The 57,671-nt window shown below is 62.5% G+C and carries 44 protein-coding genes and 1 tRNA gene (2 of these 45 only partly in view); 29 read left to right on the top strand and 16 right to left on the bottom strand.

All coding sequences use genetic code 11. From position 1 onward, the window contains the following. The 9 genes from COCCU_RS14625 to drmC form a co-directional block, all read left to right on the top strand. Positions 1 to 101: the 3' portion of a transposase gene (locus COCCU_RS14625; protein ID WP_231598855.1), read on the top strand. Its footprint begins 367 nt before the window's first position; 101 of the gene's 468 nt are visible here — the last part of the coding sequence; its start codon lies off the left edge, out of view; its stop codon occupies positions 99 to 101. After that, complete coding sequence (locus tag COCCU_RS14620; RefSeq protein ID WP_231598854.1) at positions 101 to 595, top strand: transposase; 495 nt, start codon at positions 101 to 103, stop codon at positions 593 to 595. The genes COCCU_RS14625 and COCCU_RS14620 overlap by 1 nt, the downstream gene beginning before the upstream one ends. A 105-nt stretch (positions 596 to 700) precedes the next feature. Then, positions 701 to 889, top strand: a complete 189-nt coding sequence (locus COCCU_RS03995; RefSeq protein WP_156230329.1) for a helix-turn-helix domain-containing protein — start codon at positions 701 to 703, stop codon at positions 887 to 889. Next, on the top strand, positions 886 to 1,980 hold the full coding sequence (locus COCCU_RS03990; RefSeq protein ID WP_156230328.1) for a DNA cytosine methyltransferase: 1,095 nt from the start codon (positions 886 to 888) through the stop codon (positions 1,978 to 1,980). The genes COCCU_RS03995 and COCCU_RS03990 overlap by 4 nt, the downstream gene beginning before the upstream one ends. After that, positions 1,977 to 5,126, top strand: coding sequence for a DISARM system SNF2-like helicase DrmD (gene drmD / locus COCCU_RS03985; protein ID WP_156230327.1), 3,150 nt, complete (start codon positions 1,977 to 1,979; stop codon positions 5,124 to 5,126). The genes COCCU_RS03990 and drmD overlap by 4 nt, the downstream gene beginning before the upstream one ends. A gap of 5 nt (positions 5,127 to 5,131) precedes the next feature. Next, the gene (locus COCCU_RS03980; RefSeq protein WP_156230326.1) at positions 5,132 to 8,890 is read left to right on the top strand and encodes an Eco57I restriction-modification methylase domain-containing protein; all 3,759 of its coding nucleotides are present in this window, start codon (positions 5,132 to 5,134) and stop codon (positions 8,888 to 8,890) included. A gap of 212 nt (positions 8,891 to 9,102) precedes the next feature. Then, positions 9,103 to 12,882, top strand: a complete 3,780-nt coding sequence (gene drmA / locus COCCU_RS03975; protein ID WP_197088428.1) for a DISARM system helicase DrmA — start codon at positions 9,103 to 9,105, stop codon at positions 12,880 to 12,882. Then, a complete protein-coding gene (gene drmB / locus COCCU_RS03970; protein ID WP_156230324.1) occupies positions 12,879 to 14,717 on the top strand; it encodes a DUF1998 domain-containing protein in 1,839 nt (612 codons plus the stop codon). Before drmA ends, drmB begins: the two co-directional genes overlap by 4 nt. A 1-nt stretch (position 14,718) precedes the next feature. Next, positions 14,719 to 15,504, top strand: a complete 786-nt coding sequence (gene drmC / locus COCCU_RS03965; protein WP_156230323.1) for a DISARM system phospholipase D-like protein DrmC — start codon at positions 14,719 to 14,721, stop codon at positions 15,502 to 15,504. Positions 15,505 to 15,667: 163 nt separating this feature from the next. Here drmC and COCCU_RS03960 read toward each other — a convergent pair whose 3' ends face one another. From COCCU_RS03960 to COCCU_RS03930, 7 genes are all read right to left on the bottom strand, one after another. Continuing rightward, positions 15,668 to 16,507, bottom strand: coding sequence for a hypothetical protein (locus COCCU_RS03960; protein ID WP_156230322.1), 840 nt, complete (start codon positions 16,505 to 16,507; stop codon positions 15,668 to 15,670). Between the two features lie 123 nt (positions 16,508 to 16,630). Continuing rightward, positions 16,631 to 17,527, bottom strand: coding sequence for a serine hydrolase (locus COCCU_RS03955; protein WP_231598853.1), 897 nt, complete (start codon positions 17,525 to 17,527; stop codon positions 16,631 to 16,633). Then, positions 17,524 to 18,201, bottom strand: coding sequence for a hypothetical protein (locus tag COCCU_RS03950; protein ID WP_156230321.1), 678 nt, complete (start codon positions 18,199 to 18,201; stop codon positions 17,524 to 17,526). The genes COCCU_RS03955 and COCCU_RS03950 overlap by 4 nt, the downstream gene beginning before the upstream one ends. Before the next feature lie 100 nt (positions 18,202 to 18,301). After that, a complete protein-coding gene (locus tag COCCU_RS03945; RefSeq protein ID WP_156230320.1) occupies positions 18,302 to 19,117 on the bottom strand; it encodes an HpcH/HpaI aldolase/citrate lyase family protein in 816 nt (271 codons plus the stop codon). Between the two features lie 97 nt (positions 19,118 to 19,214). Then, the gene (gene purH / locus COCCU_RS03940; RefSeq protein WP_156230319.1) at positions 19,215 to 20,780 is read right to left on the bottom strand and encodes a bifunctional phosphoribosylaminoimidazolecarboxamide formyltransferase/IMP cyclohydrolase; all 1,566 of its coding nucleotides are present in this window, start codon (positions 20,778 to 20,780) and stop codon (positions 19,215 to 19,217) included. Beyond that, positions 20,777 to 21,409 (bottom strand): phosphoribosylglycinamide formyltransferase, encoded by a 633-nt coding sequence (purN, locus tag COCCU_RS03935; protein WP_156230318.1) that lies wholly within the window; start codon positions 21,407 to 21,409, stop codon positions 20,777 to 20,779. Before purN ends, purH begins: the two co-directional genes overlap by 4 nt. Continuing rightward, positions 21,381 to 23,042, bottom strand: a complete 1,662-nt coding sequence (locus tag COCCU_RS03930; protein ID WP_156230317.1) for a cell division protein PerM — start codon at positions 23,040 to 23,042, stop codon at positions 21,381 to 21,383. The genes purN and COCCU_RS03930 overlap by 29 nt, the downstream gene beginning before the upstream one ends. A 275-nt stretch (positions 23,043 to 23,317) precedes the next feature. Between COCCU_RS03930 and COCCU_RS03925 the strand changes: the two genes are divergently transcribed. From COCCU_RS03925 to COCCU_RS03905, 5 genes are all read left to right on the top strand, one after another. Then, a complete protein-coding gene (locus COCCU_RS03925; RefSeq protein WP_156230316.1) occupies positions 23,318 to 24,115 on the top strand; it encodes a M23 family metallopeptidase in 798 nt (265 codons plus the stop codon). A 95-nt stretch (positions 24,116 to 24,210) separates the two neighbouring features. Beyond that, on the top strand, positions 24,211 to 24,531 hold the full coding sequence (locus COCCU_RS03920) for an antibiotic biosynthesis monooxygenase family protein (protein WP_156230315.1): 321 nt from the start codon (positions 24,211 to 24,213) through the stop codon (positions 24,529 to 24,531). A 181-nt stretch (positions 24,532 to 24,712) separates the two neighbouring features. Further along, positions 24,713 to 25,252 (top strand): PadR family transcriptional regulator, encoded by a 540-nt coding sequence (locus tag COCCU_RS03915; RefSeq protein ID WP_156230314.1) that lies wholly within the window; start codon positions 24,713 to 24,715, stop codon positions 25,250 to 25,252. A gap of 7 nt (positions 25,253 to 25,259) precedes the next feature. Further along, complete coding sequence (locus COCCU_RS03910; protein ID WP_156230313.1) at positions 25,260 to 25,925, top strand: ABC transporter ATP-binding protein; 666 nt, start codon at positions 25,260 to 25,262, stop codon at positions 25,923 to 25,925. Next, entirely contained in the window at positions 25,922 to 28,513 is a 2,592-nt protein-coding gene (locus COCCU_RS03905; RefSeq protein WP_156230312.1) for an FtsX-like permease family protein, read from the top strand. The genes COCCU_RS03910 and COCCU_RS03905 overlap by 4 nt, the downstream gene beginning before the upstream one ends. On the opposite strand, the gene pcrA is transcribed toward COCCU_RS03905, so the two are convergent. After that, complete coding sequence (pcrA, locus tag COCCU_RS03900) at positions 28,510 to 30,945, bottom strand: DNA helicase PcrA (protein WP_156230311.1); 2,436 nt, start codon at positions 30,943 to 30,945, stop codon at positions 28,510 to 28,512. The two genes, COCCU_RS03905 and pcrA, sit on opposite strands and share 4 nt — an antisense overlap. A gap of 79 nt (positions 30,946 to 31,024) precedes the next feature. Between pcrA and COCCU_RS03895 the strand changes: the two genes are divergently transcribed. From COCCU_RS03895 to COCCU_RS03880, 4 genes are all read left to right on the top strand, one after another. Then, entirely contained in the window at positions 31,025 to 31,333 is a 309-nt protein-coding gene (locus COCCU_RS03895; protein ID WP_156230310.1) for a chorismate mutase, read from the top strand. A gap of 146 nt (positions 31,334 to 31,479) precedes the next feature. After that, positions 31,480 to 33,117 carry a glucose-6-phosphate isomerase gene (pgi, locus tag COCCU_RS03890; protein WP_156230309.1) on the top strand — a complete coding sequence of 546 codons (1,638 nt, stop codon included), beginning with the start codon at positions 31,480 to 31,482 and terminating at the stop codon, positions 33,115 to 33,117. A gap of 47 nt (positions 33,118 to 33,164) precedes the next feature. Then, a complete protein-coding gene (locus tag COCCU_RS03885; RefSeq protein WP_156230308.1) occupies positions 33,165 to 34,652 on the top strand; it encodes a glutamate-cysteine ligase family protein in 1,488 nt (495 codons plus the stop codon). Positions 34,653 to 34,704: 52 nt separating this feature from the next. Next, a complete protein-coding gene (locus COCCU_RS03880; RefSeq protein ID WP_156230307.1) occupies positions 34,705 to 35,316 on the top strand; it encodes a hypothetical protein in 612 nt (203 codons plus the stop codon). 76 nt (positions 35,317 to 35,392) lie between these two features. Here COCCU_RS03880 and COCCU_RS03875 read toward each other — a convergent pair whose 3' ends face one another. Continuing rightward, the gene (locus COCCU_RS03875; protein ID WP_156230306.1) at positions 35,393 to 35,806 is read right to left on the bottom strand and encodes a YccF domain-containing protein; all 414 of its coding nucleotides are present in this window, start codon (positions 35,804 to 35,806) and stop codon (positions 35,393 to 35,395) included. A gap of 45 nt (positions 35,807 to 35,851) precedes the next feature. On the opposite strand from COCCU_RS03875, the gene COCCU_RS03870 reads away from it, so the two are divergent. Continuing rightward, entirely contained in the window at positions 35,852 to 37,084 is a 1,233-nt protein-coding gene (locus COCCU_RS03870) for an MFS transporter (protein WP_231598852.1), read from the top strand. 28 nt (positions 37,085 to 37,112) lie between these two features. After that, positions 37,113 to 37,676 (top strand): DUF1707 SHOCT-like domain-containing protein, encoded by a 564-nt coding sequence (locus COCCU_RS03865; RefSeq protein ID WP_156230305.1) that lies wholly within the window; start codon positions 37,113 to 37,115, stop codon positions 37,674 to 37,676. A gap of 12 nt (positions 37,677 to 37,688) precedes the next feature. Here COCCU_RS03865 and COCCU_RS03860 read toward each other — a convergent pair whose 3' ends face one another. Then, on the bottom strand, positions 37,689 to 38,510 hold the full coding sequence (locus tag COCCU_RS03860; protein ID WP_156230304.1) for a DNA-formamidopyrimidine glycosylase family protein: 822 nt from the start codon (positions 38,508 to 38,510) through the stop codon (positions 37,689 to 37,691). Between the two features lie 189 nt (positions 38,511 to 38,699). After that, on the bottom strand, positions 38,700 to 43,532 hold the full coding sequence (locus COCCU_RS03855; RefSeq protein WP_156230303.1) for a DEAD/DEAH box helicase: 4,833 nt from the start codon (positions 43,530 to 43,532) through the stop codon (positions 38,700 to 38,702). A 34-nt stretch (positions 43,533 to 43,566) separates the two neighbouring features. Here COCCU_RS03855 and COCCU_RS03850 point away from each other — a divergent pair, with 34 nt between their 5' ends. From COCCU_RS03850 to COCCU_RS03835, 4 genes are read left to right on the top strand one after another with little or no spacing between them, the layout of a single operon-like run. Continuing rightward, on the top strand, positions 43,567 to 44,328 hold the full coding sequence (locus tag COCCU_RS03850; RefSeq protein ID WP_156230302.1) for a 3'(2'),5'-bisphosphate nucleotidase CysQ: 762 nt from the start codon (positions 43,567 to 43,569) through the stop codon (positions 44,326 to 44,328). 58 nt (positions 44,329 to 44,386) lie between these two features. After that, on the top strand, positions 44,387 to 45,199 hold the full coding sequence (locus COCCU_RS03845; RefSeq protein ID WP_156230301.1) for a thymidylate synthase: 813 nt from the start codon (positions 44,387 to 44,389) through the stop codon (positions 45,197 to 45,199). Continuing rightward, a complete protein-coding gene (locus COCCU_RS03840; protein WP_156230300.1) occupies positions 45,199 to 45,729 on the top strand; it encodes a dihydrofolate reductase in 531 nt (176 codons plus the stop codon). The genes COCCU_RS03845 and COCCU_RS03840 overlap by 1 nt, the downstream gene beginning before the upstream one ends. A 3-nt stretch (positions 45,730 to 45,732) precedes the next feature. Continuing rightward, positions 45,733 to 45,984 carry a mycoredoxin gene (locus tag COCCU_RS03835; RefSeq protein WP_156230299.1) on the top strand — a complete coding sequence of 84 codons (252 nt, stop codon included), beginning with the start codon at positions 45,733 to 45,735 and terminating at the stop codon, positions 45,982 to 45,984. A gap of 48 nt (positions 45,985 to 46,032) precedes the next feature. Here the strand turns inward: COCCU_RS03835 and COCCU_RS03830 are convergent, their stop codons facing one another. Beyond that, positions 46,033 to 46,305 (bottom strand): hypothetical protein, encoded by a 273-nt coding sequence (locus COCCU_RS03830; RefSeq protein ID WP_156230298.1) that lies wholly within the window; start codon positions 46,303 to 46,305, stop codon positions 46,033 to 46,035. A gap of 189 nt (positions 46,306 to 46,494) precedes the next feature. Between COCCU_RS03830 and COCCU_RS03825 the strand changes: the two genes are divergently transcribed. Next, positions 46,495 to 46,567 (top strand) — tRNA-Arg (locus COCCU_RS03825). A gap of 199 nt (positions 46,568 to 46,766) precedes the next feature. On the opposite strand, the gene COCCU_RS03820 is transcribed toward COCCU_RS03825, so the two are convergent. Further along, a complete protein-coding gene (locus COCCU_RS03820) occupies positions 46,767 to 47,000 on the bottom strand; it encodes a hypothetical protein (RefSeq protein ID WP_156230297.1) in 234 nt (77 codons plus the stop codon). A gap of 186 nt (positions 47,001 to 47,186) precedes the next feature. On the opposite strand from COCCU_RS03820, the gene COCCU_RS03815 reads away from it, so the two are divergent. Both COCCU_RS03815 and COCCU_RS03810 read left to right on the top strand, forming a co-directional pair. Continuing rightward, entirely contained in the window at positions 47,187 to 47,849 is a 663-nt protein-coding gene (locus COCCU_RS03815) for a hypothetical protein (protein WP_231598851.1), read from the top strand. A 184-nt stretch (positions 47,850 to 48,033) separates the two neighbouring features. Further along, the gene (locus COCCU_RS03810; protein WP_156230296.1) at positions 48,034 to 48,927 is read left to right on the top strand and encodes a hypothetical protein; all 894 of its coding nucleotides are present in this window, start codon (positions 48,034 to 48,036) and stop codon (positions 48,925 to 48,927) included. Between the two features lie 63 nt (positions 48,928 to 48,990). Here COCCU_RS03810 and COCCU_RS03805 read toward each other — a convergent pair whose 3' ends face one another. Then, on the bottom strand, positions 48,991 to 49,338 hold the full coding sequence (locus tag COCCU_RS03805; RefSeq protein WP_156230295.1) for a site-specific integrase: 348 nt from the start codon (positions 49,336 to 49,338) through the stop codon (positions 48,991 to 48,993). Positions 49,339 to 49,530: 192 nt separating this feature from the next. Next, positions 49,531 to 50,229 carry an 8-oxoguanine DNA glycosylase OGG fold protein gene (locus tag COCCU_RS03800; RefSeq protein ID WP_156230294.1) on the bottom strand — a complete coding sequence of 233 codons (699 nt, stop codon included), beginning with the start codon at positions 50,227 to 50,229 and terminating at the stop codon, positions 49,531 to 49,533. A 238-nt stretch (positions 50,230 to 50,467) separates the two neighbouring features. On the opposite strand from COCCU_RS03800, the gene COCCU_RS03795 reads away from it, so the two are divergent. Next, positions 50,468 to 51,436: a GIY-YIG nuclease family protein gene (locus COCCU_RS03795; RefSeq protein WP_156230293.1), complete on the top strand. Its 969-nt coding sequence runs from the start codon at positions 50,468 to 50,470 to the stop codon at positions 51,434 to 51,436. A 68-nt stretch (positions 51,437 to 51,504) separates the two neighbouring features. Beyond that, on the top strand, positions 51,505 to 56,424 hold the full coding sequence (locus tag COCCU_RS03790; RefSeq protein WP_156230292.1) for a DEAD/DEAH box helicase: 4,920 nt from the start codon (positions 51,505 to 51,507) through the stop codon (positions 56,422 to 56,424). A 559-nt stretch (positions 56,425 to 56,983) separates the two neighbouring features. On the opposite strand, the gene COCCU_RS03785 is transcribed toward COCCU_RS03790, so the two are convergent. Then, a protein-coding gene (locus COCCU_RS03785; protein WP_156230291.1) for an ATP-binding protein crosses the window boundary here: on the bottom strand, positions 56,984 to 57,671 show its 3' portion. The gene runs 923 nt beyond the window's last position; the window shows 688 of its 1,611 coding nt (coding positions 924–1,611); its start codon lies off the right edge, out of view — the gene reads right to left on this strand; its stop codon occupies positions 56,984 to 56,986.

Here is a 57,671-nt window from a genome sequence, read left to right as displayed (position 1 = left end):
CACCCGCCATCTGGCAGAGCCTGCTGATCATGGTTTTTGCCGCTCAAGGGGCGGGTAGCCAACGAAGATCCACGTCGGCATTGATGCCGATTGCGTGGTGATGTCGTTTGTCGTCACACCAGGTCAAGCAAGGGATGGTCCGCAGATGATGCCGGTACTGGACAAGATCCGCGTACCGTCCGCCGGGCGGGGTCGGCCAAGGTGCCGGCCTAAGCGGGTGCTGGCGGACAAGGTGTATTCCTCGCGTGCCAACCGGAAGTATCTGAGGTCGCGGGGTATCACGGCAACGATTTCTCAGCCGAAGGACCAGGTCGCCCACCGTCGGCGCAGGGAGTCAGCCGGGGGCCGACCCCCCTGCTTTCGACACCGCAGCTTATCGGCGTCGCAATGCCGTGGAGCAGGGTATCAATCGGACCAAGCAGCACCGTGGGTGTGCCACGAGTTTGGACAAGTTAGCGGTGCATTTCGAGGCCATGGTTCAGGTGGCGGTGATCCGGTACTGGCTGAAACGACTTTCGTGACACCGCTTAGTGCTGAGGGGTGGGAAGATCCCAGACGCGCGCGGACATATGCGCATCTCTGCGGCTTATATTAGGTGTTCTCGGTAGCTACGCCTAGACTTGGACGCGGCTGTGCGCTTGCCGTTCGACCGTCGCAGCGCGCAGGGGGCGCCCTCGGAGCACTGGCTGAAGGAGAAAAGATGGCTAACGTGCAAGATCGCTGGCTCTCCGTCGAGGAGATTTGTCAGCACCTCGGAGTGAGTAGTGACACTGTCTATCGGTGGATCGAGCGTTCAGCCGTGCCCGCCCACAAGATGGGGCGAAAGTGGAAGTTTAAACGAGACCACGTTGAAGCTGGCGGCGACGCGCGCGAAGGTGGGGCCAAGTGACCGCGCCCCACATACCAATCAACGCCGTAGACCTGTTCAGCGGGGCAGGAGGACTGACCCATGGCCTTGCCAAGGCCGGAATCAACGTCCGTGTGGGCGTCGATGTCGACCCTGCATGCGAGTACCCGTACACGGAGAACAACAAGGCCAAGTTCCTTCTCAAGTCAGTCGGCGACATTGAGTCCCGCGAGCTCGCTTCGTACTACTTGCCGAGAAGCGTTCGGCTGCTGGCTGGTTGTGCCCCATGCCAGACGTTCTCTTCCTACAATCAGAAAGCGTCTACCGACGATGACCGATGGTGGTTGCTGCGGCACTTCTCGCGCCTTGCAGGAGAACTGCTCCCAGAGCTGGTCACCATGGAGAATGTACCCGGTCTGCTCAACCATGCCGTCTTCGATGAATTCGTTGGATCGCTCGAAGCCAGCGGTTACGAGGTATCCAAGCAGATCGTCGACTGCCAAGACTACGGTGTTCCTCAGCATCGAAATCGACTGGTTCTCCTCGCTTCGCGCCTTGGCCCGATCAGTCTCCTTACCCCCGCTCAGTTCAATGCAAAACCGACGAGCGTTCGCGAAGCGATCGGCAACGGGAGGGTGCCAGCCCTGGCAGCGGGGTCAGCAGATGCAGTAGATCGACTGCACCGAGCCTCCCGGCTGTCGCCACTGAACCTGCGCAGGATCAAGGCGTCCAAGCCCGGTGGCACCTGGCGTGACTGGCCCGACGAACTTGTCGCTGAATGCCACAAGAAGGAGTCCGGCAAGACCTATGCAGGCGTGTACGGTCGCATGACTTGGGACGAGGCTGCCCCTACCATGACTACTCAGTTCTACGGGTTCGGCAACGGACGCTTCGGGCACCCTTCCCAGGATCGAGCGATTTCTCTACGAGAGGGAGCGATCTTGCAGGGCTTCCCCCTGAACTACCAGTTCGTCGCGCCCGGTGCCCCCGTGCACATGAAGACCATCGGTAGGCTGATCGGCAATGCAGTACCTGTCACCCTTGGCGAACTGATCGGCCGGAGTATGAAGGCCCACGTCAAGGAGCATCGTGATGATGTCCTTCGTGTGCTTACCGGGGGTCAGCTCGCATGAAACCAGACCAAGCACTCTCAACTCAGACTGTTCCTGAACCTGGCCAGCTCGTCGAGGTACGTCGTCGCCAATGGGTCGTGTCTGAAGCGACGACGGGGAGCGCGCTGCCTGGGACGCGTCCGCAGCATCTCGTCACGCTCTCCTCGCTGGATGAGGATGCGCTGGGGGAAGAGCTTCAGGTGATTTGGGAACTTGAGCCTGGTGCGCAAGTACTTGAAAAGGCCGGGCTGCCGGAGATCACCGGCTGGGACTCGGATGACCGGCTGGAAGCTTTTCTTGATGCGGTGCGCTGGGGCGCAGCAACCAACGCGAACCGCACGTTCCTCCAAGCACCGTTCCGCAGCGGCATCTCCATTGAGGACTATCAGCTTGACCCACTCGTGCGAGCCATTGACATGGCACGGGTAAACCTTCTCATCGCGGATGATGTGGGCCTCGGCAAGACCATTGAGGCTGGCCTGGTTGTCCAGGAGTTGCTGATCCGGCATCGAGCCCGCACGGTTCTCGTCGTTTGCCCAGCAAGCCTTCAGATCAAGTGGCAAACGGAGATGCAGGAGAAGTTCGGCTTGGAGTTCCGAATAGTTGATGCGGAGTACGTCAAGCAGCTACGACGCAGCAGAGGAATCCAAGCAAACCCGTGGACTTCTTTCCCACGGCTCATCACGTCAGTGGATTGGGCCAAGTCAGGCGAGGGCCTGCGGCTGCTCAAGGACATCCTCCCTGCGTCAAGCACCTACCCGCGCAAGTTCGACATCCTCATCGTCGACGAGGCCCACAACGTCGCGCCTGCCGCAGCTACCCGATACGCCCTTGAGAGCCAACGAACGAGGCTAATCCGGACCCTCGCTCCCAACTTCTCCCACCGTTTGTTCCTGACCGCCACCCCGCACAACGGCCACCAGGCGTCCTTCACGTCGCTGTTGGAGCTGCTAGATGACCAGCGCTTCGCTCGCTCCGTTCTGCCGGACGAGCAACAGCTGCATCGCGTCATGGTTCGCCGACTCAAGAGCGACATCACGGACCCAGACGGCAAGCGCATCTTCCCCGAGCGAAAACTCGTCTCTCTCGAAGTCGCTTACACCGAGAGCGAGGTAGAAGCACACGCACTGCTTCAGGATTTCATCACCGACCGCTCAAAGTCCGTCGGTGGTGGCAAGTATGCTTATGGCACGGATTTCGCTCACAAGCTCCTCAAGAAGCGCCTGTTCTCGTCGCCGCTCGCGTTCGCTACCACGCTCGCACGCCACCGCGAGACCCTGAGCCGCCCCTCACGCGCATCCAAACCCCTCGGCGCCATGGACGATCGGGTCTTGCGCAAGGCGATCCTTCGCGCTGAGGAGGATCAGGCGAACGACTCCACACTGGAGGACGCCCAGCACGAGGCCGTGGAACTGGCCTCCGAGCTCGCCGTACCGCTGACCCTGAGCCAGCGCGACACGCTGGACCGGCTGACCATCTGGGCCGAAGGAGCACGCAACAAGCCTGACTCGAAAGCCAAAGCGATCCTCGAATGGATCGAGTCGCATCTCAAAGAACCTGATGGCCAGTGGAACAACAAGCGCGTCATCCTGTTCACCGAGTACCGCGCGACGCACAGCTGGCTCCAGCAGATTCTCGCGAGCCACGGATACGGCGGCGACCGCCTGGCCTTCCTCCACGGCGACGTCGACCCGGACGACCGGGAGACCGTGAAGGCGGCCTTCCAAGCCGATCCGGCGGTGTCCCCAGTGCGCATTCTGCTTGCAACCGACGCCGCATCCGAGGGGATCGACCTCCAGAACCACTGCAACTACCTCATCCACGTCGAGATTCCCTGGAATCCGAACGTCATGGAGCAGCGGAACGGGCGCATTGATCGCCACGGCCAGAAGCAAGACACCGTTTTCATCTGGCACCCGGTGGGTCGAGCATACAGCGCCAAAGAGCTTGCCCCTGGCGAAGTTGCTGGGGACCACGAGTACCTGATGCGAGCGGCGAACAAGGTCGAGACGATCCGCGAAGACCTTGGCAGTGTTGGACCAGTCCTTGCTCGGCAGATCGAAGAGATCATGCTCGGTCGGCGGAACCGCTTCGATACGGTCTCGGCTGAGGCCAACGCAGCACGCGCCCGCCGATTTGTTGCCGCTGAGCGCCAACTGCGCGACCGGATTCAACGCTTGCACCAGACTCTGATTCAGGCGCGAAGCGAGTTTCGCATGCTGCCAGAGAACGTCGAACGCGCAGTGAGGGTGGCCCTCGACCTGGCCGAGAAGCCTCCTTTGACCCCGGTGAAGTTGTCCGACGCATCCGATGCGGTCGTCTTCACCGTGCCCGCGCTCACTGGCTCTTGGGGCAAGGCGACTCGCGGACTTGAACACCCACACACTCACAAGCGGCGTGCCATCACCTTCGATCATGAGACGTCGAAGGGCCGCGATGACGTGGTGCTTGCGCACCTTGGGCACCGACTTGTTCAGATGTGCTTGCGGCTCCTACGCGAGGAAATCTGGAAGCTGCACGACACCAAGAAGCTGCACCGGGTAGCTGTCCGCGTGGTCCCCGACAGTCTTGCTACTCAGCCCGTCGTCCTACTCTGGTCACGGCTCGTCATAACCGGAGGCGATCACCGCCGGCTTCACGAAGAACTCACTCTTTCCGGAGGAGAGCTTGGCCACGACCGATTCAGCCGGATCACCCAGGTTGCTAAGCGTGAAGAGCTACTTGCGTCGGCTACGCCAGTCGAGCCGAGCGACGCACTGTTCGCCGTACTCAAGGAGAGATTCGCAAACAGAAAGCAGTCCATCATGAGCGCGGTCGAAGCCCGGTCGAAAGAGCGTCTCGACAGCCTCGATAAGAAACTCAACGATCGACTGACCCACGACCTGACCGACCTCCACTCTGTTCTCGACGAGCTCGAACGAGCCATCACCAAGGAGCTGAACCCCGACGAAGCCGAGAGTGATCTCTATCTACCCGGCCTCTCGCCGCAAGAGATGAACCAGGTGTCTGCGGACATCTCCGCCCTCGAAAGCCGACTAGCCCGCATCCCGGCAGAACGGGCAGCTGAGGAGGCGGCTATCAAGCGCCAGTACGCCGATCCGGTCGCACGAACCTTCCCCGCTGCCGTGATCTTCCTGGTCCCTGAGTCCATGGCTCGGAGGGAGTGAACCCCATGGTTGCACAGTCACAGCAAGTCGAATGGCTCTCGTTGGTTGAGACCAGGGGGCCGTTTCTAACGCTCAAAGTTCTCGAACAAGCCTTCCCGCAAGGCCTTGAATCGATTGAGACCCCTCGTCGCCAGCGACTCCGCTCCGCCTACTATGAATGGCGTGAAGCAGTCGATGAGGACGACCTGCTTGTCGCACAGCTTCACGACGCGTGGGTGAACCTGGTCCTCACCGAATTGCTTGAGTTCGACGAGGAGTCGGCGACACCGCGCTCTTCTTGGGTGGGTGGTGCTCCGTCGATCTCATCACCTGATGGGACGGCGCACTTCGCGCCCACATGGATCATCCACGCTCCAGCTTCAACGGAGCCGCGCGCGTTCATCGCAGTGGCTCCCCCCGACGCTGACCTTGAGTCCGCCGCTCAGCTTGACGGCTGGCTCGCGACTGAGTTGGAACGGATGACCCTGCTGTGTCGTGAGCACGGGGTCCGAATCGGGATCGTGACGAACGGAGAATCGTGGGTGCTCGTCAACGCGCCCGCTGACACACCATCTGGGCAGGCCGTCTGGCATTCGCGCTTCTGGTTCCAGGAGCCGGCGACGCTCAAGGCGTTTCAGTCGTTGCTCGGCGTGCGACGTTGCTTCGGGCCCACCGACCAGACCCTCGAAGCGCTACTCGACGAGTCACTGAAACACCAGGAGGAAGTCACCGACACACTCGGCGAGCAGGTGCGCCGAGCCACCGAGGTTCTGATTCAAGCGCTCGACAAGGCCGATCAGGACCGCAACCGGGAACTCCTGCGCGATGTGCCGCCATCGTTGCTCTATGAGGCATCACTCACGGTCATGATGCGTCTCGTGTTCGTCTTGTGCGCCGAAGAGAGGGGCCTTTTCCTTCTGGGCGACCCCGTGTACGACCAGAACCTCGCGGTCTCTACACTCCGTGGAAAACTTGCTGAGGAAGCAGACCAACTGGGCGATGAAGTGCTGGAACGCCGCTTCGATGCTTGGGCGAGGCTCTTGGCTGCGTTCCGTGCCGTCTACGCAGGTATCGAGCACGAAGATCTGCGGCTACCCGCCATGGGTGGCTCCTTATTCGACCCCGACCGGTACCCGTTCCTCGAAGGTCGCGCGCTGGGCACTTCATGGCTGGACACGGTCTCGCAGCCGCTGCCGATCGATAATCGCACGGTCCTTCTACTCCTCAACTCCTTGCAGGTGCTGGAGCAATCTCACGGTGCGCTTGCTCTGTCGTACAGAGCCTTGGACGTTGAGCAGATTGGGCACGTCTACGAAGGCCTGCTGGACTACACGGTTGTTCGTGTCCCGGACATCACACTAGGTCTTGAGGGCTCGGCGAAGAACCGCTATCCAACGATGGGCTTGGCCGAGATGGAGTCGCTGCGACTCGAACACCCAGACGATCTCGTCTCCAAGATCGCCAAAGAGACAGGGCGAACCCCAGCGGCGGTCCGAAGAGCGCTCTCGAAACCGGCTTCAGATGCAGCGCGAACTGCCCTCCTAAGTGCAGCGAATGGCAATGACACTCTGCTGGAGCGCATCGCCCCATTCGCCAACCTTCTAAGAAGTGATGCCTGGGGTGAGGCGATTATTTACGGAGCTCACTCCTTCATGGTCACGCCAGGCGCCGATCGACGAGAAAGCGGTACACACTACACTCCACGCTCGCTGACCGAGCAGATCGTGGGCGTTGCGCTCGAACCCCTCGTATACACTGGCCCAACAGAAGGACGCCCAAGGGATCAGTGGGTTCTTAGGTCTCCCGAAGTGATCCTTGGTCTAAGGGTCTGTGACCCTGCGATGGGTTCAGGTGCATTCCTCGTACAGGCTTGCCGGTACTTGGCAGAACGACTGGTTGAAGCATGGGCCAGCGCCGAGGCAGACGGACACCTCGTGAATGCCGACGGAGACGTAGTTGAGGACCTCGGGGCCGCCGATCCTCTGCCGACGCAGGCAGACGAGCGGATCACCGTCGCCCGTAGGTTTGTCTCTCAGCGTTGTCTCTATGGGGTGGACATCAACCCGCTGGCCGTCGAGCTCGCGAAATTGTCGATTTGGCTCGTGACTCTGTCGAAGGGCAAACCATTCGGTTTCCTCGATCACAATTTGCGAGGGGGCGACAGTCTCGTTGGGGTGCACACCACCGAACAACTGATACAGATGCGTCTAGAACCAGTTCGAGGCGAACGTCAGACTGGCTTACTTGACGATGTCGTCTCGCACGCCGTGCAGCGTGCCGCCGAAGTTCGAAAGAGACTCCGATCGGGCCGAGAGCTAGACATTGCGGATGTGCGCTCCCGAGCAGCCCTAAATCAGGAAGCCCAAGAGACCATGGGTGCCGTGGACCTCGTGGCGGACGCTTTCCTGGCTGAAGTTTTCCGTCGCGGCCCGGCTTCCAGGGGCCTGAACGGCGCATGCGACGGGTTGGCATTGACCGCCGCAGGCGCGCTTGAAGGGAACCGGGCAGACACTGAGGCGTTGCGCGCAATCGCTCGAAGCTCGTGGCATCCGGTGACGGACGATAAGGAACTGGCGAGAGACCCGTTCCACTGGGCACTGGAGTTCCCGGAGGTGTTTGCCGCAGGAGGTTTCGATGCAGCGTTCGGGAACCCGCCATTTGTTGACTCCGAGACGATGGTCCGCTCCGACCCGCAACTGAGGCAGTATCTCTCTGGTGCATACTCAACCGCCAAAGGCAACTGGGACTTGTATGTGCCGTTTATCGAGCGGGCGATCCAAATAGTGAGGCCTGGGTCTCCCGTTTTCATGATCAGTCCAAACAAATGGCTCGCGGCTCCCTACGGTTCTGCACTTCGCGATCTGACGGCGAACTCCCTAAGCCACATCATTGATTTCTCCCAAGGCCGCGCATTCGCCAATGCTGGTGTAGCTGCCATCTCGGCCGGATTTGGGCTCGCGATTGACGACAATGTCCAGGTGAGAAGACCGGGAAGCCATGGCACAGAGATATCGCGAGTGCCGCGAAGTCGAATTATGAAATGGCAGAATTGGGGCTTCTTGCTCTCGACGAATGTCGACATACTTATCCACCTCGCGAGTTCGGATCGCCGAATTGGAGACGTCGCAGTAGCGAGCGATCCGTTCACGGTTGCGGAGGCGTACCGGCTTCGCGATTGGGTGACAGAGGGATCGGACTCGGTAGATTCATTCCGTTTGCTAAACACGGGAACAGTCGACCCGTTTGTTTCTCTCTGGGGTGAATCTGACACCCGATATCTAAAGAAGCGGTTCGCCCGGCCGGTCGTTGCTAGGCGAATCCTTGCCGAGGAGTTGCCGCGAAGATATGCGCAGGCTGTGGCTCCGAAGTTGATCCTCTCAGGGATGCGAAAGTTCGAGGCGTTTTGGGACCGCGACGGCTCATATGTTGCTGGCAAATCGAGCGTTATTGTCTTACCGCGACACTCCGACGAGGTGCTACCCACGTTGCTCGGGATTCTGAACTCACGGCTCATGCGATTTTATGTTCAGGAGGCGTTCGGCGCCCTAGGAGTTGATGGCGGAATTAGCTTTTCTGGAGCCATGGTTGAGCAGCTTCCGATGCCTCCGTCGCATGACGGGAGAATTGTCGAGATTGAGGAAGCTGCTGCCGCCGTTCTGGATGCGATAAATGACCCCGAGCAGATCCTGCAAGCAATGGCTGCTTTAGATATCGCCGTATTCCAGGCCTACTCGGTTTCGCCAGAGATGAGCGCGAGAATCGAAAACACAGAGATCAGGTGCTGAACTATGCAATCGTTTGATGACTACGCGCTGAGTCAGGGCAGGTTACCCGGCTTGTTCTATTCTGAAAAAACTCCGTGGCTCGGTGTTGATTGGTTGGAGCAATGAACATACCAAACGCCTGGACCGTCGCAGTTCAACCCGGTCACGAGGAGTCACTAACTGCCGTTACGAAAGTCACAACGAGGGGTGGCGAACTTCAGCGAGGAGACGGTGTGCTCATCACGGTTGAGGGCGCAGCAGTGGCGGTAGCGCGCGTATACCGCGTCCGGCAGTCTCTGGGAAATATGACGGTTTACCTGCACGGGTTGCTCCGCTCCACCGACTCAATCCCTCTAGTGGCCCTCGGAATTGCGCACAACCCGAGTCATGGTGCAACTCGGGTGTCGTGGGAGCTCTTCGAGAAAGCGGTCGTCCGATTGACAGGCAATCCGTTCAGCGCCGCTCCAAACCTGGCCGGCCAGACGAAGGCCGAGCAAGCTTACGTGCGAGAACTCCTACGGCTTGCTGTCGTCGACGATCTACTCGGCCCTGCGAACGGACCACACGAGGAGATCGTGGGCATGAGCGTGCGCGACCGGTACCTGGTGGGCAAGCTTGCACCCTTGGACCACGCGCACAACGCGCCACAGAGCTCGGAGTTCGCTGAGGAAGAGATCGCCGACGGTGATACGCCCGATGATCTTCGTGTTTACGGGAATGAGGCGCACATCAGCCGCGATTCCGTACCGGCTACGAGCCCGGTGGAGGAAGACGACGAACCAGAGGCCAACGCTTCCAAGAGCCAGTCACTGGTTCCGTCCTCCATGGGCTTGACGTTCTGCGTGCCGGACGACCAGGAAGCGGTCGAGGTCGCGGTGTCGTGGGGACGCTACGTACGGGGCAAGTCAGAAGAGTCGGGGAAGCGTTGCTGGAAGCGAATTCCCGCGGGCGGAAAGGTCACGCTCGCAGTGAGGGAAGGATCACTCACGCCATGCACCGTGGACAACGCAGTCCCCGAGGTTCGTCTCGAAGGAAGCGTCAGTCGGCCGGTCGGCCAAGGTGATCGACTGGTGACGCTGTTTCTGGTCAACGGACAGACCGAGCCACAGCAGAACCGTGACCAAGCCTGGGTCTTCCAGCCGGAGATCGTTGTACGAGACGACGCTGGCGGCGCTGTCTTTCGCCGTCGTCCGTTGCTTGATGTCAAGCAGCACGACGAAGAACGGTTGTCGCTGGAGATGATCTACAGGAGGCGTGTTGAGTTCGCAACCGGCCACGGAACCTCGGTTCACGCAGTGGTTAGTACGTCCGACCCTGAGCTGGCAACTGAGGTGCGGACTGCGGTCATCCCCGATCAGGAAATCCAGATCACCGAGGCCCCTGGGGCTGACTCAGCCGACCGTGCGGCCTTACGCGACCTGAGGGCGCACGGTTGGCTCGACATGGAGAAGCTGGCTGATTCAGCCGAGCTGTCCGACGACGAACTACTCGCAGCCCTGACCGTTCTCGCCGGGGATTATGAGGACTGGATTGCAGAGAACCGCGCTGCCATCGGGGTAGCCGTCGAGGGCTATGACACTCAAGCCCAGGACGCTATGGAGCGTTGCGAACTCATCCTCGAACGGCTCAAGGAAGGCATCTCGACGCTGCGCCTGAACACGGATGCCATGTCGGCGTTCCGGTTCGCCAACCGCGCTATGGCGCAACAGCGCGTTCGTGGCATCTACGCCCGCAAACGTCGCCAGGACGAGGCCGTTACGGTGGACAAGCTGAACATCCCTGAGAACCGCACCTGGCATCCGTTCCAGCTTGCTTTCCTGCTCCTATCTGTCCCAGCGTTGGCAGACCCTAAGCACTCGGACCGGACAGAACCGCTGGCCGCATACGCCGACTTGCTCTGGTTCCCAACCGGCGGCGGCAAGACTGAGGCGTATCTTGGTGTCGCGGCGTTTGCCATGTCGATCCGACGCTTCCAAGGCACGCTCGGCGGCCTCGATGCCACACGCGGTCTCGCCGTCATCATGCGCTACACGCTGCGTCTCCTCACCTTGCAGCAGTTCCAGCGAGCCTCAACCCTCATCTGCGCCATGGAGTTGCTCCGCAAACAAGACCCCGAGACCTGGGGCTCGGAGCCCTTTACTCTTGGCCTCTGGGTTGGCGGGAAGGTGACCCCGAACCGCACAGAAGACAGCCACGAGGCGATCGAGAAGGAACGCGATAACCGCCGCGACACAGGTTCAACACCCGCGCAGTTGACCAGCTGTCCCTGGTGCGGTTCCGCGATCAACCCTGGCCGAGACATCACCGTCGAGAAGTATCCTGGCGCAGACCAGACGTTCATCTATTGCAGCGACAAGTATGGCCGCTGCGAGTTCTCCAAGGCCCAATACCCCGAGCTTGGACTCCCTGTCGTTGTGGTGGACGAGGAAATCTATCGCCGTCCACCGTCGATGCTGATCGCCACGGTCGATAAGTTCGCGATGATGGCGTGGCGCGGACAGACTCGGGCACTGTTCGGTGCTGCCACGTCAGAATGCCCACGTCATGGCCTGCTGTGGCCCGGGAGCCCTTGCCAAGGAAATCACAAGGCTGAGCGAGGAAAACCCGCGACCCGTGTGAAGGTAATTTCGCCGCTTCGGCCACCCGACCTCATTATTCAGGACGAGTTCCACCTCATCAGTGGACCACTTGGAACGATGGTTGGCGTCTATGAGACGGCCGTCGACGAACTGTCCACGTGGACCCTGGGCGACAAGAAGGTCCGGCCGAAGGTCATCGCCTCGACCGCCACCGTCCGAAAGGCCGAGGAACAGGTGAACAACGTGTTCCTACGCCAAGTCGCGATCTTCCCGCCACACGGTTTGGACGTTGAGGACAACTTCTTCTCGGTGCAGCGCTCCACAGAAGACCGGCCCGGCAGGCTCTACCTTGGCATCTGCTCACCAGGCAGCTCACGGCCTGCGGTGCTCATCCGCGTGTACGTCGCATTGCTCACTGCGGCGAAGACCCTCTTCCAAGACTTCGGTGCTGCCGCGGACCCATACATGACCCTGGTCGGCTACTTCAACTCACTACGCGAACTCGGAGGCATGAGACGCCTGGCCGAGGATGATGTGCAGACTCGTGCATATCGGGTCGAGATGAGTGACGTGAGTCGCCCTGGCCTGACACAACGCTCGGTGAACCAGGTAGACGAACTGACCTCACGAGTGACCAGCAAAGAGATTCCGCAGAAGCTTGACCGTCTGGAGTTGCCCTTCAAGGAGAAGTGGGAGTCTGGAGAGACTCGCGCCTACGACATCGTTCTTGCCACCAACATGCTGTCGGTGGGCGTTGACGTGAATCGTCTCGGCCTCATGGTCGTCAACGGACAACCGAAGAACACCGCCGAGTACATCCAGGCCACGAGCCGCGTCGGACGTTCTTTCCCCGGCCTGGTTGTCACGGTCTTCACCTGGAGCAGGCCGCGCGACTTGTCGCACTACGAGACGTTCGAGCACTACCACTCGACGTTCTACAAGCACGTCGAAGCCCAATCCGTGACACCGTTCGCCCCCAGGGCACTTGATCGTGCGCTGACGGGTACCATGGTAAGCTTGATGCGGCTCGGCAACGATTCGCTGAACCCGAATCTCGGTGCCCAGCTGATGGAAAAGACCTCCGGACCAGAAGCGACACAGGCGATCGAAGCCGTCTCGGAACGGGCATGGAAAGCCAAAGACAAGGCCGCGCGTGACCTCGTTCTCAGGATGGCCCGTGACCGGATCGACCGTTGGGCGAAGGAAGCCGCAATGGGCGGGCGCCGCCTCGGCTATGAGACTGGGCGCGGGCAGGGCGATGTGGTCGCGTTGTTGAGGAAGCCTGGCGCCCAAGCGTGGGACGAGTTCACTGTCCCGATGTCCATGCGGGAGGTAGAACCCGGCGTCCAACTCATAATGGACGCATCAAGGCGCTCGGCCGAGGCCCCACCGTGGAAACCACGGTCTCGACCCAATGACGGAGGCGCCGCATGAGCACGAACAACCACGTAGTCGGCCAAGTCCGTCCAAGCCAGCTGCTGTGGGCCTACGGGCCTGGCTCAATCGTTGACCTGCCAAACCTATCGGTCGTCACGATGGGGCTCAACAAATGGGATCCCAACAGATGTCCTCCAGTTGAAGAAGCCCGATTGCTCGCCGAGGTCAAGCGTGTCCTCGGCCCGCACGTGCAGCGGCTCCGCATCCCCCCATTCCTCCAAGAGGATCGCCCCGACCCCTTCTCTGCCGAAGGCCGTGTTGGCGTTCCGGTCAGCCCGTTCCCACGGTGGCTGCGCTGTATCAAGTGTGGACTTCTCGCAGAGTACGACTCGGGCCTGTTCGACATCAAGAGCTTCCCCTACCGGCCAGAGCGAACCCACTTCCTCCACACGAACTGCGACAAGGGCAAGCGTGCGGACGCCGTGCCTGCTCGCTTCCTCCTTGCCTGCCGTAACGGGCACCTTGATGACTTCCCTTGGAGCTGGTTCATCCACGGTGGGTCGGACTGTAAGGGCACATTCCGATTCTTCGAGCGGGGCGCGTCCCTGCAGACCGAGAACCTTTGGGTCAAGTGCGATACCTGCGACAACGCTCGCTCGCTTGTCCACGCATTCGGAAAGGACGCCGCGGACAATCTTCCTGGGTGTCGGGGGCGGCATCCTCACCTCGACTCATACGAGGACTGCACCCAAGAACCCCGTACGATCCTGCTTGGCGCGACCAACAGTTGGTTTCCCGTCACCCTCTCCGTGCTTGCCATCCCGCTAGAGAAGAACCAACTGAGCCAACTGGTCCTTGATGGCTGGGAGCACTTTGCAGACGTGGACGACGAAGCTGAGCTCAGAGGCATCGTCAAGACCCTGGTCCGAACCAGCGCCTTACCCGGCATAGACAAGTGGGATGTTCCCAGCATCTGGCAGGAGATCCAACACCGTAAAGCGGGGAAAAGCATTGAGGTCGTCTCCGAAGGCGACATCAAGGGCCCGGAGTGGGAGGTACTGACCTCAAGCAGTCCGCCTAGCGACTGGCCCCACTTCATGAGCACAACCGTTGCGGCGCCAGTTGGGTATGAAACTCAGGTCGAGCGCGTGCTTCTGCTCGAACGGCTCAGGGAAGTCAACGCACTTATCGGATATACCCGCGTCGAAGCACCCGAGGAAACGAACGATCCTGACGAACGCCCGCCAATGGCCGCGCTCACGCGAGGTACAACGGAGTGGGTTCCGGCCAGTGAAGTGCATGGCGAAGGAATCTTCATCGAGTTCAACGAGTCCGTCATCAAGTCGTGGGAGCAGAATGTGCACGTAGCCGACCGTGACAAGACTCTGTTCGTCGGTCATCAGGGCTGGCGGAACGCTCGCCATCTGAAGCCCGAAGTTGGCTTCCCCCCGAGCCGGTACACCATGCTCCACACCATCGCGCATCTCCTCGTTCGTGAGCTCGCGCTTGAGTGCGGATACAACGCCGCAAGCATCCGAGAGCGCGTCTACGCGAGTTCAGACCCCGAGGCGCCGATGGCTGGCATCCTGCTGTACACAGCCGCTGCCGATTCGGACGGTACGCTCGGTGGCCTCGTCGACCTCGGCAAACCCGACTTCCTGGGCCGACTACTCGACCAAGCGCTCGAACGAGCCTCCATCTGCTCGTCAGACCCTCTGTGTTCGGAGCACGATCCGAGCAAGGACCGCTCGCTCCACGCAGCCGCTTGCCATTCGTGCACGTTCGTCTCAGAGACCTCGTGTGAACGCGGCAATCGCTACCTCGACCGGGCCCTCGTGATCCCCACGCTGAGGGACGATCAGGCCTGTCTGTTCCATGGGGCCAGTGCTTGACATGGACGAGCTTCTTGCTGTTGTCGCGGAGCTGGGTCTGGAGCTTCACCCTGATCGCGTTCGCGTAGTCGCCTCCAAGATCGAAGGACTCGGATCAGTGGAGCAGTTCACGCTGGCTCGCCCGGCCTTCGGGCCCAACGCGGACAAGGTGCTCATCACCAAACTTGGTCAGGCCTGGCACGGCGCAGATTCGATGTCGCCACGTGACGTGGCGACTGCACTTCGAGGAGCATCAGCAACGGCTGTTGAGCAGCAGCGCCGCGGCTCTGTCGAACTCACTTGGACAGGGCCGTCCTCCGCCCAGGTCCCAGTCCGGCACACCGAGCAGGTGCTCATGGGAGTCATCAACGCAGCACAACGGCGTCTCTTCGTTGTCAGTTTCGTGGCGTACCAGGTGAAGTCGATTGGCAAGGCGTTGACCGAGGCCGTCGAACGCGGGGTCCAGATCGACGTTCTGCTTGAGTCTTCGACCGCACATGGCGGGAAAGTCGATCACGACTCGGCGGAGGCAATGCGGAAGCTGGTGCCCTCAGCTCGGCTGTTCGCATGGTCGGCCCACGAGAAAGGCGCTGCAGGCCAGTATCCCGGTGTGGTCCATGCGAAGTGCGCCGTCGCCGACGGTCGGGTCGCTTTCATCACGAGCGCGAATCTCACGTCCGCGGCGATGGAGCGGAACATGGAACTCGGAGTTCTCGTCACGGGCGGGAACCTTCCTGAAGAGCTCCACAATCATCTTGAGGCACTGATCACGACTAAGGTGCTGGAGCCGGTCCAGCCCGCCACCTAGTGTCCTGCGCCGTTAATTCGTTGGTAGTTTCCGGTGTGATTGGTACATGACACACCGAGGGCCTGCATTAGGCTGTGTTACGAAAGCTACTGAAAGCGCGTCCCTAACACTCGTTGCTGTTTATGACCCGCTGGTGCCACTCACCGGATTTTCGCAACACCCTCTAATCGAAGACCCAGGCCACCGGCAGGTCAGCGGAAGAGATGACCTGCCCATTCTGTTCCACGGTCAGACCCGCACCCCGGACCACAATGGTTGCGGGGGAGGCATCCACGGTGAAGTAGCCTGATGCCGGATTCGACTGACTGGTCACCACCGGGGCGATCAGCGTGCCACCGAAGACATCCGAACGGTAGGTCTGGCCACCTCCGCCGGAACAGACCGTCACCCAGGCAGAATTACCCCGGGCAGCATAGATCAGGGTTTCCCCGCTCCCACAGTTGACCACGCCATTGTCTGCCCAGCCCCGCTCGGTGACTCCATCAGCCCGGGCAGCTGCACCGATGCCACCTGCAACAGAAGTGGTCGGGGTGATGCTCGTGGTGATCCGGCTGCTGTCCCGCTCAGCTTCCGCAGGCGGCGGCACGACAGTGGTCACTGTGGTGACCGCCGCGACGTTCTCCTCCTCCGGGGCAGGGGTGACCGAGAGGGTGGGTTGAGCTTCGGCGGCAGCGTTATTGTCCCCGGAACTCTGGTTGCTGAAGTAAAACCAGGCCAGCACCGCGAGAATGGCGGCGAGCAGAAGCGCAATGATCGCCATCAGAATGCCCACCGGGCTCTTCTTGGCAGCGGCTGGCGGCACGGGGGCCATCGGATAGTTATGGCCGGGCGGCGGCCCCTGAGGTGGTCCCTGAGGGCGCGGGTTCTGCGGCGTTGCCGGGGAATTCACGTTGGCCCAGGGGTTGGTTGCCGAGGGGGTCTGCGGGTTGACAAAAGGGTTGCTCCTGGAAGGATTCGGGTGTTCCGGCTTCGGCGGGTTACCCCGCTCATCTTGATTCGACATCTGTATTCCTTCTGGAGATCAGTACTGCCCACGGCGCAGAAATAACCGGGAACAGGTCGCTAATGGAAAGAGCATGACGCCGACCCCTGGTCTGAGGGGAGCGGCATCAGCGTGATAACTGGCTCAGCCACAGGTGGCGGCAGGCAGGTCCGCCAACATCGGCGCCAGTCCGGCGGCGATCTGAGTGGCCATCGCCTGGGCATCTTCATAGGTTCCGGAGGCCGGGTGGGTGCTGATCGCCACCGCCACATCCCCCTGCCCGCCACTGAACAACCCGAACTGCCGCAGGTCATAGGTACCCTGCAGATCCGGCCCCCAACCACCCTTGAATCTTGCTCCGGGCAGAGTGCCCAGGCCCTGGGCCTGACTGGGGGCGATCCCGGCCATCAGCCCCAGCAGCTGCTGCCCACCGGTGACACAGGGCAACTGTGCCGCAAAACGGGCCTGCTGGGAGGGTGACCAGGCGGTCTGCCCGAAACTGCTGAACCCGCTGCGGATGACCTCGGTGTTGACCACCACCTGGTTCCCACCTTCCCCCAACACCTGGGCGATAGCTGCCCCCGCGGTAGCGGGATCCCCCAGCGAATTCCAGAGGGCTGTGGCGGCATCATTATCGGAGTTCTGGATCGCCGGGGTGGCCCATTGGAGCGCGCCGGGATCCTGCCGCAGGGCGGCGATCGTCAGCGGAACCTTGATGGTTGACCAGGCGGGGAGGGCGGCATCATCGCCAGCGGTTAATTCGCTGCTGCCATCAGAGACCGCGATCCCGGCGCTGCCACCGAAGCTGGCGAGCGCGGCGTCGATAAGCGGCTGCAGTTCGACATCACCTGGGATCGGCCGCTCCCCCGGGGTGGGATCCGCCGGTGCCGTGGTGGGCGAAAGATCAGGGGAAGGTGTGGGAGCTGAGGTTGAGGTCAGGGTGACGGTTTCCGTCAGCTGTGCTGACTGCTCGCCCTCCGGGATGGCGCAGGCACCAAGGGGTGCGGTCATCACCAGAAGTGCGGCCAGGATCTTTCTCACGAGATGTACACCACGGCGTTATTGCCACCGGCGCAGGTGACGTACTGGCTGTTGTCAGTGCAGTTCATGGTGTAGGTCTGCCCGGTGACCGAGCTGTAGACATTCAGGACCGCACTGGTTTGCCCGGTGTTGACGTAGTTGAGGGCGAAGACGTCACGGACCGAATTTGCGAAAGGCTGGCTGGTCACGCTGGAACCGGTGTACGCATTATTGAAGTCACCGCCCGGGTTGCCGTTACGCGCCGAGGAGTTGGCGGCCACCGCCCCACCTGGCAGGGAGGGGTTCGCCGGGCGGGATCCACCGGAGGGAGCCGGGTCAGGGGCCGGGATACTCTCCGGCGGAACCACGGTGGTCACCGTCACCTGGACGGGGGCTCCGCTGCTGCCACTGCTGCCCCGCGAACCGAAGAACCAGAAGGAGGTGCCCACGATCGCGGCAAGCACCAGAACCGCGGCGAGGATGATCAGCACCAGCTTCATCGTGGAACCGGACTTTCCGGGCCCTGGCATGCCCTGATACTGCGGCCCCTGCTGGTACGGCGGCTGCTGGGGCTGGGGGAAGTGCTGCGCCGGCGGCTGTCCCTGATTCACGAAGGGATTCATCGGGTTGCCACCACCCTGGGAGGGCCCGGAGGGTAGTGGCGTGCCCCAACCATGTGGATCATTAGCACTCATCTTCGTCTACACCCCATTATCCGGACAGTTTCTTATCGATACTTATGTACCACAGAAGAGGGCCCTCAGGTTAAGGGCAAGGGGGTGGGGGTTACGGAATTCAAGCCCGGGCGATGATACGTCGGGCCTGCTCGATGATGGGCGCATCCACCATGGCCCCCGCCACCTGGTAGGCACCACCACCAGGCTCCGCGCCGGCCAGCACCTGCTTCGCCCAGGAAATCTGCGCCGGGGCAGGACGATAGGCCTCCCGGACCACCGCCACCTGTCCCGGATGGATGCAGGCGGTGGCGGCGAAACCGATCCGGGCGGCATCCACCGCCTCCTTCCGCTGGCCCGCTTCATCCCGGAAGTCAGCGTAGATGGCGTCAATGGCGAATTTTCTCCGGGCAGCCGCGTGGATGAGTACCTGGGAACGGGCCAGGCGCAGCGGTTCACGGTAAGTGCCGGCGCCTTCCTCATCTTCCGCGTGGCGGGAGTGGGTGCCACCCAGCAGGGTGGTCAGATCCTCCGCACCCCAGAATAGGCCCACCACATCCTCATGTCCGCTGAGGCCGGCGATATTGATCAGTGCTTCCGGGGTCTCCACCATTGCGATGACCTGGAAACCCCGTACCTCTGCGGGGATCTGGTCGCGCAGTTTCGGCACCATCAGCAGCTGGTAGTCGGTTTCCCGCAGCATCTCCACATCCCCGCGGAAACCGGGGTGCTGCGGGCCGACCGTCCGGACGATGGTGCGGGCCGGATCCAGACCACTGTTGCGGACCACCTCCCGGGCAACCTCCCGGTCCCCTTCCCCGGCGCCGTCCTCCAGGTCGATGATGACCATGTCTGCCCGGGCCACGGCCTTGGCCAGTAACTCGGGTCGGTGGGCGGGGGCGAAGAGCAGCGCGGGGCCGGTGATGAGTGAAGTCATGGCTGCCATTATGCCTGCCTGCCAGCCCTGGCACCCAGGAAATGGCTGCTGCCCGGGGAGGTTGATCCTCCCCGGGCAGCAGCTATCTGGCTGGTGATCAGTGTGCGAAGTGGCGGGCACCGGTCAGGTACATGGTGACCCCGGCCTTCTCGGCGGCTTCGATGACCTCGGCGTCGCGGATGGAACCACCCGGCTGCACGACGGCCTTGACACCGGCGGCTGCCAGCACCTCGAAACCATCAGCGAAGGGGAAGAAGGCGTCGGAGGCGGCGACGGAACCGGTGGCGCGTTCCGCACCGGCACGCTGGACGGCCAGACGTGCGGAGTCCACACGGTTGACCTGGCCCATGCCGACACCGACGGTGGCGCCGTCCTTGGCCAGCAGGATGGCGTTGGACTTCACGGCGCGCACCGCGGTCCAGGCGAAGGCCAGGTCCTGCAGAGCTGCCTCATCCAGGGCTTCGCCGGTGGCCAGGGTCCAGTTCGCCGGGTTATCCCCCTCGGCCTGGAGGACGTCGCGTTCCTGAACCAGGATGCCGCCGGAGATCTCGCGGGTCTCCAGGGAGTCCCGCTCCGGGGCGTCGGCACGCAGGATACGGATGTTCTTCTTCTGGCTGAGCACCTCAACCGCACCTTCCTCGTAGGAGGGGGCGATGATGACCTCGGTGAAGATCTCGGCGACCTGTTCGGCCATCGCCACGGTGATCTCGCGGTTGGCGGCGATGACGCCACCGAAGGCCGAGGTGGAGTCGCAGGCATGGGCCTCGCGGTGTGCGGCGGCGATGGACTCATCTGAGACGGCAATGCCACAGGGGTTGGCGTGCTTGATGATGGCCACGCAGGGGCGTTCCTGATCCCAGGCGGCGCGCCAGGCGGCATCGGTGTCGGTGTAGTTGTTGTAGCTCATCTCCTTGCCGTGGAACTGCTCGGCCTGGGCGACACCACCGGTCTTGGCCAGGTCGACGTAGAGAGCGGCCTGCTGGTGGGGATTCTCACCGTAGCGCAGGGTGTGCTCCAGTTCCTGGGAGGAACCGATCCAGGCCGGGAAGTCGGAGGCATCCGCTTCCTTCGGCAGTTGGGCACCCATCCAGGATGCGACGGCGACATCATAGGAGGCGGTGTGGCGGAAGGCGTCGACCGCGAGCTCGGTGCGCTCGGCACGGCTGAAGCCACCGGCCTTGATGGCTTCGGCGACATCTCCGTAGCGGGCGGGGTCGACGACCACGGCCACCGAGGGGTGGTTCTTGGCGGCGGCACGCACCATGGAAGGGCCTCCGATGTCGATCTGCTCCACGCAGGCATCGAAGTCCGCGCCGGAGGCGACGGTCTCGGAGAAGGGGTAGAGGTTGACCACAACCAGCTGGAAGGGCGCGACACCGAGCTCCTCCAGCTGAGCCAGGTGATCATCCTTGCGGGTGTCGGCGAGGATGCCGGCGTGAACCTTGGGGTGCAGCGTCTTCACGCGCCCCTCCAGGCACTCGGGGAAGCCGGTGAGGGCCTCAACCGGGGTGACCGGGATGCCCTGCTCCGCGATCTTCGCGGCGGTGGAGCCGGTGGAGACGATCTCCACACCGGCGTCGTTAAGCGCCGCCGCCAGCTCCTCGAGCCCGGTCTTGTCGTACACGCTGATCAGCGCGCGCTTGATAGCCTTCTGGTCGCTCATGACTGAACTGAAACCTCTCCTGTTGCACGGTCGATCTGTGCCCTGCGCAGAACCGACACAATTAGCTTGCGTTCCACCTGCTTGATGCGTTCATGCAGGGACTCTTCGGTGTCATCCGGCGCAATGACCACCGCCTCCTGGGCGATGATCGGACCGGTATCCACCCCTTCATCGACGAAATGAACCGTCGAACCGGTGACCTTGACCCCATAGGCCAAAGCATCCCGGACACCATGCGCCCCAGGGAAGGACGGCAGCAGCGCCGGATGTGTGTTGATGATGCGACCGCCGAAGCGGTCCAGGAACGCCGCGCCCAGGATCCTCATGAAACCCGCCGAAACAATCAGGTCCGGGTTCCCCTCCCCTGCGGCCACGGCGAGCGTGTGGTTCCAGGAATCACGGTCTGCGGTCATGTCGATGACCTGCGTGGCGACACCCGCGCGACGCGCCCGCTCCAGAGCCTGGCAGGGGGTGTCAGCGAGGACAAGAGATACGGAATAGCTCTCGTCCTGGCCGTCGAGAATTGCCTGCAACAGGGTTCCCGAGCCAGAGACGAGAACGACGATGTTCTTCGGATTCGTGGATGTCACTCCACCGATATTAGCCCTTGGTGGGGCCGGCTCCCTCATTATGATCCTCTGGGGTGGGAAGGGATCCGCTTTCCGTCGGCTCTTCCGCCCCTTCTCCCCCGCTTTGCGACGCCGCGTCCTCCCCCGTCTCGCCTTCATCTCCGGTCTCATCCTCGGCTGGGATCGGCGCTTCCTCCGGCTCCTCTATATATACGGAGTCCGCTGTGTCCTCGGCAGCGCTTTCTTCGCTTTCCGTCTCCTCCTCAGCCACCGACGCCGCATCATCTTCGGCGGCTGCTACTTCTTCAGCTATTTCTTCAGACTCTGCAGGGTCTTCAGACGTGGTGTCTTCGGCGTCTTCATCCATCTCTTCCGCGACATCCTCGAACTCTGCCTCATATTCATCTTCTTCCGGGTCCCCGGCATAGAGGGCAGCTTCAACCGCCTTCCCTTGACGACGCTCCACCAGTTTGAGCAGAAGCGCGGTGGTCAACCCGGCCAGGGCCACCCAGACCAGGACCAGAGCGGAACTGAGCCACACCATCGGACCACTGGGGCCGAACTCCCCGAGTGCGCCCTGAGCCAGATAACCGGCGATGGCGGTGAACAGGGCCGCGAAGATACCGGTGGTGCTCGCCGAGATCAAGGTGGGGTTCGCCCGGTAGGCCAGGTAACCGGCGATCAGGGCAGGAATCACCAGCAGCGCATATAAACCGGGGATGCTTTCCGCCGGGATGGCCGCCACCAGGGGCATCGGGGGCAGCGGGGTGTGGTGGATGCTGAACAGGGAGACGGAGGACTCACCGATGTGGAACTCAGCGCCCACCAGCACCGCCCCCACCCCGATCAGGGCATTGGGAAGGTAGAGCAGCGAGACGAAGATGAGGGCCACCACTGCCCCACCACTGTTGTATATCTCCGCGATCTCCAACTGTCGTCGCCAGCCCAGGGCGATGGCGAGCACCAGCACCAGCAGGGCGGCCACCAGTAGATAACTGAGGAAACGCAGGGCAGACCGGGCGTTGGCGACCAGCGCTTCCGGCAACCCGTAGTGGCGGCACAGCGCCCGCCACAATTTGGACCCCATGCCGATAAACATGGCCACGCTGTGCAGCAGAATCACCCGGGGCAGCATATCCAGCAGTCTCGGCGGCTCGACCTCGTAGACCGCGCTGGCGTCCCAGAGCATTCCCATGGCGATGCCACTGAGGATCAATGGCGCCAGCAGCACCAGTCCGTAGAGGACTGCGAGATCGGCGATACTGACCCGGGTTCGCACCGAGCGGTGGATCTGGCGGGAGAGCAGCCACACCAGACCCATGGCGGGGAGCAGTGGCAGCAGGCCGACGGTGGTGCCGCCAACCTGGAGCGGCACCAGGTTGAAGCCGAGCCACAGCTGCGCGATGGTGGCGGACAGGGCCGCCATCTCGCTGGAGCTGAGCATCAGAATCGCCAGTGCCACCACAATGACACTGAGCACGACAACCACATTGGGCACCAGGACGGTGGGGAGGAACCTGCGGAGCCGGCCGGTGAAGGTCGTCGGCACGGGGGCGTTACTCTCCCGGCGACGGTTTCGGGAGCGCTCGACGGCGGCAGCGGAGACTGCGGTTCCGGTGTCCCGTTGGGTCTGGGGACTGCGGGTCCGCGGGCGGCGCTGGGGCCGGGACTGCGGGCTGGTCTTCTTACTCACCCTGACTACTGTGCCACGGAATGGGCGGGGATTGCGGTTGCAACCACGGCAGCGGCTACAATCGCCCGGTGGTGTCAGAGGGGTTAACTATCGTTTTACTTTCGTTATCGTTACGCTCAGCCAGGGAATAAAAAGTGTGACCCATCTGACATATTTATCAAATACTGATGTTTAGGTTGCCCCAAATGTAACGAAGAGCTATCGTTACCTCCAGCAGATAACAGGATGGTCACAATTCAGATGATTGTGGCAGAGGATGGGAAGTATAAAAACTCATGCAGACTCAGACTCAGCGGTCGCCCCGAGGCCGACACCGCAAGTTTAACGCCTCACAGACGACCAAGGGTCGCATTGCCCTGGTGGCCGTGGCAACCGGCGCGGTTTCCACCGCCGGCGTCGGCGGCGCCGCCGCAGCCCAGCTCCAGGCAGAGTCCCACGCCACCGAGAACACCGAGAACGGCACCCCGGTCGATTTCCAGCTCGCCACCGACGCCGCCCCGGAAGCTGTCCTGGGTTCCTCCGCTCCGCAGATCCTGACCCTCGCGGAGTACAAGCCTGTCATCAACCTGGAAGAGCAGATTGATGCCGCTGTCCAGTACAACACCGAGCGTGTTGAGGCTGACCTGGCGGCACGGGCCGCCGAGGCTGTCCGCGTTGAGGGCGCAACCGTCGCCCAGTCCGCGGACGGCGCCGTCGCCAAGCCCGCCGAGGGCGCCTTCACCTCCGGTTTCGGCCCGCGTTGGGGCACCTTCCACAACGGCATCGACATCGCCAACGCCGAAGGCACCCCGATCCTGGCGGTCATGGACGGCACCGTCGTCGACTCCGGCCCGGCCTCCGGCTACGGCAACTGGATCCGCATCAAGCATGACAATGGTGCACTGTCGATCTACGGCCACATGTCCAGCCTGAACGTCGCCGTCGGTGAGCGCGTCACCGCCGGCCAGCAGATCGCCGGCATGGGTAACCTCGGTTTCTCCACCGGCACCCACCTCCACTTCGAGATCCACCCGGATGGCAACACCCCGGTCGATCCGGTACCGTGGTTCGCTGAGCGCGGCATCTCCATCTAAGTTCTCTGCTCCAGAGCTTTTGAACCCCCGTCAGATTCTGACGGGGGTTCTTTCCTGCCCACCCCATGGCCCCTCCTGCTGCGTAAGCTGATGCCATGAGCATCGTCAAGATCAACGCAATCACCGTTCCCGAGGGCCGTGGCGAGGTGCTGGAGGAACGTTTCGCCCAGCGCAAGCACGCCGTGGACTCCGCCCCTGGTTTCGAGGGTTTCCAGCTGCTGCGCCCCGTCGCAGGAGAAACCCGCTACTTCGTCGTGACCCAGTGGACTGATGAGGCATCCTATGAGGCCTGGCGGGATGGTGACGCCCGCAGCGCCCACCGGGCCCCGGAGGGTCAGGCACCCCGCAAACCGGTGGCCTCGGGTGCCGAGCTGCTCGAGTTCGAGGTTGTCCTGGGCTCCGTTCCCGGAAACTAACTTCCCATTTCCCTCTTCCCAAGGGGGCGGACCGCATCTGGTCCGCCCCTCTATTTTCTTCCCCCGCAGGCCCTCCCCGGCACCTCGATTTCCGGGTCTATCCCCGCCGATATCCAGAGGGGTAATCTTTGTTGCAGTTCACCGATCCACCGGTGTACCCCCCTGCTGTTTGAGGACGTGTATGTCCATCAGATTCATCCTCCTGGCGCTCCTGCTGGACGGGCCCCGATCCGCCAGCCAACTTCAGAACGCTTTCAGCACCACCACCGAGGGGGTGTGGCCGCTCACTATCAGCCAGGTCACCCAGACGCTCGGCAGACTACTGCGCGATGATCTCATTGAGACCGCCAGCAGCCCCGGTGGAGACCACTTCGCAACCTATCGGTTGAGTTCCAGTGGCCGGAAAGAGCTCAATACCTGGTGGAACACCCCGGTGCGCAGCCCTGCCACCGAAGGTGATGAGTTGGTGGGCAAGGTGATCCTGGCAACCACCCACCCTGAGATCAACCTGATCGTGCTGCTGGATCAACAACGTGAAGCCTTGATCGATGAGCTTCGTGAACTCAACCAGTGGTCCCGTGGACTGGCCGCCTCACGGACCGCCGAAAGGCTGAACCTCGAGCACCGGATCTTTCTCTTGGAGGCCAGGGTCCGCTGGCTCGATCGGGTGGAGTCCCTGGCGGATCCTGATCCCACCTTGACCCCAGAGAATGAAAGGTGATCCCGCCATGTCACAACCTGTCCCGGCACTTGAACTGCAGCAGATTTCCGTTGTCTTCGGGGAAGGTGCCCGCCGCGTGGTCGCCCTGGATGACATTTCCGTGGCGGTGCAGCCCGGTGAGCTGCTGGCGGTGATGGGCCCCTCGGGTTCCGGTAAATCCACCCTGCTCAATGTTGCCGGGCTCCTCCAGAAACCCACCTCCGGTGAGGTGCTGCTCGCCGGTGAGAATGTCTCCCGGCTCTCCCCCGCTGCGGCAGCCCGGGCCCGGCGACGTCATGTGGGGGTGGTCTTCCAGCACTACAACCTCATCCCCACCCTGACCGTGGCCGAGAATGTCGCTCTCCCGCTGGAATTGGACGGGTCCTCCACCGCAGGGGTGGAACAGGCCCTGGCAGAGGTGGGACTGGAGGGCATGGGAGGACGTTTCCCCGATGAGATCTCCGGCGGTCAGGCCCAACGGGCGGCCATCGCCCGAGCCCTGATCGGCCCACGTTCGGTGATCCTGGCGGATGAACCCACCGGGGCACTGGACACCACCACCGGCGATGAGGTCCTGCGCATCCTCCGGGAACGAATCGACGCCGGGGCCGCCGGGCTGCTGGTCACCCACGAACCGCGCTTCGCGGCCTGGTCGGATCGCACCATCATGGTCCGGGACGGCAGACTCTCATGAGTACCCTGCGCGCCGCCACCCGCCCCACCCGACGTGATGTCCGCCAGAATCTCTGGCAGTCCCTGGCCGCCATCCTGCTGGTGGCCCTGCCGGTCATCTTCTTCAGTGCGGTCTTCCTCAGCAATTCCTCCACCTTCGCGGCCCAGAGTCTCGCCGAGACCCGCACCACCGTCACCTATGGCGGTGGCACCTGTACCCAGTCGGTGGCTGGTTACACCGCCAACTGCAGCGGTGATGGGGTTGCCCCGGCCGACACCACCCAGCAGGAACTGCTGACAGCTGCTCTCCCGGAGGGTTTCCGGGCGCAGCTGCAGGTGCAGAACTATCTGCAGGTCTCCCATGGGGAACGCTCCGAGTGGCTGACCATCTCCCAGGTGACCCCGGAGGTGGATCGTGCCCCGGCGCGCGGGGAGATCCTGCTTCCCCGGTCGTTGTCGGAGCGGTTGCAGGTGGAGGTCGGGGACACTCTCATCCTGGATGCCGCCTCGGGTGAGATCTCGCTGCGGATCGGCGGTTTCACCCCTTCCCAATCCGCTTTGGTGGTGGAGCCCACCCTGCTGGATTCCGCCACTTTCGGTAGTGCCGAGGAGGGGACTATGCAGTGGGGTGTCACTGGTCCCCGGAATGTCACCTGGGAGGATGTGGAGCTGCTCAATGCGGCTGGTTTCGTGGTGTACAGCCAGGATGTGGTGGAGAATCCACCGCCGCCGGGTACCGCCCTGGAGGATGACTCGATGTATGTGGGGAATCCTTTCTCTAATGCGGTTGCTGTCACGCTGACGTTGATCGGGGTGTTGGTGATTGCTTTTCTGGTGCTGGTGGTGATTTCCCCGGTGTTCACTATTTCGGTGGGCCGGCAGTCCCGTATTTTCGCGTTGATGGCTTCTCAGGGGGCCACTCCCTGGCATATCCGCTGGGCGGTGCTGGTTTATGGATTGTTCGCGGGGGTGGCCGGTGCTGGTCTGGGGCTGGTGGTCGGCGCCTTGGGTTTTGTTCTGTGGTGGTTGCAGCGTTATCCGGAGTGGCCGATTGTGGTGCCCTGGTGGGAGTTGGCTGCGATCTGGGGGTTCGCGGTGGTGGCGGCGACGGTGGCGGCTTTCCTGCCGGCGGTGGTTGCTTCCCGGGCGAGCATCATCGCCGGGGCGCATGGGGCGGCCCCGGACCGGATGATGCGCTGGCGGCCGTGGATGTTGCTCGGCCCGGTCCTGCTGTCCCTCGGCCTGGTGTTGTTGCTCAGCAGCCAGTTGCTTTCCCGGGGTGTCCCTTATTTCCTGCTGGGGGTCAGGGAGCTGCTGATCGGGTTCAGTGTCCTGGCCGGGGTCATCGGTGCCGCGTTGTGCGCCCCGACGGTGGTGTGGGTGTTGGGCCGGATCCGGAATCCGTTGGCGTTACGTCTGGCGGGTCGTGATCTGCGGCGGCAGTCCCTGCGTTCGATCCCTGCGGTGGCGGCCATCGCGGCGGTGGTCACCATCGGCACGGTCGTGATTGTCAGTCAGGAGACCTCCGCCCGCTTCTACGCCCACCAGGCGGCGGAGGCTTATCAGCCGGGCAGCATCTTCATCCAGGGGGCCGGGGGTCTGTCGCAGGCGGTGTCAGCGCTGGAGCAGGTGGTGGACATCCGGGCTTATGAGGAGCTCCATGGTCTGTCCTTAGGGGATGATTTCAGCAGTTACACCTCCCTGGTGGATGTTCCCGCTGACCGGGTGAGGGAGGAGTGCGATGAGCTGGAGCCGGAGTCCACCGCCTGCCAGCGGATGTGGGCAAATAATTTTGTGCCGGGCCCGGCCGCCCAGCTGGGTGCGGTGGCGCTGATCCCCGCCCCGACGCTGTTGGAGACCTTCAATACTCCGGTGGAGCTTCCCGAGGGGGCGGTGATGCTGGTGCCGGGGGATGTCAGCGCCACGGAAGCCACCTTCGAGATTGTCAACCAGGGCAGTTTCGGGAAGGAGACCCTGGGCGAGTCTGTCACTCTGCCGTTGGCTGCGGTTCTGCCGACCGGGCTGGAGGAATGGTTACCCACCGCAGCAGCTTTTGAGCAGTTTGCGGTGGATCAGGAGCTGGTGGGGGCGGTGGTGATCGCGGAGCGCAATCTCACGCAGCGTGAGTTGAGGGAGGTCAATGCGGAATTGGAGGCCACCGGCACCTGGGTGCATTCACCGGTGGCGACCCCTGATTTCTGGGACTCAGATCTCTGGTTCCGTGCCGTCCTGGGGATGATCGTGCTTCTCATCGCCGCCCTGGTGTTGTTGCTCTCGGTGGCGCGCACCCGTCGCCAGAACACTCTCTTGGCGGCGGTGGGCGCCCCGCCACAGCTGTTGAAGACCGTCAACGCCTACTTCGGGGGGCTGATCACCCTGGCAGGTTCCCTGCTCGGCCTCCTGCTCGGCCATGTGGGAGTGCTGCTCGCATCTTCCCGGAGGGAGGTGGATCCGGTGAGCGGGATACTGCTGGATCCGGGCCGGATGCAGCATGTGCAGCCGGACTGGCAGCTGCTGCTGGTGCTGCTGATCATCGTCCCGGCGGGGGCAACGGTGCTGGGCTGGTACCTCAGCCCTCGAAGCAGGTTAGGTGAGTACCGGACGAGTTAGAGCTTCTCCATGGGGACTCCGCCGATCAGCATCAGGCGGACCTTCCCGGAGGAGCCGAAGTCGATGGTGACGGTGGCACGCACCCCGGAACCATCGGAGGCGAGGACGGTACCCAGCCCGTACTTGGCGTGGTTGACCCGGTCGCCTACCGCCAGCTGCAGATCATTGTTCTTGGCCTTCTGGGGGATGGAGGGGGCCGTGTATTTCTTGGGGGTGGGGCGGCGCTGCCCGAAACCACCGGAGAAGCTGCCCCCGGAACCCCCGCCGTAATAGCCGGCGGGTTGGGAACCCCAGGCGGAACCACCCTGGCTGGTCGGTTCCTCCCGACGCCAGTCCAACAGTTCTTCCGGGATCTCCTGCAGGAAGCGGCTGGGTGGGTTGGTCACCGGGTTACCCCAGGAACTGCGCAGCATCGCCCGGGTCAGGTAGAGCTCCTCCCTGGCGCGGGTGATACCGACATAGGCCAGGCGGCGTTCCTCCGCCAGTTCGGTGGGATCACCCAGAGCCCGCATATGGGGAAATTGGCCGTCCTCCCAGCCGGTGACGAAGACCACCGGGAACTCCAGGCCCTTGGCGGTGTGCAGGGTCATCAGGGTGACCACACCCTGCTCATGCTCGGGAATCTGGTCGGCATCGGCGACCAGGGAAACCTTCTCCAGGAAAGCCTCCAGGCTGCCCGGCGCGGCCTCCCCCTCACCCAGCTGGTATTCCCCACCGTCCATCTCCTCATAGGCGATCTGGTTGGCGGCTTCGGAGGAGAATTCCCGGGCCACCGACACCAGCTCATTGAGGTTGTCCAACCGGGCCCCGTCCTGGGGGTCATTGGAGGCCTCCAGCTCGGCGCGGTAACCGGTGACCTCGAGGATGCGGTTGACCACCTCCCCGATATCGGGCATGCCGGTGACCTCATTGCGCAGCTCCTCCTTCTGGGCGCGCAGGCCATCCATCATGGCGGTGAACTTGGCCACCGCGTTGCGGCCTCGCCCACCGAGCAGATCGACCTTGTCGGCCGCGGCGTCGACCAGGGCGGCGCCGAAGCTGATGGCGTTGTTCTCGGCATGCAGGGCGACGAAGGCCTGGGCGCGGTCCCCGATGCCACGGCGTGGGGTGTTGATGATCCGACGCAGGCTGACGGTGTCATCCGGGTTGGCGAGGATGCGCAGGTAGGCGATGATATCGCGGATTTCCTTCCGCTCATAGAAGCGGGTGCCGCCGACCACCTTGTAGGGGATGCCGCTGCGGATGAACACGTCCTCCAGGGCGCGGGAGGAGTTGTTGGTGCGGTACATGATGGCGATGTCGCTGTAGTTGCGGCCTCCATCAACCAGCTTGTCGATCTCGGCGGAGATGAAGCGGGCCTCATCGTGCTCATTATCGGCGACATAGCCGACTATCTTCTCCCCCTCCCCGAATGCGGTCCACAGCTTCTTTTCGCGTCGCCCGGCGTTCTGCGAGATCACCGCATTCGCGGCATTGAGGATGTTCTGGGTGGAACGGTAGTTCTGCTCCAGCAGGATGGTCCGGGCCTGGGGGTAGTCGCGTTCGAATTCCTCGATATTGCGGATGGTGGCACCACGGAAGGCGTAGATCGACTGATCAGAGTCACCAACCACGCACAGCTCCGAGGGTGGCACCACATTCGGATCATCACTTTCCTTGCCCACCAGGGTGGAGACCAGCGCATACTGGGCATGGTTGGTGTCCTGGTACTCATCGACCAGGATGTGGCGGAAACGGCGACGGTAATGCTCCGTGACGTCGGGATGTTTGCGGAAAACCCGCACCACCTCCCCGATCAGGTCATCAAAGTCCACCGCATTGGCGCGACGCAGGCGCTGCTGGTACTCGGCGTAGACGGCGGCGACCGTGGTTTCGAAGGGGTTCTTGGTCTGCGCCGCCTCCGCCGCCACCTCAGCGGGGCTGAGCAGCTCATTCTTCTGATTCGAGATGGCAGAGGCCAACACCCTGGCACTGAACTTCTTCAGGTCCAGGTTCAGATCCTTGGCGATCATCGTCAGCAGCCGTTTCGCATCATCGGAATCGTAGATGGTGAAGTTGGTGTTCAGCCCCGGCACCAGCTGGGCCTGCTGCCGCAGGATGCGGACACAGATGGAGTGGAAGGTGGCCACCCACATGCGGTCGGCGACCGGGCCGACCAGCCCGGCGACACGTTCCCGCATCTCGGCGGCAGCCTTGTTGGTGAAGGTGATCGCCAGGATCTGGGCGGGATGCACCCCACGGTGGTGCATCAGGTGGGCGATGCGGCGGGTGAGCACCGCCGTCTTTCCGGAACCCGCACCCGCCACGATCAGCAGGGGCGAACCGGTGTGTTCCACCGCCGCCCGCTGCTGGGGGTTGAGACCTTCACTCAGGTCACTTGTGGAGCCGAAACCATCGGGCGCGGACGAGGGGGTGGGTGTGAAGCTATCCATGATGTCTCCAACCTACCCCGCACCCCGGGCATCCCAGGTGATGCACTGCTTCCCCACGGGCGCATGGCACAATGAGAACATGAGCGAAGCAGCTGATGACAACTTCGAGATCCGCACCCCCACCGGCACCGATGACCCGCTTTCGGATGCGGAGATCCAGAAGTACCGTGAGGAGATCAACCGTCTCGACGACCAGTTGTTGGAGATCGTGAAACGCCGCACCACCATCTCCAAGGCAGTCGGTAAAACCCGCATGGGTTCCGGCGGCACCCGCCTGGTACACACCCGCGAAGTCGCCATCATCAACCGCTTCCGCGAGGAGATCGGCGAGGAGGGCCCGGCGCTGGCCGCGGTACTGCTGCGCATGGGTCGTGGCCGACTGGGCTGAGCTACGCCCCTTTCCCCACACTCCCTGCCACCGGCTCGACAAGGGGGGTGACCCCTGAATGGTGTTTCCTCAGCGAGAGGGTCCGTTCTTCACTACATTCGTGAAAGGAACGATCCAATTAACCGCAGTCACCAGGAGCCGACAACATGGCCGACATCACCAACTCGGAAGAGTGGAAGAACCTCGAGTCCCTCTATGAGCAGAAGCAGACGCTGACTCTCCGGGAACTTTTTGCCGCAGACCCGGAGCGCGCCGGGAAGTTCACCTTCGACGCCGCCGGTCTGCATGTTGATCTCTCCAAGAACCTCATCGACGAGGACACGCATGCCGCCCTGGTGGCACTCGCCCGGGAGGCTGGTCTCCGGGCCAAGATCGAGGCCATGTTCACCGGCCTGCACCTCAACAACACCGAGGACCGGGCGGTGCTGCACACCGCCCTGCGGTTGCCGGTGGAGAAGGATCTCAGGGTCGACGGCCAGGATGTGGCCGCCGATGTGCATGAGGTGCTGGGCCGGATGCGTGACTTCGCCTCCGCCCTACGTTCCGGTGCGTGGCTGGGACACACCGGCCGCACCATCAAGAAGATCGTCAACATCGGCATCGGCGGTTCCGACCTGGGCCCGGCGATGGCCACTCAGGCGTTGCGTTCCTACGCCACCGCCGGCATCACCGCCGAGTTCGTCTCCAATGTGGACCCGGCCGACATGAGTGCCACCCTGGAAAAGCTGGACCCGGAGTCCACCCTCTTCATCATCGCCTCCAAGACCTTCACCACCCAGGAGACCCTCGCCAACGCCGCCGCCGCCAAGCGCTGGCTGCTGGAGGCTTTCGAGGACGATGAATCGGCCGTCGCAAAGCATTTCGTGGCGGTGTCCACGAACGCCGACAAGGTCGCCGAGTTCGGCATCGACACCGCCAACATGTTCGGCTTCTGGGACTGGGTGGGGGGCCGCTATTCGGTGGACTCCGCCGTCGGTCTTTCCCTGATGTCCGTGATCGGGCCGATGGACTTCATGCGTTTCCTCGCTGGTTTCCGCGCCATGGACGAGCACTTCCGCAACACCGACTTCGAGGAGAACATCCCCACCCTGATGGCTCTGCTGGGGGTCTGGTACTCCACCTTCGGTGACGCCCAGACCCACGCGGTGCTGCCCTACTCACAGGACCTGGCGCGTTTTCCCGCCTACCTGCAGCAGCTGACCATGGAATCCAACGGCAAGTCGGTGCGTCGTGATGGCACCCCGGTAGATTACAACACCGGTGAGGTCTACTGGGGTGAGCCGGGCACCAACGGCCAGCACGCCTTCTACCAGCTGATCCACCAAGGCACCCGTCAGGTGCCGGTTGATTTCATCGGTTTCGTCAACCCCCAGCAGGACCTGCCCACCGCTGATGGCAGCGGCTCCATGCACGATCTGCTGATGGGAAATCTCTTCGCCCAGGCGAAGGTGCTGGCCTTCGGCAAGAACGCCGAAGAGATCGCCGCTGAGAGTGTCGAGGAGAAGCTGATCAACCACAAGGTCATGCCAGGTAACAACCCCTCCACCACCATCCTGGCGGAGGAACTGACCCCGGCGGTGCTGGGTGCCCTGATTTCCCTCTATGAGCACATCACCTTCGTGCAGGGGGTCATCTGGGACCTCAACTCCTTCGACCAGTGGGGTGTGGAACTGGGTAAGGGCCAGGCCAAGTCCCTGGCCCCGGCGGTCAGCGGTGAGGTGCCGGTGGATTCCGGTGACTCCTCCACCGATGCGCTGATCAACTGGTACCGGGACCGTAAATAATCCCCTATTGGTGCACATGAGCGGGGGAAATGTGCTTTGCTCAAGGCATGGGCGACGCCATCTCATCAGAGAATTACACCCCGCAGCAGCGGACCCGTTACCGTGCACATCTGGGCCAGGACCTGGAGATCTTCGATCGTCATCTGCAGCGGGCGGAGTTCGAGGACCGGAGCTCCATCGGCCTGGAACTCGAACTGAACCTGGTCGACGAGAATTTCCAGCCCGCACCGCTCAACCGACAGGTGCTGGCCAACCTCGGCGAGGAGTACCAGTCCGAGCTGGGCAGCTATAATGTCGAGCTCAACCACCCCCCGCTGAGCCTGGCCGGGGCCGGCCTGCGCGAGCTGCACCAGGGCGTGGAGAAGCGGCTCGCTGAGGTTCGGGAGGCAGCGGAGAAGGTTGGGGCGCAGGTCGCCATGATCGGCACCCTGCCCACCCTGGACACCGACTTCCTGGAGTCCCCGGAGTGGATGACCCCCGAGAACCGCTACCGGGCACTCAACAACACCATCATGAACGCCCGGGGTGAGCTGGTGCGGGTGGATCTCGCCGACCGCGAACATCTGGTCCACAACTTCGCCAGCATCGCCACCGAATCGGCCTGCACCTCCATGCAGCTGCACCTCCAGTTGGCGCCGAATAAATTCGCCGCCGCCTGGAACGCCTCCCAGGCGATCGCCGGGGCCCAGGTGGCACTCAGCGGCAACTCCCCACTCTTCCTGGGGTGGAAACTATGGCAGGAGAGCCGGATCCCGGTGTTCCGCCAATCCATTGACACCCGCACCCCGGAGCTGGTCGCCCAGGGGGTACGCCCCCGGGTGTGGTTCGGGGAACGGTGGATCACCAGCATCTTCGATCTCTTTGAGGAGAATGTGCGCTATTTCTCCCCGCTCCTGCCCGAACCGCGTGAGTTCTCCGGCACCCCCGTCATGCAGGGCAAGAATCCGGGGCTGCATTATCTGAACCTGCACAATGGCACGGTCTGGCGGTGGAACCGACCCATCTACGCCCCCGGCAAAGATCTCTCCCACCTGCGGGTGGAGAACCGGATCCTGCCCGCCGGCCCCTCCGTCACCGACCTCATCGCAGACGCCGCCTTCTACTATGGCCTGGTCAAATACCTCGCCGAGGCGACCCGCCCGGTGTGGTCCCGGTTGACCTTCGAGGATGCGGAACGGAATTTCTTCGCCGGGGCACGCAATGGGCTGCACGCCCGGATGCAGTGGCCCACCCAGGGTCAGGTTGATGTCACCGACCTGATCGAGGACACCCTGATTCCCATGGCCAGGGAGGGGCTCCGTGCCCTGGAGGTGGATGAGGACCTGATCGACACCTACCTTGAGGTCATCGAGGGCCGGGCCGAAACCCGACAGAACGGTGCCACCTGGCAGCTACGCACCCTCGACCTGCTGGAACCGCATGGCACCCGGCCGGAATCCCCTGAACGCAAGGCCGCCCTGGCAGAAATGCTGCGCCTCTACATCCGACACCAGGCCAGCGGCGAACCGGTTCACACCTGGGAGGTGGGGGCTTAAAGCCCTACAATGTGGGGGATCAACCACCCCCAGCAAAAGGAGCAGGCCCAGGATGAACGACCGCAGGGATGGTTTCCACAACCAGGGGTTCGGATCCTCGGATAACCCCAATGAGGAGACCCGCTATATCGGCCGGGTCGGGGATCACCAGGATCCTCAGGGGAGCCAGAGTTCGGAGCAACCGACCCAGTACTTCCCGCCCCAGCAGCCCGAACCCACGCAGCACCAGGGTGCGCCGCAGGGGTACGGACCCCAGCAGGGTTATGGGAATCAGTACCAGCAGCCGGAGTACCAGGAAGAACCTCCCAGAAAGGGTGGTCTGCCCTGGGGTTGGATCATCGGTTGCCTGATTCTGCTTCTGCTGATCATCGGCGTGTTCGGGTTCCTCTTCACCTCCGGAGGCTCAGAGGATGAGACCCCCACCCCGGTGACGGAGACCCGGACCGTGGAGCAGACCACCACCGTCACCGCGACTCCGACCCCGACGCCCACTCCGGAGCCTTCCGCCCCGCAGCTTCCCACCGAGCTGCCCTCTGAGATTCCCACGGAGCTGCCCCCGGAAATCTCGGATCTGACCAGCAACCTGCCGACAATCAACCCGGAGGAGATCCTGCCGGAGTTCGATCTCAATGAGTTGAACCTGGATGAGCTGCTGAACCGCTAGCTGGCGGTGATCTCCCTGTCCCTCCTGGTGAAGGAGATTCTAACGGGGTGAAGAGAGCCCCGGGGAGATAAACCCCCTAGAACTTCACCATCGGTTCCCAGCCGTAGGGGATCCGGTCGGAGTCGACCACCTGGCGGCCGAAGGGGAAGCAGGTCACGGGGATCATCTTGATATTGGCGATGGCCAGGGGAATGCCGATGATGGTGATCGCCTGGGCCGCGGCGGTGGTGACATGCCCCAGCGCCAGCCATATCCCGGCGATCAGGAACCAGATGGCATTGCCGATGGTGGAGAAACCACCCGGCCCTCCGACCGGCTGCACCACTGCCCGACCGAAAGGCCAGAGCGCATAGTTCGCCATTCGGAAGGAAGCCACCCCGGCGGGGATGGTGATGATGAGCAGGCAGGCCAGCACCCCGAAGAAGAAATAACCGATGGCCAGCCACAGTCCGGCGAAGAGGAACCAGATCAGGTTCAGAATTGTCTGCATGGCCCCAAATGTAGATCATCCGGGCGGGGAGTATCCTCTGTTGCTGTGTCTCTCCTGCATCCGGCCGCCCATTACCCACGGTTGACGGCGCTGGTCGCGATTCTGCTGACCTCGCTGAATCTGCGTACCGCGATCACGGCCCTGTCCCCGCTGGTCCCCCGGATCCAGGAGTCCCTGGGTTTCGGGGCCGGGGTGGTGGGTGTGCTGGGCATGATCCCCACCGCCATGTTCGCGATCAGTGCCTTCGCAACTCCGGGTCTGATGCGCCGGTTGACCACTTCCCAGGTGATGCTGGGCGCGATGCTGTTCACCGCTGCCGGTCAGGTGCTGCGTGTGCTGGGTGATTCCACGGCGCTGCTGCTGGCGGGTTCTGTGGTGGCGCTCTTTGCGATCGGGGTGACCAACACGGCTCTGCCGGTGGCGGTGCGGGAGTACTTCCCCAACCGGGTCTCGGAGATCTCGATCAGTTTCCTGGTGAGCAGCCAGGTCTTCACTGCGGCTGCCCCACTTTTCGCGGAACCGCTGGCCCGGTGGGCGGAGCAGCACGGTTTAGGCGGATGGCAGTTCTCGCTGGGTTCCTGGGCGGTGCTGGGCCTGGTGGCGGCGATCACCTGGCTGCCCCTGTTGACCCGGCCCGGTGAGAACCCGGAGGTCAAGATCCCTTCCATGCAGATGCGGTTGCCGGTGTGGCGGACCCCGGTGGGTTGGGGTCTGGCGGTGATGTTCGGTTTCACCTCCTTTGTGACTTATTCAGTCATGACCTTCCTGCCGCAGCTTTTCGTCGAAGCTGGGGCCACACCACAGTTCGGTGCCCTGATGTTGTCCTATTGGACGCTGTTGGGGTTGCCGCTGAATGTGATCGGCCCGTGGCTGGTGGGACGGTTCCAGCGGATCTATCCGGCGGTGTTGGTGGCCTGTGGACTGCTGATCATCGGCAATCTGGGGTTGGCCTTCGCCCCACTGAGCGCCCCCTGGGTGTGGACCACCCTGTCCGGGCTGGGCCCCCTGGCTTTCCCCATGGCGTTGACCTTGTTGAACACCAGGGCGCGGAGCACCCCGGGTGCCACCGCACTCAGTGCCTTCGGGCAGGGCATGGGTTATACCCTGGCGAGTTTCGGCCCGCTGTTGGTGGGGTTCATCCACGGGATCAGCGGTGATTTCCGCTTGACGGTGTGGGTGTTGGTGGCTGGCACCGTGATGGTCTCGATCGGCGCCTGGTTTGTCACCCGGGATGTCTTCATGGAGGATCAGCTTCCCGCTGCCGGATCCCCCGCCTGAGCCGTCGCTGCGCCCTAGACTAGGCGGCATGGACGAGAACTTCCGCTTGAGCGATAATGACCGCCTCCACGCACTGCAGTCGCTGGGTAGCCATTATGCGGATGGCCGGCTGGACAGCCAGGAGTTCGATGAACGCACCGGGCTCGCCGCGCAGGCCCGGACGGTGGCGGATCTCAGACCTGCCTTTGAGGGGCTACCCGGCGGGCTGCCCTTGCAGGTCGGGGAACAGGGGGTTCTGGTTCCGGTGACGTTGAACCAGCCCGCGGTGCCCCGGATTTCCGATGAACTGGCGGAGATGGAGGAGCTCAAGGATCTCAAACGCCGGGGCAAGAAGATGGAGGCCCTGAACGGTGTCATCTTCGGTGTCACCCTGGTGGCCTTTTTGATTCTGCAGTTCGTGATCGGGGTGGGCTGGGCCTGGGTGGTGTGGCCATCCCTGGCACTGACCATGACCATTCCCCGGTTGATGCTGCGTTATAGCGATGATGATGAAAAAACCTATGAGGAACTGAAGAAGGTGGAGACGGAGGCCCGGAAGGAAAGGATCCACCGTGCCGCGCAGCGGATGCGGGAACTCGAGGAAGATCGCTGAGCGGGCCGGTGATTAAAGAGGCTGGCAGCGGGGGCACCACCAGATGACCCGTTCCAGTTCATTCTCCCGCCCACCCAGGTCTGCCCCACCGAGCATGTCTTTGGTGATCAGGGTGCCGCAACGTCGGCAGGGTTTCCGGTTCCGACCGAAGACATAGCTGTTTTCCCCGGCGCGTCTGATCCCCGTGGTCACCCGGACCGGGGATGTTCTATTGGCCCACATCAGGCGGCGGGTGATGTCCAGGATGTGCTCCACATCCACTTCAGCGACCGGGGTGGCGGGGTGGACCCCGGCTATGAAGCAGATCTCCGCCCGGTATTCATTGCCCACCCCGGCCAGGTTCTGCTGGTCCAGCAGGGCGGTGCCGATGGGTCGGCCGGGGTCGGCGAGCAGCCGGGTGCGGGCGATGTCCGCGCCGTCGATAAGCCAGTCCTCGGCGAGGACATCCGGGCCCAGGTAGCCCATCTTCTCGGGGTAGAGGTTGGTGGGGAAGATCCTCACCAGGCCCAGGGAGTGTCCGACCACCTCGATGGGGCGGGGATGGGGATCCCCGACCAGGTGGAGCACCACCCTGGCGGTGTGGCCGGGTTTGCGCCAGCGGTCGCCTTTGAGGTGCATGGCCCAGCTGCCCTCCATTTTCAGGTGGGTGTGCAGGATCTCCCGGCCGAACTGCATGAAGAGGTGTTTGCCGTGTGGCCAGATTGCGGTGACCTCCCGGCCGCTGAAGTCAGCCAGGGCGTAGGAGGGCACGCGGAGCTGGGTGGCCAGTACTTCCCGGCCGACCATGAATTGGAGGCGGTGGGAAAGCTGGTGGACGGAATCTCCCTCTGGCATGACGATGAGGATATCCCCCCTCACGATCCGAGGTCTAACCCGCTCGTTGCTTCCCCGGTCGAGGTTCCCGAGGTGACACACCATCCTCGACTTCCAGCAGGCGGGGAAGACCCTGGATCCGGTGGGGCTCACCCCCCGGAAACAAAGCCTATCCAAGTTGGCGGTTAGCGCAATCTAATAAGCTTATTCTTATTGAACCTGGGGTTCATCGTCGATTTCTTCCAGGGCCTGCGCCATGCTCCTACCCCGGCGGGGACCCGCCACCACCGGCCGCCCACCGATCCGGATTCCCTGGGGCGTGAGCCCCGCCCCGGCACGGCGGAAGCTCTCCAACAGGGGATGCTCCAGCGCCGGGGTCCCGTTGATCTTCTCCACCACCACCCGGGACATGGCATTGCGGGCACTGGCCTCGCTGATGGCGTGCACCACCAGGCCCAGCAGCTGCTCCTCCCCCGCCGGGATCCCCTCCGGGAGGTGTTCGAGGAAGAGACTGAGGCTGCGTCCCCCGCGGGTCAGGTGCGCCAGCAGCAGCCCATCAACCAGGATCACACTGGCCCCGGCCGCCCGGGAAGGCCCCTTCTCCGGCCAGGGCAGGGCAGCACCATAGGGGTTGGCGGGGTCGGCGGCGGCAATCAGGTGGATCGCCGGATCGTCGGTGCCGGAGGGCCAGCCCTCCAGATCTGGGGTGTCCGCCATGCCACGCAGCCGGTCGATCACCGCCGGGGTGGAGAACTGGGCGGCACCCAGGCCCTCAATGAGATAACCGCGCATGGCCTTGCCATTTTCCTCAAAACGGGAGAGCACCTTATAGGCCAGGGCGAAACCACCCAGCACATCCTCAGCCACCACACTGCCCCGGGTGAGCACCCCATAGCGGTCCAACCAGGCCTCACCGTGAGCCACCGAACGGGAGGTGGCATCGGCGGCCGCCGGAACCGCCAGCGCCCAGCGCCCCGCCATATCCGGGGGGCTTATCGACGCCGCGCGGGTGGCCTGGGCGAAACTGGTCCGCCCCATGCGCAGCCGGGAACGGGTGGGGCGTCGGGCAGCACGGTGCGCGGTACTCCCCCCGGCCAGGCGTGCCCGGATGGGGGCGAAACTGTCCGGGGCAACCAACCCGGCCTCCACCAGACCCCAGATCGCCTCGCGCAGCTCTTCCGGGGCGACCTGCCCACCGATCAACCCCAGGTCCTCACCGGTGGCCTCCACGAGGATCTCCGGGAAGTGGAAACCACCACCCCGGCCCAGCACCCCCAGCACCGATTCCTGCAGCGCACTCAACCCCACCTCGGGCTGTTCCGGGGCGAGCTGGGCGGCATAGTCGGCGGGCAGCAGCATCAACCAGGGATCCCGGGCCCCGGCTGAACCCGCACCCAAGATCAACACCTCACCGGAAGCGGTCAGCTCATCCAACTGCTCCGGGGAATAATTACCCACCCGGGAGGGCAGCACCAGGGTTTCCCAGGCGGAAGCCGGCAGGCGCACCCCCGCCAGCTGCTCAATCACCGCGAACACCCCATCCGCCCCGGACAGTGCGGGCCGCGTGCCCACCGGGGCCAGCTGCTGCCATTCGGGGAGGAAACGGGCGAAGGAGGTCTGGGACACCGGCTGTGACTCTTTCCGGGCCGCAGCCAGACTCCGGGAACGGATGATGCGCAGCACCTCGGTGGCGCAGTACTCCTGCTCATCCACCCCCTGGCGGTAGCGGCCCTCCACCACCGAACCCTGCCTGATCTGCACCTGCAGGGCGGCATGCGCGGCACTGGCACCCAACCCGAAGGACTCCGCCAGATCCCGCAGAGTGAAAGGCCCCCGGGTCCGGACGAAACGCCCCACCAGCTGATCCAGGGCATCCAGGACAGTGGCCACCTGGGCAGCCACCCCGGGTGGGACCGGCACCCCCAGGGCGTCGCGAAGCAGCGGAGCATCCAGGGTCTGGGCCAGATGCTCACGGCCGTTGATCCGCACCTGCATCACCCGGTCCCCCAGCTGAGCCAGCGCCGCCTCCCGGGGCCCCGGAAACGTGCAGTGCAACCCGAGTTCCTCCACCGGGACCGGACCCAGGATCCGCAGCACATCCGCCAACTCCTCCGGATCACGGGCCCGCCGCCCCTCATGGGTGCGTTGCAGCTGGGTGTGCACCTCCTCAATGATCTCCGGGTCCAGCAGCTCCCGCAGCTCCACCTCACCCAACAACTTCGCCAACAACGAAGGATCCAGGGCCAGGGCCGCAGCCCGTTTCTCCGCCAGAGGGGAATCCCCCTCATACATGAAGGCCCCCGTGTAATTGAAGAGCAGGGACACCGCGAAAGGACTGGGCTGCTCCACCGTGACCTCGGCGATCCGCACCCGACGATGCCCCAGATCCCGACACAGCTGCGTCAGAGCCGGCAGATCATAGACATCCTGCAGACACTCCCGCACCGTCTCCAGGATGATCGGGAAACTCGGGTACTTCCGGGCCACATCCAACAACTGGGCCGCCCGCTGACGCTGCTGCCACAACGGCGCCCGCTTCCCTGGATTCCGGCGCGGCAACAACAGACCACGGGCCGCACACTCCCGGAAGCGGGAAGCGAACAACGCCGAATTACCCACCTGGGCAGTCACCAGATCCCCAATCTCATCCGCATCCACCAGGAACAGGGCAGCCGAAGGCTCCTCCTCCCCCTCCGGCAGCCGCAGCACAATGCCATCATCACCAGCCACCGCCTGCGCATCCATCCCGGTACGTTCCGCCACCAGCGCCCCCACCGCCAACGCCCAGGCAGCATTGACCCCACGGCCATAAGGGGAATGCAACACCACCCGCCAATCCCCCAGCTCATCCCGGAAACGCTCCAACACCAGCGTCTTCTCATCCGGCACCAGGCCGGTGGACTCCGCCTGCTCCACCAGATAACGCAGCAGATTGTCCCGTGCGAAAACATCCAGCCCCAGATCATCCAGGCGTGCCGGATCCGCATGCACCTCCCGCCGGAACGCCCCCAACGCCTGACCCAACTCAGCCGGACGGCCCGCCGCATCACCCGTCCAAAAAGGCAACCGGCCGGTATGCCCCGGCGCCGGGGTGACAATCACCTGATCCCGGGTGATGTCCTCAATCCGCCAACTCGACGCCCCCAGGGTGAACACATCACCCACCCGGGACTCATAAACCATCTCCTCATCCAACTCACCCACCCGACGCGGCGCGCCCTCCCCACCAGCCAGGAACACCCCGAACATGCCCCGATCCGGGATCGTGCCACCACTGGTCACCGCCACCCGCTGTGCCCCCGGACGGGCACTCATCATGCCGGAAACCCGGTCAAAGACAATCCGGGGCCGCAACTCCGCAAAATCCGTCGAAGGGTACACCCCGGCCGCCAGATCAATCACCGCATCAAAAACATCCCGCGGCAACTCCCGATAAGGCCGGGCCCGCCGCACCGTGGCATACCACTCCTCCACATCGATATCCTCCACCGCCACCGCAGCCACCGTCTGCTGCAAGAGCACATCCAACGGATTCCGAGGCACCTTCAGCTCCTCGATCATCCCCTGCCGCATCCGGTCCACCGTCACCGCGGACTGCACCAGATCCGAACGATGCTTCGGATAGAAGGAACCCACCGACACCTGCCCCACCGAGTGCCCGGCGCGCCCCACCCGCTGCAGACCAGAAGCCACCGAAGGCGGGGACTCCACCTGCAACACCAGATCCACCGCCCCCATGTCAATGCCCAGCTCCAGGGAAGAGGTGGCCACCACCGCCTTCAACGCCCCCTCCTTCAGCAGCTGCTCCGTCATCGCTCGCTCATCCTTGGACACCGAACCATGGTGGGCCCGGGCGATCACCGCCGGGGCCTGACCCGCCACCCCGCTCTGCGCCATCAGCTGGGCCGGGTCGCGCCGGGTGGGTGGGGAGAGGGTTTCCGGGGCGAATTCCTCGGCGTAGAGCTCATTGAGTCGGCTGGTCAGGCGTTCCGCGGTGCGGCGTGAGTTGACGAAGATGAGGGTGGAGTTGGCTGCCATCACCTCGCGGTAGAGCTCGGTCTCGATGAAGGGCCAGATTGATTTCTGGGTGGGCAGGGCAGATTCGCTGACCTCCCTGGGTTCAATCGCCGCAGCCCGTTCCCGGGCCTCCTCCTCGGCGGGACTCGGGCCACCCAGTCCCAGGGGGTCATCGACCACGAATTCACCGATGGTGGAGCCCTGTTCCGGGGTCGGCAGATCCGACATATCCGGCACCGGGACATGGACATCAAGCTGCCACTGCTTCTCGATCGGAGGTGAGATGATTTCCACCGGGCGGTCCCCGCCGAGGAAACCGGCCACGGTCTCCAGGGGACGGACGGTGGCGGAGAGCCCGATGCGCTGGACGTGGGTGGGGGTGTCCGGGTCCGCCGCGGCCGCGGCCCGGCGCCGCAGCCGCTCCAGCCGTTCCAGGCTCAAGGCCAGGTGGGCGCCGCGTTTGGTGCCGGCCAGGGCGTGGATCTCATCGATGATGATGGTGTCCACATTGCGCAGTGTGGCCGCCGCCTTGGAGGTCAGCATCAGGTAGGCCGACTCCGGGGTGGTGATCAGGATGTCCGGTGGGTTGCGCAGCTGGCGGTTGCGTTCCGCGGCCGGGGTGTCACCGGAACGCACCGCCACCGAGATGGTGGGCATGTCCAGGCCCAGGCGTTCCGCCACCCGGGAGATGCCGGTCAGTGGGGCACGGAGGTTATTTTCCACATCCACCCCCAGTGCCTTCAGCGGGGAGATGTAGAGGACCTTGACGGTTTTCCCCTTCACCGGGGCAGCTGGTGCCCCTGCCACCGGAATGACGGTCTGACCACTGGGTTCCACCAGTGAATTCAGGGCCCAGAGGAAGGCTGCCAGGGTTTTACCGGAACCGGTGGGGGCGACCACCAGAGCGTTGTCCCCGGCGGAGATCTTCTCCCAGGCCTGCTCCTGGACAGCGGTGGGACGAGCGAAAACTTCCTGGAACCAGGTGGCTACCTGGGGGCGAAAACGCTCAAGGATGTTATTGGCCATGCCCCACTTTATCCGACCGGTTAGACTCACAACCATGACCGCTCATATCGATGACTCCCGTTTGACCCACCTTCTTGCCCAGGGCACCGGCGAGATCCTCAAGGGGGTCCGCGGTGTCGGATTGCTCAGCGGACGCAGTCTCGGCGATGCTGGCGATGACCTGGCCCAGAACTGGATTTCCCGGGTCCTGGCGCAGCACCGTCCCGATGATGGTTTCCTCTCCGAGGAGGCCGCCGACAACCTGGAACGGTTGAACAAGGAGCGGGTCTGGATCATCGATCCCCTGGATGGCACGAAGGAATTCGCCACCGGCCGCCAGGACTGGGCCGTGCACATCGCACTGGTGGAAAATGGTGCCCCCACCCATGCGGCCGTCGGCCTGCCTGACCTCGGGGTGGTCTTCCACACCGATGATGTCCGGGCGGTGCGTGGCCCCCTGGCGAAGCAGATCGCCATCTCCCACAACCGTCCCCCGGCAGTCGCCCTGCATGTGGCGGAGAAGCTCGGTTTCGGCACCAAGGCCATCGGTTCCGCCGGGGCGAAGTCCATGTACGTGCTACTCGGTGACTTCGATGCGTACATTCACGCAGGTGGCCAGTTCGAGTGGGATTCCGCGGCCCCCGTGGGTGTGGCCCGGGCCGCCGGTCTCCACTGCTCCCGCCTGGACGGCTCCGAGCTGACCTACAACAATGAGGACACCTACCTGCCGGATCTCCTGGTCTGCCGTCCGGAGCTGGCGGATGAGATCCTCGCCCTGGTGGCGGAGTTCAAGGCCACCAACGGCCAGTACCAGTAAAGGGCCCGCTCTCCCCCGGAAGTTTCTCAGCCGCCGGAAAGTCCCTAAGGTAGGGGCCATGAGCGTCGCGAATTCCATCCCCACCCCATACGAGGATCTGCTGCGTGAGATCCTCGCCGAGGGCGCCCAGAAGGGCGACCGCACCGGCACCGGCACCACCAGCCTCTTCGGCCGCCAGCTCCGCTATAACCTGGCGGACTCCTTTCCCCTGTTGACCACCAAGAAGGTTCACCTCAAGTCCGTGGTCGGTGAGCTGCTGTGGTTCCTGCGCGGTGACTCCAATGTCCGCTGGCTGCAGGATAACGGTATCCGCATCTGGAATGAATGGGCCGGCGAGGATGGTGAACTCGGCCCCGTCTACGGGGTGCAGTGGCGTAGCTGGCCCACCCCGGACGGTCGCCACATCGACCAGATCAGTGGTGCCCTGGAGACCCTGAAGAATAACCCGGACTCCCGCCGCAACATCGTCTCCGCCTGGAATGTCTCCGAGCTGGAGAACATGGCACTGCCGCCCTGCCACCTGCTCTTCCAGCTCTATGTTGCGGATGGCAAGCTCTCATGCCAGCTGTACCAGCGCAGCGCCGACATGTTCCTGGGGGTGCCCTTCAACATCGCCTCCTACGCCCTGCTGACCCACATGTTCGCCCAGCAGGCTGGTCTGGAGGTCGGGGAGTTCATCTGGACCGGCGGTGACTGCCACATCTACGACAACCACCTGGAACAGGTCACTGAGCAGCTCAGCCGGGAGCCCCGCCCCTACCCGCAGCTGAAACTGAACAAGGCCGACTCCCTCTTCGACTATGGCTTCGAGGACATCGAGATCATCGGTTATGACCCCCACCCCCTGATCAAGGGCAAGGTCTCCGTCTAATGAGGGGCTCAATCTGGGCGCAGTCCCGGGACGGGGTGATCGGTGACGGCCTCGACATGCCCTGGCACATCCCGGAGGATCTAGCCCACTTCAAGGACATCACCCTCAAACACCCGGTGATCATGGGCCGACGCACCTGGGAATCTCTCCCCGAGCGCTTCCGCCCCCTGCCGGGACGCGAGAACCTCATCCTCTCCTCCCGGCCCCCCGGGCAATGGTCGGCCGGTGCTGAGGTGATCACCGCGGTTCCCCCGCTGGAGGATGCCTGGATCATGGGCGGGGGCAGCGTCTACGCCGCCACGCTTGACGACGTCTCCGTCCTGGAGGTCACCATCATCGACAAGGAACTGCGCGGCCTGCTTGGCGACGCCGCGGTGCTCGCCCCCGAGATCCCGGCCGACTTCGAGGTCGTCTCGGACACCGGATGGCTGACCTCCGCCGCCGGAAAGCTTAAGGTTGAAGATGACCACAACGATGAAGGCACCGGAGTGAGATATCGCTTCCAGCGCCACGAAAGAAAGACAGGTTGATCCATGAGTGACCCGGTGACCATCTACATGACCGACTGGTGCCCCTTCTGCAAAAAGTTGATCTCCAACCTCGATCGCACCGAAACCCCTTACACCCTCATCAATGTTGATGAGGACACCGAGGCTGCCACCTGGGTGGAGTCCGTGAACGAAGGAAACCGTGTGGTTCCCACCGTCCGCTACTCCGATGGCACCCACGCCACCAACCCGCCAGCCGGGGACGTGCGCGGCAAGCACGCTGAACTGAGCGCCTAAGCTACTACCGCCCCTTCAGCGGGACCCCACGCTGCGCCATTCCGCCTTTTAGTCGGTCTCGCTGAAGAGGGCGAGCATCTCCTTCGGAGAAAGTCCGACATGCTTGCCGCTGAGCTCGGAAGAGTAGACCTGCTTGAGGTAGATCTCGCAGACACTGGTCAGCTGCTGGGCATCAACACTGTTCAGCAACAGCAGGCGCTTGAGGGAGCCATCTTCCTGGATCTGATCGATCGACAGAGCGGGGATCTCGTCCTTTTCCACGATGCGGGCGACAATCTCCCTGCGCTGGATGTCGAGGAAGGTAGGCTTGTGATAATCCATGTCAGCTCCCCTGGATTCTATGCGGGTGATCCGAAGCTAGGAATGTCCGGATGCTCTTAATTTCAGCTTAGTTTGTTTGATCTGGTGAACCCATTCCTGGTGTCCCCCGGGGGTTTGGGGGTTAAGCAGACAACCGGACCCCAGTTAGCTCGGGGATGCAGCTATACGATAAATTAGAACGGCATTCCCGCCCCAGTAGCTCAGTGGATAGAGCACGGCTCTCCTAAAGCCGGTGTCGGAGGTTCGATTCCTCTCTGGGGCACTTAAGAATAACCCCTCGGCCTGCAGTTATTGCAGGTCAAGGGGTTTTCTTTCTTTTTGTGCGCAACCTGGTGGGACCTAGGGGGACCTGATGTTGCCTCGTGGATCGTGGGAAATCGTGGGAAATCGTGGAAGCCAACGCGGCCTCTCTTCAAAGATCAGCCCCTTACCCAGTATCTCTCCCCAATCAGCCTCCCTCGTCACCCTGACTGGAGCTCTTCGCTCTGGCTAGTTCGGGGAACCTTCAGCCTTTCGGCGGAGTCTAATAAGGCATGATCCTTCTCGACACTGACGACCACATCTTCATAGGCCACACCTACACCGACCTCACCCAGCAGCTCCTGGAGCACCTTAAGGTCCAGGATGACGAGGACCTCGCGGCCCTTGCTGCCGCCTGACTCGGCTCTACTGACCTCGATGTGATGATCATCCACGCCAAAGAGTGACACCATCACTTGCCCGGCGCGCCGGGCCGATGGGCTCGCCGCCTGACTTCTGATTACCCCCGAGGACTACGAGTCTGCCGAGAGCCTGGCAAGATCCCATGAAGGCGCTCTCACCCGCGAGCTCGGCGTCACCAACCACATGATCCGCGTCTGGCGCGGACTCCACGAGAGGACATGCTTGTGAAGAGACTTATCCCCGGAGTTCTCATCGCCCTGGCGCTGACTCTTGCCGGCTGCTCCAGCAATACATCGACCGAGACCCCGACCCCGGAACCGGTCACCTCGACTACAACAGCAGAAACGTCATCTACTACAGCAACCACCACAGCGACAAGCACCGCCGAGCACTCCTCAGAGACCACCACGGAGCAAGCCGTAGCGGTCAACACACCGGAACCTACCGCCGACTACGTGGCTCCGACAGAAGAATCCTCGATCTACGTCGTTGAATGCCTATTCGGCACACCTGGTCCTGCCCTGTGGTCCGATGGCTCCACCGCCCACTCGGAAGACTGCTACCAGCAAGGCATAGAAGGACGCGGGGATTACCAGTGCCCCGCCACAGACGCCTTCGTGTTCGACCCCGCCGACTGCACCTCGGCCAATCTGGGCGGTGAGCCTTCTTACGACGAAATGTACCCCGGCGGATATCCAGCATCCCAGGTTCCCTACGCGGATGGCGGCACGTGCCCGGCCTACCTTTGCGGGTATGGGACCGATGAAAACGGAAACCGAAACCCAAGTTCAGGCGAGATTCAGGGCCACCACGGTTGCCAGCTCGGAACCATCACCGACCCGGAATATTGCGCGAGGGTCGCGGAAATCGTGGAGAGGTAGTCGTTGACCACAAAAAGCCCCGCACCACTTTCGGGGGAATGGTGGTGCGGGGCTTCTGTCATGCCCGGCGCGGGGGCCGCCTGGCACACGTGAGGTTAATGCCCGCTCGTTTGCTTGTCTCGTCGACGGTAGAATCGGGGGATAGTGGACACTGGCCCTCCGGGAGACCGATAACATGAGTTTCGTGAAGATTGACGAATTCTCTGCCCGATACAGTGGCCCCGCCGTGGACGACCACACCATGGATGTCTCCGTCCTGGGGCCAGCGCTGCTTGGTATGGGCGAGATTTTCCGTGAGGCGTACTCCGTCATCTCTCCGATGGATGACTCCTTCCCGACCGTGAAGGTCCAGGAGGTCCGCCCCGGATCATTTGAGGTTGCTCTAGGTGTCGACCTTTCGCTGATTGAGGAAGCGGTCAACCTTTTCACTGGCAACAGGTCCACTGCCCTCGCGAATGCCGCGGGCATCGGCGGAGGCATTGTCGCCCTCGTCACCCTCGCAATCAGCATGTTTAAGCGAGAGGCTGCCACCGGCAGACGCCCCTCGCGTGATGAGCTCGTTACTGAACTAGGTGATGAGCTTCTTGCTCAGCATGTCGAAGATCTTCGGAATCGCAGGAACTTTCGTCAGAATGTCGGTCGAGTTGTGAAGCCGTTGACAGAAGACGGCATCGAGGAGGTCACCTTCTTCGACAAGCAAGGAGCTGACTTAGTCTCTGTCTCGGAGACTGAGGCTGAGAAGATCACGGAGTTTGAGCCGATGCTCCAGCCCATAGTGCGCTACGAAGACGCCGTTGTGGAGATCGGCACTCCCCAGATCAGCAAGCCCCTCAAGCGCAAGTGGGGACTGCTCCATACGCAGTACGGTTCGATTAATGCGGCACTCTTGGACACTGACTTCGCGGACGAAGTTGTCGACAGCAAGGTGTCCTTCGCCACCGGCAAGCGCTTTACGGCGAAGCTGCGGGTCGAGGAATCTCCTGTTGAGGATGGTGCTGAGCCGAGCCGATCGTTCGAGATCGTCGAGATCGAGCCACTGGTAGAGGGCGAGCAGAGCTCCATGTTCTTCGCCGATTAGTGTTCGGCACTGGATCCTTGGCTCGCCCATCATTTTCTTACTAAAAACCGGCTACCCTGCCCTCTAGCTGGTCTTCCGCTGGTGATCCTTCTCGCGGCGCTTTGCTTTGAGCTCGTCCTTGGCGGACTTGTCGAGGGTCTTGCCGACCTCGGCGAGGATGGACGTCGTCTTGGCCTGCGTAGCGCGCATGTAGACCTCGGTGATGGTTTTGAGGTCGCGCTGGCCGAGGATCTGGCCGATCGCCACCGGCGTCATGCCTGCCTCGGCGAGGGTAGTGATGATCCAGTTTCTGTCGTAGTGCGGCGTGATGCGGGCCTCCGTGTGGCCGGCGCGGTCCTCCACAACCAGCAGCGCTTCAACTTCTTCGTCGGCTCCCCCAAGCAGTGAGGCCCATGTGCCGGAGGCCTCCACTACCGAACCGGCACAAGAACCCGGCCCGACCGCCGTCGAATCAGCGGCTCCATTAGCTCCCTCAGTTCAGCCGGCCTCTCCCACGGCCACCTACATGGACCCTGGGGCTTAGTACGGCGAGGTCTGTTACTCCGGGACCCCGGATCAATGGCCGAACTTCGTCAACCCCGATGCTGTGAGAGGTCCGGTCCTCTAGATGCTGGGCGCGTCCGGAGCGCGTCCTGCCTGGAAGAGGGTGTACTCGATGACATCAGTGGGCAGGTCCGGACGCCAGCACTCATGGAGCTTCTCCACCAGGTCCAGGTATTGGGAGTACTCGGAGGTCCGCCATCCGGAGGTCTTTGTCCATCCCAGGGCGACAGCCACTCTCCTATCCAGGATAAGGGGATGGCGGGTATCAGCCGGGGTAGGTCGACCAGCGGCAAAGTAGAGCAGCTTGGTGAAGAACGCCGGGCCAAGGTACTTGATCCTTGCCTGGCTGTAGTTGTTGAACGTGAAGTACCCCTCGTCTGCAGACCCGGTGGAGGCGACCTTCAACCCCTCCAGCAGCTTCCCAGGCGCGCCGGGTTGGTGAAGAGGCTGGACACACCGATAGGTTTGCTGAGCGTCAATACCAGCCCCCCAGGAGCACACTGCGACGTAGAAATTCACGGCGTCCTCTTCCGTATCCATGGATTCCCCGAACTCGAACAGTCTCTGTCGGGAGACCGAAAGAGCCGGCTCCGGCCTCTTCAAGAACCCTGGGAGAGGAAGGTCCTTAGGCCATCTTTTCGTCCAGCGTTCCGGATAAAAGATCTCTGTCTGCCCCCAAACGGTGTCAGGGGAGACAGCCTCCTCCGGTCGCCCCAGAGCCGCCAGGGCGGTCGACAGCTCCTCCGGCGATACGTCCATGGCAGAACCCTCCAGTCACGCTCTCAGGGCAGGAACTCAGTCATCTCCACCCTATGTCCTCCAGGAGTCCTCTGGTTTCCAGGCCAGTGCCCTACGTGGACGGCCCTGTAGTCCCTTCCGGCCCGATAGGCTGGAACAACAAGTTAGCTGACCAGGGTGAGGCGGTCTCCCGTCCCTGCTGGCGCTGTGGGAAATCAGCCTCGGGAAAGGGCTGACGGTAGAAGCTGAAGGAATCTGCATGAATGGCAAGCAAGTCCGTCTCTTCCTCGTCGACGGCACCGTCGGTGGCCTGATGACAGCGGAGATCCTCAACTGGACCGGCCACATGCTCCGGGCCCGACGCAAGGACTTGGGCAGAATCAAGACCCGCGAGGAAGCCCAACGAACCGGTGTCTATGTCCTCTTCGGCACCAACGAGGAAGGAGAGCCAGCCGCATACATCGGTGAAGGCGACAACGTGGTCAAACGATTAGAGAACCACAACGCCAACAAGGATTTCTGGGAAGACGTCGTCATCATCACTTCCAAGGACATGAACCTCACCAAGGCCCACGCGCGATACCTCGAATCTGAGCTGATCAAGCTCGCCAAGTCGATCGGCCGGGTATCCCTACTCAACGGAAACGACCCCACCGGTGGTGCAGCGCTTCCTGAGGCTGATCAGTCGGATATGCAGTACTTCATCAGTCAGATCCGGATTCTCATGCCGGTTCTCGGATTCGATATCTTCCGGGGACGCTCCACCCAAGGACAACCTTTTCCTGTCGCGCCGGGTATACCCGAAGAGGCTGCAACCTCGATTAGTTCCTCAGTGTCGGATGAGATCGCTGAGTCCTCGGATAGTCCGGTCTTTTATATGAAGACGAGGGAGGGTAGCGATGCCCAAGCCCAGATCATCGATGGTGAGTTCACCCTGTTGCAGGGATCGGTGATTCCCAGCGCGATGAAAGACAACCCGCACATGGCTGACTCCACAAGAAAGCAATTCATCGTCCGTGAGGCCCAGCACGCCAAGGTCTTGGAGATCTCGGTGCCGGGTCCCACACCGGGTCTGGTCACGCTGTCGAAGGACTTTGTCTTTACCTCCCCCTCAGCGGCCGCCTCAATTGTCTATGGCCGGGCTAGTGCTAATGGACGAACCACATGGAGGACGGAATCAGGACAGCCCTTCGGGGATTGGGAGCAGGGCCAGACAGCGGCGAACTAACCCCACCGGGGGCTCCAAACAGCGGTCAATTGGGGAGGAGGCACCTCGGCTCGGGCACAATGGGTTCCATGTCCACCATTGTTGATGCTGTTGTTGCTCTTCGTGAACTTCCCACCCAGGCCCACCAGGGTCTGGCGTTCGAAAAGCTCATGGTCAACTTCATCAAGCAGGACCCCACCTTGTCGCAGCAGTATGACGAGGTCTACCGATGGGGCGATTGGAAGTACAACGGAGGCAAGGCCGACACCGGCATCGACCTGGTGGCCCGCCGGCGTGAGGATGGACGCTGGACGGCCATCCAGTGCAAGTTCTACCTCCCCTCGACCAGCCTGCAGAAACGCCACCTCGACTCCTTCTTCGAGGCCTCGGGGCGAAGCTTCCTCACCGAAGAGGGCACCGACTCGTTCGCCAACCGGTTGATCATCTCCACCACCGACAAATGGTCGTCGAATGCCGAGGCCATGATGGACAACCAGGTCATCCCCACCAACAGGATTGGTCTAGGAGCCATCGCCGAGTCCCCCATCAACTGGGACATCGCCTACCCCGGTTCCGAGCTGACCATCAACTTAGAACGCAAGGAAACCTTTGAGCCCCGCCCGCACCAGGAGACGGCCATCTCCAAGGCAATCGAGGGCTTTGAGACCCACGACCGAGGCAAACTCATCATGGCGTGTGGTACGGGGAAAACTTTCACTGCCCTTCGCCTGGCTGAACGTGTGGCTGAGAACAATGGTGGCCGGGCTCGCGTGCTGTTTCTGGTGCCCTCGATTGCTCTGCTGTCTCAGACTCTGAAGGAGTGGACCGCGCAGACCCAGGTGGACTTGCGCTCCTATGCGGTGTGCTCCGACACCAAGGTCTCCCGGGGTGCAGAAGACATCGCCTCCTATGACCTGGAAGTGCCGGTCTCGACCAACGGCAAGGACATTGCCGAGCGTCTCGGACGCAGCAAACGCGCTGCAGGACTGACAGTAGTGTTCTCCACCTACCAGTCCCTACCAGCCATCCACGAGGCCCAGCAGCAGGGTCTGGAGGACTTTGATCTGGTCATCTGCGATGAAGCGCACCGCACCACCGGTGTCACCCTGGCAGGCGACGACGCCAGTCACTTCGTGCGCATCCACGACGCCGATTACATCAAGGCCGCCAAGCGGTTGTACATGACCGCCACCCCGAGGTTGTTCGACGATCAGATCAAGGGCAAGGCCGCCGAGCACTCCGCCGAACTGGTCTCCATGGACGATGAGGCCATCTACGGACCGGAGTTCCACCGCCTCGGCTTCGGTGAGGCCGTTGAGCGGGGTCTGCTCACCGACTACAAGGTCCTGGTCATGACCGTCGATGAGCAGTTGGCCTCTGACACCCTGGCCCGGTTCACCCCACAACCAGGACAAGAGCTGACCCTCGATCTGGCCTCAGCCATGATTGGTACCTGGAATGGCCTGACCAAACGCTCTGGACGGGAGCAGGGCACCAAGTCTGGTTTCGAACACGGTGCTGCCCCGATGCAGCGCACGGTGGCCTTCGCACGAGACATCAAGACCTCCAAGCAGATCACCGACGCCTTCCCCACCCTCATCGCCAACCACGTCGACTCCCTGAACGAGGCGGCCGCCACCAACGACGTCTCCCTCCACAACGTCAATGTCTCTATCGCCGCCAACCATGTCGACGGCACCATGAACGCCATGCAGCGCGAATCCCTGCTCACCTGGTTGGAAGCCCCGGTTCCGGACACCGAGACCCGCATGCTCACCAATGCCCGGTGCCTGTCGGAGGGTGTGGACGTGCCAGCCTTGGACGCGGTGGTCTTCTTCAACCCCCGTAACTCCATGGTCGATGTCGTCCAGTCTGTGGGACGGGTGATGAGAAAGGCCGAGGGCAAGGACTACGGATACATCATCCTGCCGGTGGCCGTCCCACCCGGCGCGGAACCCTCGACCGTGCTCAATGACAACAAGCGCTTCCGGGTGGTGTGGCAGATCCTCAATGCTCTGCGTGCCCATGATGACCGGTTCAACGCGAAGATCAACTCCATCGCCCTCAATGAGGGCAGTCCGAGCGATCTCCCCGTCATTGTCGAGCCCGTCACTCCAGGCCCGTCTGACCAACCCGCCGACGAGCGGGACAACGAGGTCACCCAGATGGTGCTGTTTTCACTGGAGGCCTGGCAGGAGGCGCTCTACACCAAGCTGGTCGACAAGGTCGGCACCCGCACCTACTGGGAGGATTGGGCTGATGATGTCGCCGACATCGCCCAGGCTCAGATCACCCGCATAACCTCCTTGCTTGATGGCGCGGATTCCACCGTGATGGAGGAGTTCGAGCGCTTCGTGGAGGGGCTGCGTGGCAATCTCAATGACTCGATCACCCGGGATGAGGCGGTGTCGATGCTCTCCCAGCATCTGATTACCTCTCCCGTCTTCGATGCCTTGTTCTCTGAGCACGAGTTCGCCTCCCACAACCCGGTCTCCAAGGTCATGCAGCGCATGGTGGACGTCCTCGACGACTCCCAGCTGGATGCTGAGACGGAGAAGCTGGAGAAGTTCTACGACTCGGTACGGATGCGCGCTGCCGACGTCACCTCAGCCTCGGGCAAGCAGACGGTGATCAAGGAACTCTACGAGCGCTTCTTCCAAAAAGCGTTCAAGAAGCAGTCCGAAGCCCTGGGCATCGTGTACACCCCGATCGAGATTGTCGACTTCATCCTCCGAGCCGCAAACCATGTCTCCCGGAAACACTTTGGTCGGGGTCTGACAGACGAGGACGTCCATATCCTTGACCCCTTCACCGGCACCGGCACCTTCATGGTTCGGCTCCTCCAGTCCGGGTTGATCACACCGGAGGACCTGGCCCGTAAGTACGCCTCCGAGCTGCATGCCACTGAGATCATGCTGCTGGCCTACTACGTGGCGGCCGTCAACATCGAGACCACCTACCACGCTCTGCTCGGCGAGAAGGCCCTTCGAGAGGACACAGAAAAGCCGGAATATGAGCCCTTTGAGGGAATCGTGCTGGCGGACACCTTCCAGATCACCGAGGAGGAAGACAAGCTCGATTCCGAGGTGTTCAAGCAGAACAACCAGCGCATTAAGCGCCAGCTCGACGCCAAGATCAATGTCATCGTCGGCAACCCGCCCTACTCCAAAGGGCAGACCAGCGCCAATGACCTCAATGCCAACGTCAAGTATCCGACGCTTGATAAAAAAATTGAGGAGACTTTCGCGGAAAAATCTACTGCCCAGCTAAAGAACTCTCTTTACGACTCCTACCTGCGTGCCTTCCGCTGGGCCACTGACCGTATCGGGAACCAGGGTGTCGTCGCGTTCGTGTCCAACGGTGGATGGATCGACGGCAACACTGCCGACGGCGTCCGCCTGAGCCTGGCCGAGGACTACTCCGACATCTACGTCTTCAACCTGCGGGGAAACCAACGTACCGCCGGGGAGCAGTCCCGGAAGGAGGGCGGCAAGGTGTTCGGTTCTGGGAGCCGGAACACGGTCGCCATCTTCATCGGAGTCAAACAACCCGGCGCGACAGGCTGTGCCATCCATTACCGCGACATCGGCGACTACCTCACTGCTGAGGAGAAGCTGGAGATCGTTGACCACAGCACCATGGAGAGCATTGACTGGGAATTGATCACACCAAACCAGTACGGTGACTGGACCAATCAGCGGTCCGAGGACTTCGAAACATGGCCATCGCTTTTCAGCAAAAACAACTCATCACTCGGGGTCTTTTCGCTTTCTTCTAGTGGCATGGCTACAAGCCGCGATGCGTGGGTGTACAACTCCTCTACTCCTAGGCTAAAAGAGTCAATGTCAAGATTTTCCGAGACCTACCGAGAAGCAGAAGGTGAATACTCGAAGAATCCGAACCGGTCCATAATCGACTGGCTTAAGGAGAACCCTGAGTTCAACCAGTCTGACAAGATTAAATGGACTGATATCTTGCATCGGCATCTCAAGAATGGCACGAAACTGGAATCGTCAGATTCCTTCATCACGGTTTCCCTGTATCGGCCATTTTTCCCCCAACGCCTTTACCGAAATCCAATGTTGATGCACAGGCAATATCAGCTCCCCTCAATGTTCCCTACCCTTCGCCACAACAACATCGGGTTCTATGTGGTGAACCCTGGGAGCGCGAAACCATTTTCGGCTCTGGCCACAAATATCCTCCCCGATCTTGCCATGTGGGGCTCGAATGCTGGCCTGTTCTTCCCCCGCTGGACTTGGGAGCCCGTCGAGGCACCGGAGGGTGAACTGGACTTCGGCAGCAACAGTGAGGTCACAGCAGGCGCGCCGGGCACTGCTGGCGAGGTACTCGAGGGGTACCGCCGAGTCGACAACATCACCGACGAGATCCATGCCCTCTATCGGGAGGCACTCGGGGAGGATGTGACCAAGGACGACATCTTTTACTTCGTCTATGGCCAGCTCCATGACCCCGGCTACCGGGAGGCCTACGCTGCTGACCTGAAGAAGATGTTGCCCCACATCGAGACTCCAACTGACCGGGCACGCTTCGACCAGCTCGTCAAGGCCGGCAGGGAACTCATGGAGCTGCACATCGGCTATGAGGACGTCGAGCCCTGGCCTCTGGACATCCAGCTCAAGGCAGGTGTTGACCCGGAGGACCGGGAAAGCTGGAGGGTGAGCAAGCTCAAGTGGGCGAAGGTGCGCGACCCGGAGACAAAGAAGCTCGTCAACGACGTCACCACGATGGTCTACAACCCGAAGGTCACCATCGCCGGCATCCCCCTGGATGCAGACGAGTACATGCTCGGATCCAGGTCGGCTTTGGCCTGGATCATCGACCGCTACCAGGTGAAGACGGACAAAGCCTCCGGCATCGTCAACGACCCCAATGACTGGGCGGATGAGGTCGGCAACCCTCGCTACATCGTTGACCTCATCGGCAAGGTCACCCGGGTGGCCGTGGAGACTGTCCGCATCGTCAACTCCATCGACAGCAGGGCGTAGAGCGGTGGGACTCCTGGCAGTCGCGTTAGGGACACAGTGAGGTGTCTCGCCCTAGTCGAGGATCGTGTACTCCTCCTGGATAGGAGGCTGGCGCGACTCCTCAGAAGAGGCCTGGGGGAGGACATTTCACTATGTGTCCGTCTGTGATTTTGACACTTGAGAACTTGAAAGTTTACCTGGGTCTATGGGTTCAGCGCTTCAACTGCAGTAACAAGGACACCATGACTGAGCACCCGCCCGGGGCTCCTAAACATCAAGGTAGAGACTGTGCTTCCGGCAGCAGAACGTGAGCGAAGACGCCGGGTCCGACGTCCTGAGGTTTAACTCAGGATTTGAATAAATGATGATCCTGATACGTGGATTGCTATTTTGCAAGGTTCCGACCTTCGGCACTAGCTAGAGAGGAGGGTGTTTTCATCCCCGTCGTCCCCGCTTATCTGTACCCACTGGTCAAGGGGGAGGTATCAGGCGGGTGATAGGAAGGGACAATCCTCTGCCATCGTCTTCGGTTCCCCGCCTCGCGGGGAAGGTTGGAGTCGGGCAGAGGACATCATACGAATCACCCGTCGTGTTGCACCTCAGTCATCTGTGAAAGCAGGGGTGGCGGGGATGGCGGGGCAGGATTACTCCCCTCCTCTAGCTCGATCGTCCACCTGATAGTTCCGTCCTTATTGCGACCCTCATCATCGAAGACCTGCCATCCAGTCTTGCGCATTTGAGGAATGTTCCGCTTCAAGAAACCCGTGACGGCTTTCGGACTCGTCGGCCATCCACGCTGAGGACGCCGCCAGTCCGCCTCGGTGAGCTGCATGTGGAGCTCCACCTCCTTCAGGATCTCCGCCGAAGTCTTCTCTCGGATACCATTCTTTTCAGCGATTACGAGAATCCCCATAATGAAGGCGTTCGATGCCAGCGAGTCCTTCGCCAAGTCCTCTGCGCGGCGGGTGAACCGGTCGAGTCCAGATTCTCCGGGCAGCCCCCACTTGTCGGCGACTTGATCGACTGCGGCGAGTATTCGAGCGAAGTCGGCCATACGGGGCATCTTCTCCAGCTTGATCGACGGGAGAAGCTCGTGGACTTCAGCAGAAAAGGACAGGAGAGCCCCGAACAAGTACGGGTAGTTCTCGTCCCATTCCGCGTTCAGTTGATCCTCGGGCCTTCTTTCCTCCTCAGGGATCATGTGGAGGTTAACGGCGAGAAGCCTATCGGATAGATCGCCCCGCAGGGCCCCGATGTCGATTCCGTTG

It is taken from the genome of Corynebacterium occultum (assembly GCF_009734425.1).
Lineage (GTDB): Bacteria > Actinomycetota > Actinomycetes > Mycobacteriales > Mycobacteriaceae > Corynebacterium > Corynebacterium occultum.
The sequence above is the reverse complement of the archived record's forward strand: the minus strand, read 5'-3'. Positions and strand labels throughout refer to the sequence as shown.

Excerpts from the sequence above, each read along its gene's own strand:
- COCCU_RS14620 (WP_231598854.1), top strand. The coding sequence starts at position 101 with ATGTCGTTTGTCGTCACACCAGGTCAAGCAAGGGATGGTCCGCAGATG.
- COCCU_RS03995 (WP_156230329.1), top strand. The coding sequence starts at position 701 with ATGGCTAACGTGCAAGATCGCTGGCTCTCCGTCGAGGAGATTTGTCAG.
- drmD (WP_156230327.1), top strand. The coding sequence starts at position 1,977 with ATGAAACCAGACCAAGCACTCTCAACTCAGACTGTTCCTGAACCTGGC.
- COCCU_RS03980 (WP_156230326.1), top strand. The coding sequence starts at position 5,132 with ATGGTTGCACAGTCACAGCAAGTCGAATGGCTCTCGTTGGTTGAGACC.
- drmB (WP_156230324.1), top strand. The coding sequence starts at position 12,879 with ATGAGCACGAACAACCACGTAGTCGGCCAAGTCCGTCCAAGCCAGCTG.
- drmC (WP_156230323.1), top strand. The coding sequence starts at position 14,719 with ATGGACGAGCTTCTTGCTGTTGTCGCGGAGCTGGGTCTGGAGCTTCAC.
- COCCU_RS03960 (WP_156230322.1), bottom strand. The coding sequence starts at position 16,507 with ATGTCGAATCAAGATGAGCGGGGTAACCCGCCGAAGCCGGAACACCCG.
- COCCU_RS03950 (WP_156230321.1), bottom strand. The coding sequence starts at position 18,201 with ATGAGTGCTAATGATCCACATGGTTGGGGCACGCCACTACCCTCCGGG.
- COCCU_RS03945 (WP_156230320.1), bottom strand. The coding sequence starts at position 19,117 with ATGACTTCACTCATCACCGGCCCCGCGCTGCTCTTCGCCCCCGCCCAC.
- purH (WP_156230319.1), bottom strand. The coding sequence starts at position 20,780 with ATGAGCGACCAGAAGGCTATCAAGCGCGCGCTGATCAGCGTGTACGAC.
- purN (WP_156230318.1), bottom strand. The coding sequence starts at position 21,409 with ATGAGGGAGCCGGCCCCACCAAGGGCTAATATCGGTGGAGTGACATCC.
- COCCU_RS03925 (WP_156230316.1), top strand. The coding sequence starts at position 23,318 with ATGCAGACTCAGACTCAGCGGTCGCCCCGAGGCCGACACCGCAAGTTT.
- COCCU_RS03920 (WP_156230315.1), top strand. The coding sequence starts at position 24,211 with ATGAGCATCGTCAAGATCAACGCAATCACCGTTCCCGAGGGCCGTGGC.
- COCCU_RS03915 (WP_156230314.1), top strand. The coding sequence starts at position 24,713 with ATGTCCATCAGATTCATCCTCCTGGCGCTCCTGCTGGACGGGCCCCGA.
- COCCU_RS03910 (WP_156230313.1), top strand. The coding sequence starts at position 25,260 with ATGTCACAACCTGTCCCGGCACTTGAACTGCAGCAGATTTCCGTTGTC.
- COCCU_RS03905 (WP_156230312.1), top strand. The coding sequence starts at position 25,922 with ATGAGTACCCTGCGCGCCGCCACCCGCCCCACCCGACGTGATGTCCGC.
- pcrA (WP_156230311.1), bottom strand. The coding sequence starts at position 30,945 with ATGGATAGCTTCACACCCACCCCCTCGTCCGCGCCCGATGGTTTCGGC.
- COCCU_RS03895 (WP_156230310.1), top strand. The coding sequence starts at position 31,025 with ATGAGCGAAGCAGCTGATGACAACTTCGAGATCCGCACCCCCACCGGC.
- pgi (WP_156230309.1), top strand. The coding sequence starts at position 31,480 with ATGGCCGACATCACCAACTCGGAAGAGTGGAAGAACCTCGAGTCCCTC.
- COCCU_RS03885 (WP_156230308.1), top strand. The coding sequence starts at position 33,165 with ATGGGCGACGCCATCTCATCAGAGAATTACACCCCGCAGCAGCGGACC.
- COCCU_RS03880 (WP_156230307.1), top strand. The coding sequence starts at position 34,705 with ATGAACGACCGCAGGGATGGTTTCCACAACCAGGGGTTCGGATCCTCG.
- COCCU_RS03875 (WP_156230306.1), bottom strand. The coding sequence starts at position 35,806 with ATGCAGACAATTCTGAACCTGATCTGGTTCCTCTTCGCCGGACTGTGG.
- COCCU_RS03865 (WP_156230305.1), top strand. The coding sequence starts at position 37,113 with ATGGACGAGAACTTCCGCTTGAGCGATAATGACCGCCTCCACGCACTG.
- COCCU_RS03860 (WP_156230304.1), bottom strand. The coding sequence starts at position 38,510 with ATGCCAGAGGGAGATTCCGTCCACCAGCTTTCCCACCGCCTCCAATTC.
- COCCU_RS03855 (WP_156230303.1), bottom strand. The coding sequence starts at position 43,532 with ATGGCCAATAACATCCTTGAGCGTTTTCGCCCCCAGGTAGCCACCTGG.
- COCCU_RS03850 (WP_156230302.1), top strand. The coding sequence starts at position 43,567 with ATGACCGCTCATATCGATGACTCCCGTTTGACCCACCTTCTTGCCCAG.
- COCCU_RS03845 (WP_156230301.1), top strand. The coding sequence starts at position 44,387 with ATGAGCGTCGCGAATTCCATCCCCACCCCATACGAGGATCTGCTGCGT.
- COCCU_RS03840 (WP_156230300.1), top strand. The coding sequence starts at position 45,199 with ATGAGGGGCTCAATCTGGGCGCAGTCCCGGGACGGGGTGATCGGTGAC.
- COCCU_RS03835 (WP_156230299.1), top strand. The coding sequence starts at position 45,733 with ATGAGTGACCCGGTGACCATCTACATGACCGACTGGTGCCCCTTCTGC.
- COCCU_RS03830 (WP_156230298.1), bottom strand. The coding sequence starts at position 46,305 with ATGGATTATCACAAGCCTACCTTCCTCGACATCCAGCGCAGGGAGATT.
- COCCU_RS03815 (WP_231598851.1), top strand. The coding sequence starts at position 47,187 with ATGCTTGTGAAGAGACTTATCCCCGGAGTTCTCATCGCCCTGGCGCTG.
- COCCU_RS03800 (WP_156230294.1), bottom strand. The coding sequence starts at position 50,229 with ATGGACGTATCGCCGGAGGAGCTGTCGACCGCCCTGGCGGCTCTGGGG.
- COCCU_RS03795 (WP_156230293.1), top strand. The coding sequence starts at position 50,468 with ATGAATGGCAAGCAAGTCCGTCTCTTCCTCGTCGACGGCACCGTCGGT.
- COCCU_RS03790 (WP_156230292.1), top strand. The coding sequence starts at position 51,505 with ATGTCCACCATTGTTGATGCTGTTGTTGCTCTTCGTGAACTTCCCACC.